Source organism: Acinetobacter sp. YH12227, from assembly GCF_013417785.1.
Taxonomy (GTDB): Bacteria; Pseudomonadota; Gammaproteobacteria; order Pseudomonadales; family Moraxellaceae; genus Acinetobacter; species Acinetobacter gandensis.
On the sequence record NZ_VPDH01000008.1, the window covers coordinates 1 to 57,671 of the forward strand.

Sequence of the window (57,671 nt, forward strand, 5' to 3'; positions counted from 1 at the left end):
TTATTTGAACAATCTAAAATATTTGTATTACCTGAAAAAAGGCAAAGGCAATGTCCGCGAGTAGTGAAAATTAAAGCACAAAAATATCCAAGAAAATGCCAGTCAATTTCTTAACTGACTGGCATTACTACGAATGTAGGGGCTTTTTTTATTGGATTATTTCCCTCACCCTTGCGAAGCAGTGCTTCTCATCTCCCATAGGAAGAGGGAGAATCCATTATTAAATGAATTTAGTGATATTCCCTCTCCTTTTAGGAGAGGGTTAGGGAGAGGTAATATACATCACTGCCCTGCTCTACAATTCAAATTCAATTTTCATTGCGTAGGCATTACCTTACTTTTGAAAGATCAAAAGTAACAAAAATCTTTTGTTCACTTGATGATACGTCTCTGTACCACAAGTGAACGGCGACATCCATGTCGCCTAACCACTTATTAAATAAAGTTAAGGGTTCTGCTTTTTAATAACGTCTAACAGAGCTGAAGTCGATTTTAGAACTTCAGCATTTGCCTTAGCTTGTTCCTGAATTGAAATCGAATCTTCTTTTATCGCATCAAATAAGTTTTGACCAAAGTAACGCTTCGCCAGATCGGCTCTGATTTCATGTTGTTTGTCTTCAGGCAAATGGGTAAGAAATTCAGGTAAGGCTTCTAACTCCATATAAGTTTGATGTGCTTGTTCCGAAATTTTGCGGTAAAAGCTGATTTGCTTAAAACAATACGTAAATAAAGTTGCTATTAAAGCTAAAATCGTTAGCTTGATCATAAGTGCATTAGAAATATTTAAAGCATCAAAAAAATTATGAGCAAATAATTGACCCAACACCAAAGTTACCGAAAGACAAACAAGCAACATGATATATAACTCATACACTTCTACTGTTTTTTTATAATCCACATATTTTTGCTTATAGATTTCTTTCGTCTTTCTTGCAGAAGCCTCCCCCTTGTATAGCTTTAACTCGTTTATAAGTGTATTTACTTGTTCATTTTTTTCTTTAAAAGCAGGATTTAAATCACCAGAAATTTTTTGACTTAAAACGTCTAGTGATAAAACACTTAATTGAACAAAGTGTACAAATGATTCATAACTATTTTTAATAGCAATATCAATATTATGCAACAATGATACGCTACCGTCAGATTCATACAGATCACTTAATTCTTCGATATATGCTGATATGGCTCTTAGATGACTTCTCATGAAATCTTGTTCATTTGACGAAATACTCAAGAAATAACTTTTTTGTTCTTGCGTTAAAGTGCTTAGTCCTTTACGTAAATATTCATCTTTTACCTTAATATTATTAAAACTTTTTTTAATCTGTGCCCCATATACTTCATTATCAATAATTGGACTATTAGCCAAAGGCTGGGTAAATATTTTTCCTATTTCTAAATCAGTTTTTGTAGCCAAATAATCTACAATTCGGTCAATCTTAGATGATAGCCCCTCAAAAAATTTATTCTCCATACTTTCACCTAAGTAATTATAAAATTTGAATTTTAAGATTTACCATAATAGTGAAATTGTTATCAAAATACTATTATGCTAAAAATATCCCATTCCCTTTAAAACCAAAAAAAATAATCTATGAAAAAGTTCCCCCTACTCCTCGCACTTGCTCTAAGCACTACAACCCTTACCACCCAAGCTGCTGAACCAAACCCTATCCCAACACAAAAACAAGTTGCTGGCTACTACCATCACCAAATCGGCAATACCCAAATCACTGCGCTACTGGATGGTACAAACTATCTCAATCCATCATTATTTAAAGGCTTAAGCGACTTTGATAAAACAGAGATTTTAAAGAAATACGCTGCAATCAATGACAAAGGCATACAAACCTCAGTCAATGCCTTTCTTATTCATACAGGCAATAAACTCATTATGGTGGATAGCGGTGCTGCAAGCTGCTTTGGCACACATCTCGGTTCGATCTATAACAACTTGAAAGCATAAGGCTATCAGCCTACGCAAGTAAATGACATTTACCTGACCCACTTACACCCTGGCCATGTCTGTGGTATTTCAAACAACGGCGTAGCGAATTATCCAAATGCCGCGCTGCATATTTCAAAAACTGAATACGATTACTGGCTTAATCCGAATACAGTAAATACGCTACCGAAAGAAAACCAAGAAAAATTCTTAGCAACAGTTGAAAAAATTAAAGCAGCACTTGCACCGTATGAAAAAGCCAAACAGATTAAAGTCTTCTCAGATAAATCTTTACGCTTTGGTGATGTCGAATTTAAACCATCCTTTGGACATACACCGGGACATTACAGCTTTAAACTGAAAACAGAAGGCGCAGACGTTGTATTTATTGGTGATATCGTGCATTCACATTCATTGCAGTTTGAACAACCCAAAACCACTGTAGATTTTGATATTGATTCTAAAACAGCAGTAGAAACACGTCTTAAACACTTTTCAGAATACGCCAAAGAAGGTCAGCTCATAGCTGCACCGCATTTACCCTTCCCCGGCCTAGGTCATATTTATTCTAAAGATGGAAAAAGCTATCAATGGATTCCAGTTCATTTTAAAGATTGATAGAAAAAAACACGGTGTAAACCGTGCTTTTTCAATACAATAAAATCAAAACAATATAGATGATAAAAATGAAAAGATACTTCGCTCATACCATTTGTGCAGGCATCGGCATAAGTACACTTACTTATGCAGCCATGACACCTAATTTAAATTTACTTATAGTGGTATTTGCATGTGCTACGATTTTATTGAATTACCGTCTATTGATTCCCAATCATTTTACAGCTCAACGCCCATTAAAGCGGGCTAAAGCTAAATCACATTGATATCTACTATTTCATTCCAAAAATTAGCTTCAAACCTAACACGGTCATCACTGCCCCTGCTGCACGGTCAAAACCTGCCTTAAACTTCAAATACACTTTACGTGGTTTCTCCGCCGATAAAGCTACTGCCACCAAAGAACACCAACCTGCATCAATAAAAAAACACAGTACAGGCAAAACCACATAAAAATAGCTTGGTATTTCTTTGGGCAAAAGTGCAGTAAAAATACTGGCCAACACAATCGCAATTTTTGGGTTCGACAACTGTGTAATTAAGCCTGTGGTGAATGCACGGCGCAATGACATTTGCGAACTAACATCATCTCCTGCATCAATAGGCTCTTTGGCATGTTTAATAATTTTAAATGCCATCCACAGCAAATATAAACCGCCGCAAATCTTTAAAGCCAAATAGGCCGAAGGCACTGCCAATAAAAATGCCTGTAAACCAAGAACTGCAAGCAAACCAAAAATTGCTGCACCTGTTCCTGTGCCTAATGCAGTAAATAAACCGTGCTGACGTGAAATCGCAATTGAATTTTTCGCCACATATATTGACGTAGGCCCAGGACTCATTGCACCTAACATCAACGCAGCTGCAATTGAGCCCAATATCCAAAATGATTCCACAGTTACACCGCTTACATATAATTTCGAGGCAATTTTACCGAGAGAAACTCTGAATTTCTCCCTATAATTTGCAAGGAATCATTCAATTGACCAAATTTTTCACTAAAAAAGTATTGAATGACCGATGAAACCCAAGCATGATCAATGAAAGTACAGATAATAAAAGACTGAAGATGAAATTAGCTGAAGCCTTACTCTTACGTAGTGATCTACAAACCAAGCTTGCCTCACTACAACAACGCATCAATAACAACGTGCTTATACAAGAAGGAGATGTGCCGAGTGAAGATCCAAATGCATTAATTCAGGAAGCATTTGCAGTCAATACTGAGTTGTATGGTCTGATTGAAAAAATTCATGCCACCAATGCACAGGCAAAAACCAGTACAGGTCGTTCGATGCTTACTGTACTAAATGAACGGGATTTATTGACCCAACAACATCGGATATTGCAGCAAGCCATCGACAGCTCTCGTCGTGAAAATGGTCGTTATAGCTCAAGTGAAATTCGTTGGTTAAAAACCATTGCTGTGGCTGACTTACAAAAGCAAGCGGATGGTCTGAGCCAACAATTACGACAAAATAATTTAGAAATTCAGGCCTCTAATTGGAAAATTGACCTGATTTAAAGATTTGAACTTCGGTTCATACCAGTTCGGACATACTGGGCGAGTACAGAGCCTTTTTTTAATGTTTGTAAGGCTTTAATACAACAAACATCTATGCAGAAGTAAGACGTCTACTTCAAAACTTTACTGGTCTGACGTAGCACACTGCATCTGTGACACTTTACCCGTCACGTCTCACTACCATGTACTGACAGTATGTCCACTTTTTCTCATACTTTTAATTGCGTAGATATCTTAATCATCCGAAGCCGCAGCTTCATTTAAAGCGACATCTTCTTTAGGTATTTTATAGTCTTGCTCATACACAGGTACGCCGCCAATAATCATGGCACGATTATCTGTTTTCGGGCGATGCAGTTCATCAGTGGTATCACACCCCACCAAAGCTACACTGCCAAGCAATACTAGGGGCACGACCATCAGGGATAATTTGCTCATTTCCCAACCCTCCATTTTTATATTTATCATCGTTCTGATTTGAGCATAGCACTTTTGTATATCTTTTCATCATTTTTTTAATGGCATGAAGCTATTGAATTGTCAGCAAAAATGACGATTAAATAATCCATACAGCTGATTGGTTAAAGCAAATTAAGTCATTCATTTAATAAAAGATTGTTAACCCAAACACGCATTAGACCTGAGCTTTAGTTTTTTTATTTACAAAACTGCAATCTAAATTCATTTTACTTCGGACACTTTTGTCCGTTTAATGCGCGTATAAATATCAAACGATAATGAAAAAGATAATGTCTACACGCCAACAACTCGCTGCCCAAAATCGCGAAGAGCTGCTGAATGCTGCGATTCATGTATTTCGCATACATGGCATTAATGCGCCCTTGCAATTAATCATGGATCAAGCCAACGTTGGACGTGCAACCTTCTACCGTAACTTTAATGATCGTCGCGACTTGGTACTGGCCTTAATGGAAGATGCACTAAACCGCCTGGAAGCGAGAGCCAACAATTATGCCCAATTTGAAGATGGCTTTATTCGGCTGATACAAGACCATATTTATAATATCCCCTATCTCACAGCGCTCATGGAGTATTGGCGGGTCATCGACCGAGCAGATCCTGTGATGATCGAGATCTACCAGCGACGCGATGCGATATTGCAGCCACTGATTGATCAGTCGATTGCCAATGGTACCTGCCGCACTGACTTCAAAACTGCAGACTATTCCATGGTGACGTCCATCTTAAGATCCGCTTTACAAGGCCATACCGAAGCAGATCAAGAGAAACTGGCCAAACGTGCGGTTGAATTTTTACTCCATGGTATTTGTGGATAATACTTATGGCAGACCAACCACGTTTACTTGAACCTGCACCCGACTGGACAGCGGAGGAAAAACCAACGCTGCCCGGCTCCCCTGCAGCGATTGCTCATCCGACCTACAAGCGATATTTATATTTTTTTATTGGGTTGTTTGTTGCTATATCCGGTAGCTTAAGTAATGGTTTCATCACCGCAAATTTACCACTTTTACAAGGTGAATATGGCCTCACACCTGCCGAAACCGCGTGGATTCCTGCGGCTTATGTCATGGCCAATGTCAGTTCCAACCTGATTTTATTTAAAGCACGGCAGCAATACGGCCTCCGGCTTTTTTCAGAAATCGGCTTGGTGCTGTTTATTGGCGTGATGCTGCTACATCTGTTTGTACATACCTATGAAATGGCGATTTTTGCTCGTGTTATTAGTGGCTTATTGGCTGCTCCGCTAAGTTCGCTGGGTATGTATTACATAATGCAAGCATTTCGGCGGGCGCATTTTGGTCGTGCCATTTATATGGCACTGGGCTTTCAACAGCTCGGTATTCCGTTAGCATGGATCATGTCACCGTATCTGGTCGATGTGAACGACTGGCACATTTTCTATACTTTTGAACTCGGCTTAGCACTGTGCTGCCTCGCAATGGTGGTGTCACTCAAACTACCCCGCAGCCTCAGAATTGCAGTGTTCGAATATCAAGATTTATTTACTTTTGCGTTACTGGCTACCGGTTTCGCTTTGCTATGTATTGTGCTGACTCAAGGGCCTATTCAGTGGTGGTTTGAGGCTGACTGGCTAGCTTACTTGCTCATTGCTGCGTTTATTCTGATTGTCGTCGGTTTGACCTATGAACATTTTCGCGTTAACCCGCTGATTGTGACCCGTTGGCTTGGTACTTCCTCCACTGTGCGGTTTATTATCGGGGCATTTGCCATTCGCTTTTTAATGTCCGAACAAAGCTATGCTGCGGTGAATTTTCTGAAAACTATGGGTATGGGGCCAGATCAGTTTGTCTCATTTTATGTGGTGGTGTTAGTCGGGATTGTTTCAGGCACGGTATTCAGCGCCCTGACTTTTTCCAAAGAAAAAATGGTTTTTCATCTGCTCGGTGCCGTCATTCTTGTTCTATGTGCTTGTGCTTTGGACTATCACCTTACGAGTGATGTACGTCCACATGACTTTTATCGCAGTCAGTTTTTAGTCGGCTTTGCTAGTGGTATGTTTATTGGGCCATTGTTACTGACGGGTATTATTAGTGCCTTACAAAAAGGGCCATCACATATGGTCACGTTTATTGTGTTGTTCTCCGCAACACAAACCTTTGGCGGATTGGTTGGTTCATCGTTCTTTTCTACCTATCAACAAATGCGTACCCAAACCTATCAAGCGCAAATTTACAATGATTTATCTCAAACTACGCCACAGGTGGATCAACGTATACAAGTGCTCACGCAAAGTGCACATCAGTATTCACTCGATCCTACTCTTGATCATCAGCAAGCCATGCGTACTTTAAATCAAAGCATAGGCCGTGAAGCACAAGTTCGCGCTTATAACGATGTGATCTTTTTAAATGGTATTTTTGCTGTCTTACTACTGTTTTGGGGATTGTTTGTCATTGCGATCAATAAATATAAAACACGACGACAATTGAGCAATAGCAGTTAGCTAGAAATGAAATATTAACCATTACATAAATGAAGAAATTTGAAAATATTGAGAACAACATGAGCGAACAACAGCAAACACCCGATATGAATGAAGTCAAAAATGCTGCGGTAAATCCTGAAAATACTGTGCCGACACCAGCACCATCAAGTAAATTGATTTCAACAGGTAAACGTACCTTAATTTTAATGTTTATTGTGCTTTTGATTGGTATTGCACTGATACTTTGGGCATGGAAGCTCGGGCCATTTCACAGCAACATTCAATCGACTGAAAATAGCTATGTGAAAGGTAAAACCACCGTGCTATCGTCTCAGATTAATGGCTATGTTAAAGATGTATTAGTGACAGACTTCGATCATGTCAAAAAAGGTCAAGCCTTAATGCATATTGATGCCACCACATATGATCAAAAAGTAACGCAAGCAGAATCAGGCGTTGAACAAGCTGAAAACTCTTTGGCCAATCAAAGCCAAGCGATTGAACAACGTAAAGCAGATGTGAGTGCAGCAGAAGCCAAAGTAGATCAAGCTCAGGCAGCCTATGAGCTTGCTGTTGCACAGATGAACCGATACCAACAACTCGGTAACAGCGGTGCAGCTTCTAAAACAGAACAAGACAAAGCTGCTGCCGATGCAAAAAACAGCTTAGCCTTATTACATCAAGCTCAAGCCAATGTACTCGTTGCAAATCAAGCTCTAAAAACGGCACAAGTCGCAGCAACAGGACTTAAAGCGCAAGTAAATAGTGCTAAATCGCAGTTTGATCAAGCCGTCACCACGAAAGATTACAGCATTATTGTGGCGCCGATGGATGGACAACTGGGTGAAGTGAGTCCACGGATTGGCCAATATGTTGCTGCGGGTTCACAATTAATGTATTTAATTCCACAACAACGCTGGGTGACTGCCAATTTTAAAGAAACCCAAATTGCGGATATGCGTATTGGACAAAAAGCATGGTTCACCGTAGATGGAATGAAACATCAGAAATTTTACGGCAAAGTTGAGCAAATCTCCCCTGCTGCTGGCTCAGAATTTAGTGTATTAAAAGCGGATAATGCCACAGGTAACTTTACCAAAGTGGTGCAACGCATTGCAGTCAAAATTGCAATTGATCCCAACCAAGCCGGCCTAGAAAATTTAAGACCCGGCATGTCGGTCGTCACTTCGGTCGATGTCGCCAATTAAACAAAGAAATTTAAAAATGTTGGCTCAAATTGGAAGCGGATAAACAAGTAAATATGATTTCATTGTATTTAAAACTGATGTAAAACTTTGCGATTTTATTTATAGCCTGATTGTATGCAGTTTCTGACAAGCTCTATGTTTTGGTAACTTATATGAGGCTAGAGCACGCTATAATCGCTTTTCACACCACATTTGCTTTTATTAACAAGTTAAGGGATTGTCATTTCAATGTTTGAATCTATTGCCCAAGCCATTCCAACAGATACGATTGTTTATGGTGGCGTGGTCATTCAGATTAAACGCCTAGACTTAGTTCATCCACAGATCTCAGGCAACAAGTTTTTCAAGCTGAAATATAATTTTATTGAGGCGCAAAAGTTGGGCTTGCGCAAAGTCTTAAGCTTTGGTGGCGCTTATTCCAACCATATTGCAGCAACAGCCTTTGCAGCCTATCAGTTTGGTTTTGACAGCATCGGGATTATTCGTGGCGAAGAACTGGCTCACCAACCGCTAAATCCAACCTTAGCAACTGCACAGCACTTTGGTATGCAGTTGCAATTTGTCTCACGCCAGGCCTATCGAGAAAAAACCAATTCGGCATTTTTAGCCCAATTACAACAAGATTACCCTGCGCATTATCTAATTCCTGAAGGCGGCACCAATGCACTTGCAATACAAGGTTGCCAAGAAATTTTAACGGCTTCAGATTTAACCGATTATGATTTGATTTGCTGCGCTGTCGGCACAGGTGGCACCATTACAGGCTTAATTGAATCCAGTGCTAAACATCAACAGATTTTAGGATTTTCAGCATTGAAAGGCGATTTTCTACAGCGTGACGTAGCTCAGCTCACTTCAAAAACCAACTGGAACATTCTTGATGACTATTGCTGTGGAGGTTATGCCAAAACCAATGCGGCACTTTTAGATTTTATTCAGCATTTTGAGCAGCAATACAATATTCCCTTAGAACAGATTTATACCGGAAAAATGCTCATGGGCATCTTCGACATGATTGATCAAGGTCGAATCCAACCACAACAAAAATTGTTGGTCATACATAGCGGTGGATTACAGGGAAAATTGAAAGGTTCAACCTAAACGTGGAAAAGAGTATAATCCTGCGTCCTTTCTCCCACGCAGGAATATGCCATGTCCCAAAATCAATATGATGTCCTCATCTTAGGTGCAGGTGCATCCGGTTTAATGACGGCATATAAAGCAGCGCAACGTGGCCGCAGAGTTTTAGTGGTAGAGAAAGCCAATAAAGTCGGTAAGAAAATTTTGATGTCGGGTGGTGGTAAATGTAACTTCACCAACCTCTATGTCGAACCTGAAAATTATATTTCGCATAATCCACATTTTGTGATTTCTGCTTTGTCGCGCTACACCAATTGGGACTTCATTGGCATGGTCTGCGAGTACGGGATTGAGTATGAAGAGCGTAAACACGGTCAGCTGTTTACCCAAAATGGTGCAAAAGAAATTTTAGCCATGCTATTGGCAGAATGTGACAAAACAGGCTTGGTCGACATTAAAACCAGTTGTGAAGTGAAAACTGTCAATGCCATTGAAGATCATGGCTTTCAGGTCGCAACCACACTGGGTTATTTTGAAGCTGAATCTGTGGTGATCGCAAGTGGTGGTTTATCTATTCCAACCTTAGGTGGTTCAGGCATTGGCTATGAAATTGCCAAACAATTTGGCCATTCGGTTTATCCAACACGTGCTGGTCTTGTACCGTTTACCTTCTCCGATGGTTTCAAAGAAGTGACCACACGCCTCAGTGGTAATGCGGTTGAAGCGACGCTATCAAATGAATTAAACAGTTTTACTGAAGCCTTGCTGTTTACCCATCGTGGTTTAAGTGGCCCAAGTTCATTGCAATTATCAAATTATTGGGATGTCGGCCAGCGTTTCAATATTAACTTCCTCCCTGCCCTCGATGTATTGGCATTTTTGAAGGCTAAAAAAGTCAGTCAACCAAAAGTGTTATTACGTACCTTATTCAATGAACACTTACCAAAAAGCGTGGTAGTTGAATTACAAAGCCTGATTTGGGCAGAACAAGCTGAACTGGCGATTGGTAATATCAGTGACGAAAAACTTGAACACATTGCTGGTCGTTTAGAAAACTTTGAAGTAAAACCTTCGGGCACAGAAGGGTATCGTACGGCGGAAGTGACATTAGGTGGTGTCGATACAACTGAAGTTTCATCAAAAACCATGGAAAGTAAAAAGCAAAAAGGCCTGTACTTTATTGGTGAGGTTTTAGATGTGACCGGACATTTAGGTGGTTTCAACTTCCAGTGGGCCTGGGCATCGGCACATGCCGCTTCGGAATATGTATAAATTTGAAATATAAAAAGGGCTGAATTATTCAGCCCTTTTGTTATGAAATCAACCGAAATGGTTTATTCCAAATAATCAGTTTTAAACAATGAAACTGAACTTGAAGATAGACGTTCAATCGTCTCATCCATTTTTTCCACTGCTTCTGAAATGTGTTGTGGTTGTGAATGTACACTGTTTTTAAAAGTTAAAATAATTTGATTAAACATCGAAAATACCCCCATTTTTTTCATTCCTTTGCGCTAAGCATAAAAGCTATATATGACAGCCTTATGAATCCTAAGCTTTTATATTTTAAGTAATATTCCATATATCACTATTACTAAAAATACCAAATTATGAACAATTTTCAACCATTATTTTTCATCATCTTTCAAGTGATGACTAACACTTTTATCTAATGGTGCAGTCTTATTCTCTGTTTGCGCGGTATTGGTGCGTTTTGGCTTGGCAAAAATAAAGCGTCGAGCACTTGCCAAGAATCCAACTGTTATGCCTGCAATGATCACTGGGGCTAAGAATTTATTTGGAGCTTTCGCCATAATCATGTCCTTTCTTAAATCAAAATCGACCACAAAGCGTGGCCGATTTTATATGAAATAAACAGGTTAATTTGAGTCATCCGGTTTTGGAGGAGTTGATGGCGCTTGCACATCGACATCCTTCTCGGCTTCACCAGTAGAACCAAATGGATTGTTTTGTGGTTTTTGCACAGGATTTACATCCAACTGATCAGGCGTTGCCGTTTCTTTTTCACTTACACCTGGTGCTGCATGTTGAATATTTGGATATCCATCATTTTGATTCACCTCCTGTGTGCCCACAGTTGCTGCTGAAGGTGCTGCTTGAGCAGTGGATGATGGGGCCACAGATGAATTAAATGTCGTTTTTGCCTTTGCTTGCGCTTGAACCGGATTGGGCTCATTAGCTTCACGTTTCGCTTTATCCATTAAGTCTGAAAGTAAGCGTTCTGCTGGGTTTCGACCACCTAAACCAAAGGCCAAGGCAAATGCAACTGCGACTGCCCCAAGGGTTAAACCGAAGGCCAAATTCACGATCGAATCGGCAATACCCATGGCACGTAAACCCATGGCAACCACTAAGCCCATGATAAGGACACGGACAAGATTACCTAACCAACGTGAACTGTTATATTCGCCACGTTGCACCACGTTCGCCACAATATTTGCCAGCCAGAAACCAATCACCAATATGACTGCTCCTAACAAAATACTGGCACCAAACTGGATAAACATAGCAATCAAGCCACTAATTTGCTCAAAGCCTAAACGGTTTGCCGCTTCGGATACCGCAAACAACATGGTAAAAAATACAATCAGATAGCCAACAATATCGGATAACTTGGTTGTACCGAGAAAGCGCTGCACATCTAGTTTTGCAGGAACATTATCCACACCTGTACCTGCGATCACGTCTACCACCAAACGCGCAACAAAACGTGAAACCACATAAGCCAAAATTAAAATTAAGCCCGCTGCAATAATGTTTGGAATAGCGAACATGATTTCATGCAGCATCGCTGTTGCAGGCTGTGAAATTGCCTGTATACCAAGGGCTTCGAATGCAACGATTAATGCCGTAATAATAATGATGGCAAAAACAAAGTTACCTAACACTTGCGCAAGATTGGCGCTTTTAAACATGCCAATTTTTTCGGCCTGTTGTTGCAAACTCAAACTATTAATCAAACCTTCAACGATGCCACGTACAATCTTCGCCAAGATATAGCCAATGAAGACAATCACGCCCGCAATGAAGATATTCGGTAAGTATGAAACAACTTCTGTCACCATATTTTGAATTGGGAACAGTAAGCCATTCAGTCCGAGTATCGAAAGTACAATCGGGAGGAATAACAATAAGATGAGCCAGTAGATTATTTCGCTGATATTTTGACTGATTGGACTCACGCCGACATCCGCACTGAGCTTTTCATCCAATTGTGTTTTGTTCAGTAGTTTCTGTGAACCGACTTTGACCAAGTTGGCCACAATCCAGCCAATAAAACCTACGGCAACTGCTGCGAGTAATTGAGGAATGAACAGTAAGAATTGTTGAATCATATTACTAAATGGGCCGCTGACACTGGTCAGATTCAACACATTTAGTGCACCTATGACGGCGATGACCAAAATAATCCAGAACACCACTCTGGAGACGATATTTTCAATATTGGAGCGGTGACCCGTTGCACTCGAAAGCTTTTGATTGGTTCCCAGTTTTTGCAGGATTTTTTTCACCCCTGCTGCAACCAGTAACGCAATAATCCAACCAACCAGCAAAATTGCCACTGCACTGAGTATGGGATGAAACTGCTCCCAATAATACATGGCATTAAAACGACCATGACCGGTAAAATCATTCATTCTTTCGCCCTCATTGTTATTACGTCGTGTGTTGTTATATACGTGTTATTTGCGATTAATCATTGTTGTCTCAAATCGCAAGAATTTGATCTGTATGAAAAGATCAATCTACTTTTCCACCTTAGGTTTTGCTTGTTTTTTATTCAACACTTGTATGCACAACTCCAACAAATGCTCACAATTGAATGCAAAAAAGCCCTAGATAAAACTAGAGCTTTCTTTTGTTACAAATACCGTTGTTAATGATCAGTTGCAGTTGCGGTATTTGAGTCATTGGCAACCGCTTCATCCCCTGGTGCACCAGATGTCGTATCATTTGCAGTGGCTGTTTGTGCATTTGGCGCTGGATGATTCGGCGGTGCATCCGAAGCCGATGGCTTCATGTCTGCAAACATATAAAACAGTAATGCAATTAAAAAGATACCCACTAAAATCAGCATGTACACTGGAATACGTTTTTTTTGAGTGTTTTCTTCTGAACTGGTGGTATGGGGCGGTTTATTAAAGTCATGTGTCATGTTCGCCTCACTATTTTTGTCCTTTGTTGATTTTTTATACTATCAAGACTTTTTAACCGATTGTGTGAAGAACATTTGCATTAAGTGAAAACATGTAACTTGGACTGTAATTAAGCTCATAACTCATGATTAAAATATGCCCCAACATGGCATTCGACTAAATCGCTGCCTTTGCCGATGCAAATGAGCTATAATCATGCACCTTATTTTCACCTGTTATCAAATCTATGGCGTACCATCAACAAGGTGTAACGCTTGATCTTGACACTGACGTCACTCATCAATGTTCCCTTCATTACACTCGTGATCAGCATCTTATTGGCATTATTGAATTTAGTAAGCCAAGTTATGTACTGAAATGGGGAGATTTAGAGTATTTCCGTCGCCGTACGGAAGAGCTTTCTGTTATGCCATTTCCTGAATGCATCAATGCTATGGTCATTGATATTCGGAATATTGCCGCATTTTTAGATAATGAAGTTCCGATTATTCCATGGCGTTTACTTGAAGAAGAATGTCCTATACGTTTGGTTGTACCCCAAGATCGTCTTGAACACTATGCTGGCCTATTTGAACCCACTTGGCTAACCTCAGATGTAGATACAGCTATACAGGAAATCCGTGAATTTATGGACATGTTTGTGCATTAATTTGGATATTCAACTAAAGTCGAATGCTAAAAACCTCCACTTGGAGGTTTTTTTATTGCTAAATAATTAAACAATATTTTTTGATAAAGAAATATTTACTATAAATTTTCAACCGCTTATAAATTAAATATAGCCCACTCAGCCGCATAAGGGGTAGATTGAATTGGTAACAATTCAGTAATACATAATGCTTGAGCCATGCTCAATTTATCCCCTAAGATGTAGAAAATGATCTGTTTTTATTGTTGCAACATTCTTAAAAACAACGCAATAAAATCAAAAGATTAATAAGATCATAAAAAGTGGATATTAAATCAGGGTACAAGGAGTTTTAACAATGACGTCAAAAAAACATTTAGCAACTTTATTCTGTGCAAGTGCGCTAACTTTAGGTATCACTGCCTGTAGCGATAACAAAGCACCTGCAACAGACAAAGCGGCTGGAAGCGAAGCTGCGGTTTCAGACTCTGGTACTTTAGATAAGATCAAAAAATCCGGCACAATTGTATTGGGATATCGCGACTCGTCTATTCCGTTTTCCTATATTTCAGATAACCCAAATCAACCTGTCGGTTATGCACATGATCTTCAACTTAAAGTGGTTGAAGCGGTCAAAAAGCAACTCAACTTGCCTGACTTAAAAGTACGCTATAACCTCGTAACTAGCCAAAATCGTATTCCTTTGGTGTCGAATGGTACAGTCGATCTTGAATGTGGATCGACAACCAACAACAAAGAACGCCAACAGCAAGTTGCATTTTCTACAGGTTTCTTTGAAGTCGGCTCTCGTCTCCTCACCGCAAAAGACTCTGGCATTAAAGATTTTGCCGACCTAAAAGGTAAAAAATTAGTAACTACGGCTGGCACGACATCTGAACGTTATATCCGCCAACATGAAAAAGAGCTGGGTATTGGTGAAGTTATCTCCGCTAAAGACCATGCCGAATCATTCTTAATGCTACAAAATGGTCGTGCAGCAGCATTTATGATGGATGATATTTTGCTTGCAGGTGAAAAATCTAAAGCCAAAGATCCAAACAAATGGGAAATTGTGGGCACAGCGCCAATTCATGAAATTTATGGCTGTATGATGCGTAAAGGTGATGCAGGCTTCAAACAAGTGGTAGACGATGCAATCAAAGCAACATATAGCTCTGGTGCAATCAACGAAATGTATAAAAAATGGTTCCAGTCACCAATTCCACCAAAAAATATTAACTTAAACTTTGAAATGTCAGACCAATTAAAAGCACTGATCAGCAATCCGCATGACCGTGACGAATAATTAACCCTTAACTTTCAAAATATAGCTTAAGCCAAAAGGAGTTTGGCTTAGGCTCAATTCAGGGGGGTCTATGAATTATAGTTGGAATTGGGGTGTGCTTTTCCAGTCAACTGGCGTCGGTGATTCCACCTACATTGGCTGGATTTTAATTGGTTTGGGATGGTTGTTTGTCATTGCCTTAGTGGCATGGACAATCGCAATGATACTCGGCAGTATCCTCGGCATTATGCGTACCTTACCTAGCCCTGTGGCGCGAGGCATTGGTACTGCTTATGTGACTATTTTCCGTAATGTACCATTATTAATTCAGTTATTTATTTGGTTCTACGTGGTTCCAAATTTTCTACCGACACCCATCAAAAACTGGTGGATGAATGATCTTGGTGCAAATACTACCGCACTAATCTCAGCCAGTGTCGGCTTAGGTTTATTTACTGCAGCACGAGTCTGTGAACAGGTGCGTACAGGGATTGAAGCAATTCCACGCGGTCAAACCAATGCGGGTTATGCCATGGGTTTTAGTACGACACAGCTTTACCGCTACGTTATTTTACCGCAATCTTTTCGCACGATTTTGCCACCGCTCAGCTCTGAGTTAACCAACTGCGTTAAAAATACCTCTGTTGCATCTTTAGTGGGTGTTGCAGAAATTATTTCGCAGATGAAAACAATTAGTGAATACACGCAAAACACCATCGAAATTTATACCTATGTCACCATTATTTTCATCGTAATCAATATCTGTTTGATTGGTTTCATGAACTTGCTGGAAAAACGCTTACGTGTTCCTGGCCTAATTGCAGGAGATAAATAATGGATTGGCTTACTTCTTTTATACAAGACTTGCAATTGTCTGGCCCTGCACTTTGGCATGGTTTAAGTATTACTCTGAAAGTGGTTATTTCTGCCACAATTGGTGGAGTTTTGATTGGCACACTGTTAGCTTTAATGCGCTTATCATCAATTAAAGTGTTCAACATCTTTGCCAAAGGCTACGTTAACTTATTTCGCTCAATCCCTTTACTGTTGGTATTGATGTGGTTCTATTTTGCCGTACCATTTATCTATACAGGGATTACCGGCAATTACCTAACGATTGATACCGCATTGGTTTCCAGTATTGTGGCATTTATGCTATTTGAGGCCGCATATTTCTCTGAAATTGTCCGTGCTGGGATTCAATCAATTCCAAAAGGTCAAACCTCTGCGGCCTATGCCCTTGGCATGAGCTATAGCCAGTCCATGCGCCTGATTATTTTGCCGCAAGCCTTTCGCAAAATGACTCCATTGCTGTTACAGCAAACCATCATCCTCTTTCAAGATTCAACCATGGTGTATGCCATTGGATTACTCGACTTTTTCCGCACCAACTATGTCCGCGGTGACTTAATGTCATTACTCACGCAATATATTATTTTTGCAGGACTGGTGTATTTCACCATCAGTATGATTGCGACTTATGCAGTTAAAAAATTACAACGGAGGTTAAGTGTATGACCGATGCAAAAACAATGATCGACCTCCAAAATGTCAGTAAATGGTATAAAGATTTTCAAGTATTGACCGATTGCACCACGCAAATTAAACAAGGCGAAGTGGTTGTGGTTTGTGGACCTTCCGGCTCAGGTAAATCAACGTTAATTAAAACCGTGAATGGACTGGAACCCTTCCAATCCGGTCAAATACTAGTGGATGGCATTTCCATAAATGATGCAAAGACCGATTTAAATAAATTACGTAGCCGCGTCGGCATGGTGTTTCAGCACTTTGAATTATTCCCCCATTTGAGTATTACTGAAAACTTAACCATTGCCCAAGTCAAAGTATTAGGACGCTCAGAAGCAGAAGCCAAACAAAAAGGTTTAGCGTATTTGGAACGTGTTGGACTCAGTGCACACGCCAACAAATACCCTGCTCAGCTTTCAGGTGGTCAGCAACAACGTGTCGCCATCGCTCGCGCACTAAGTATGGACCCGATTGCCATGCTCTTTGATGAACCAACCTCTGCGCTCGATCCTGAGATGATTAATGAGGTATTGGATGTAATGGTTGGTTTAGCCAAAGAAGGCATGACCATGATGTGTGTGACGCATGAAATGGGTTTTGCCCGTCAGGTAGCGGATCGTGTGATCTTTATGGATCAAGGAAAAATTGTAGAAGACTGTACCAAAGACGAGTTCTTTAATACACCTCGTGGTGAACGTGCACAGCAATTCCTGAATAAAATTTTGCATTAAGTTACAGCGATGTTCGCGTCATACTACGTAACAAAAAAAGCTCATCTCAGGATGAGCTTTTTTATATAAACAGTGATAAAAAATGCAGCGAATTTACCAGTAGTTTTCTACTGCAATATTCCCCTCACCGCGGCGGTTCATGGTTAGCCCACGTGCTTTAAGTGCTGCTTTAGTGTCATCAACCATTTGTGGATTACCACAGAGCATGACATGAGTCGTATCAATATTAAATTCTAGCCCCGCAGCTTTTTCTAATTCGCCATTTTCAATGAGCACTGGCAAACGGTCATGCAAAACGGCATTTGGATCACGTGTAATAATTGGAATAAATTTAAATCCCTTATGCCCTTCACCAAAAGTTTTGGCAATTTCTTGAATCCTTTCTACATAAGCCAACTCTGATGCAGTACGTACACTGTAAACCAAATTGATCTTTTCGTATTTTGACCACGTTTCAAAGTCCTGCAACATCGATAAAAATGGAGCAAGCCCTGTTCCTGTTCCCAATAACCATAGGTCTTTCGGTAATGGCAACTGATAACGTGCCAATGTTAAGAAACCATAAGGAATCTTTTCCAGATACAATTCATCGCCGACTTGTAGATGCTGTAAGTTCGAGGTAAATGCACCATCAGGCACTACAATCGAAAAGAATTCTAAAGTCTCATCAAAAGGAGATGACACCACCGAATAAGCACGAACCACCAATTCATCGCCCACTTTTAACCCAATTCGTGCAAACTGCCCAGCAGTAAATTTAAAATGTGCGGGACGCGTCATGGTAAAACTGAACAAAGTATTGGTCCAACGGTGTACAGATAAAACCTTTTCTAAGCTAAATTTTTCAATTGACATGATTTGAACGTGGCGTGACAGACTATGCTCATGTTAGCATGACAGTATAATTTATTAATATTTTTTAAATGTTAAGGTCCAATTCATGCGCATGACTTTACGCCAGTTGGCTGTTTTTGTAGCAGTCGCTCAAGAAGGTACCGTTACTAAAGCTAGTGATGCTGTCAAACTTACTCAAAGTGCAGCAAGTATGGCTTTGGCCGACCTCGAAGATGGTCTAGGTGCTCCGCTGTTTGACCGTCTGGGTAAACGCCTACAATTGAATGACTTGGGTCGATTCTTGCTCCCTCAAGCTTTAGAAATTCTCGGACGCTGTGAAGCATTCGAACAAGCAGCCAAAGGTGAATTGCAAAGTATTGATTTACGTCTAGGTGCGACCTTAACCATTAGTGACTACCTAATGCCAGACTTGATGGCGGATTTCTTACAAATTCAGCCGCAAGCACATTTACAGCTCCAAGTGGGTAATACACGCCAAATGATTGAAGCGGTGAATCAATTTCAATTGGATTTGGCATTAATTGAAGGTTCATGCCATCTGCCACAGCTTCAATGCATTCACTGGCGTGATGATGAGCTTGCTGTCTGTTGTTCACCTGAACATCCATTAGCAAAACTGGATCGTGCTTTAACCTCAGATGACTTTAATCATGTTGAATGGATCTTACGTGAAGAAGGTTCAGGTACTCGTGAAGTCTTTGACAATGCAATCTTAAAAGATTTACCAGATGCCAATATTCGTCTGACCCTAGGTCATAACGAGGCGATTTTAAAAATTGTCGCAGGCGGTCTTGGTATGTCGTGCATTTCTAAACTTGCAATTGAACCTTTACGCGAAAAAGGTCAATTGGTTGTGCTAGACACGCCATTCTGGCAGCTGGCACGTCCCCTGTTTATGCTTGTGCATCGTCAAAAGTATCAAGGGCCTGGACTAAAAGCCTTTATGCAATTCTGTGAAAAATAAAAAAAGCGCCTTAAGGCGCTTTTTTTATCTATTTTTAAATTGGCGTTCACATGGTTCGCCATCATTATTGCCGTCCATTTTCGTATTTGGACAATTATTATTAAAGAACACTGCTTCTTCGTATGAACGCATCTGACTGCAATGTGTACGTCCGTCACAACTGAACTTGGCTGGCGCTGCTTGTTGTACTGCTTGAGTAGGTTTAGGTGTGACATCCACCACATCACGACGTAATTCACTCGTGCCTGTTCCATGCAAATTATGCAGACCTTGCTCACTCAGTACTTGGTCGGGTAAATCGCCCTGCGCTTTACGCTGTTCTTCTACAATCTGCTGTTGTTGCTGCATCAATTGCTGTGCGTGTAATTGCTTTTGTTCTCTATAGCCTTGATATTTGCCATAAACCATTACAGCAAGTACAACAATAATGACCACACCCACAAAACTGATGATTTTACTCAATGGACTAACTGAAGCAACTTCATAACGCGGTGAGGCTGAAATAGGCTCACGTGAATGATCTTCTACAATTGTTGATTGTAATGCTTGTTCTGTAGCTTGTTGTTGCTTTAAATCCAAACGAACAATATTGACCGCTTTAAAATTGCCTTGATCTTCAGAAATAAGGTATTTCACTTTTTCACCAAGCTTTAATTCAATATGGCGGCTTGGTATGTCCGTTACGTGGAAAAACAAATCTTTCACTTGTTCGTTTTGTTGAATAAAGCCAAAGCCACGATCAGCATTATAGCTTTTGATTTTCCCCTCTAAAAACATATGGCTATCCAATTTTTATAATGATTATATATTAATAAAAAAGAGGCGAAGCCGCCTCTTTTTTATCTATTTAAGCTGAACGCAAAGTTCACAAAAGCTTACTTGCGGAGATTACTCAGTAAAGCAGAAGTAATAGATGTGTTGTTCGCTACAATTTTTGATTTTTTAGCACGTGTAGATTTATCTTCAGCACGTTCAATATTAATCGCTTTGTAACGGTCACCATTTTCAATGACATTAAATTGAACACGTTCGTTACGCTTTGGTTCACCTTCCGCCCCAGGAAAATCGGAAATATGAAAGAACACTTCCCCTTCTGCTGAAGCAATAAAACCGTACCCTTTTTCAGAATTGTACTGTTTGATTTTTCCTTGATATAACTCTAACTTCATGCGCTTAGCCTAATATCTAAATATGATTGCTACATTATATAAAAAAGAGGCTATTAAAGCCTCTTTTTGATTTCAGTTTAAAATTAATCTTTCTGAACTGAACCGAAAATTTTATCACCAGCATCGCCTAAACCAGGAACGATGTAACCATTTTCATTTAAGCCGTGGTCAACGGATGCAGTAAAGATGGTAACGTCTGGATGCGCCTCTTCTACACGTTTAATACCTTCTGGTGCAGCAACAAGAACCATCACACGGATATCTTTACAACCACTTGCTTTTAGAACATCAATTGCAGCAACTAAAGAAGAACCCGTTGCTAGCATTGGATCGATAATCATGGCTAAACGGTTTTGAACGTCTGGTACTAATTTTTTATAGTAGGTACGTGCTTCCAAAGTTTCTTCATCACGCTCTAAACCTAATACTGATACTTTTGCACTAGGAATAAGGTTAAGAAAACCATCCAACATACCAATACCAGCACGTAGAATTGGCACAACTGTTATTTTTTTGCCCGCAATACGGTCTACAGTTACTTTACCATTCCAGCCATCAATTTCATGATCAACCATAGGTAAATCTTTAGTTGCTTCGTAAGTCAAAAGCATGGTGACTTCTTGAGCAAGCTCACGGAAGTTTTTAGTACTAATGTCTGCACGACGAAGTAAGCCGAGTTTATGTCGGATTAACGGATGACGGATTTCATGGATAGCCACGGGAGAACACCTAAAAGGTTAAGATAAAATTTCATCTATTATAAAGCTATTTAACAAATGTTAAAAATAAAAAAGCCCCCATTGCTGGAGGCTTTTTTGTAATAACTGAATTAATTGCTTAATTCATTAGTTAAAACCGCTTTGAATCAAGCTCATGATGAACTGTTGAAGCTCAGGTGAGATTGCAAAATATGCCACTTGAGATACTGCAATAATTGGATCTGGGTATACACCGATCAACAATACTAATGCAGCTGCACCAAGCACCATGATACCACCCACTTTTTGGCCCCAATGATCGACAGCATCGATACGTGGGTTTTCTGGTGGTGTCATGTACATTACAACCATTACACGTAGGTAGTAGTACAAACCAATACCAGAACCAAGGATTACCATTGCCGCTAAGAACCATGAACCACCAGCTACCGCTGTTTTGATGACAAGGAACTTACCAATGAAGCCAGCAGTTAAAGGAATACCTGCAAGAGACAACATCATTACAGTCAGTGTTGCAGTCAATACTGGACGACGCCAGAACAAACCACGATACTCAGCAAGGCTACCTGCTTCATCTTTGTTGTTGTAAGGGCTAGACATTAATGTCACGACACCGAACGCACCGATTGTGGTTAATACATAAGTAATAACATATACGTTTACGCTGCTGAATGTCGCAAAGCCTTGTACTTGAACAAAGTCAGTATTACGAGCACTGATAATCGCCACAAGTAAGTAACCGAAGTGAGCAATTGAAGAGTATGCAAGGATACGTTTCAAGTTCACTTGACGTACTGCAAGCAAGTTACCCGCAAGGATAGACAAGACTGCAATGATCGTTACGATTGTGATGAAGCTGTCGGAAAGGATTAAGCCAGAAGCCAAGAAGTAACGAACGAATAGGCCGATCATTGCCACTTTAGCAACAGTTGCAAGGAAAGTCGCAACTGGCGCTGGCGCACCTGCATATACGTCTGGTGTCCATTTATGGAATGGCGCAAGAGACAATTTGAATGCAACAGCAAATACGATTAATGCAAGACCTAATACCACGCCAGGTTGGCTGAAGTTGGTAAACATTTTACCTGGTTCAGCAACGAATGACATTGTACCTGTGTAGGCATATACATATGCCATACCCATTAACAGCATTGCAGATGCAGTTGCTGAAAGTACAAGGTATTTAACGCCCGCTTCAAGTGATTGAGAACGTTGATGTGTATATGCCAATAGGCCGTATACAGGAATCGACATTAACTCAAGGCTGATGAAGAATGATGCATAGTGTGAACTTGCCACCATCAACATCGCACCAGTCACCGAACACAACATCAAGATGTATAGTTCTTCACGGTTGTCTTCATACTTTTCAATATAAGCATGTGACAAAGTACAACAAGCAAGTGCTGCAACTAAAATCACAAACTGATACAACATCGTAAACGGATCTACGATGAATAAGTTCATTACGTTTGCAGGTACATACTGCCCTGCAACCAGAACAAAAATAATGTAAAAGGCTGCAAGGTTCAGACCGATAACGGAAGTCGTTGCAACTAAATTGTGGTTACGCTTGATTGCAATTAGCAACATCACGACGATCGCAGTTAAAGCCACGATCATCACAGGAGCTAATGGCATAAGCTCAGAAAATGACATTGTGAAGTCCATGGCTTATTGCATCTCCACATTTTCAGGTTGTACAGCAATTTGCTGCACAACATCAACGACTTCTTGAACTGGAATATAGCTGTTCGCAATCCACGCCATACTTGAATTTGAAATATCAAGGAAGCTTTGTGGGAATAGACCAAGCCATACAAGACCAAGAGCACAGATTAAAAGAATCACAACTTCACGCGCATTTAAGTCTTTCAACGGATTTGCGTAATGCTGTTTTTGTTCTTCATTTGGCGTACCAAACAATGCTTTGTGAATCAGGATTAAACCGTAAAGACCAGCAAATACTAAGCTTACCGCAGCAAGAATTGTGTACACAGGGAACTTCGCGTATGAACCCATCAAGATTAGGAATTCACCGATAAAGTTACCAAGACCTGGAATACCTACAAGTGCCGCAACAAAGAACATTAAGAAGAATGAAAGGTATTGGAACTGACCACGGATACCACCCATCAAACGCATGTCACGTGTATGCAGACGTTCGTAAACCTGACCACACATAATGAACAATGCAGCAGAAGATAGACCGTGAGCCAGCATCATAATCATCAAGCCTTGGAATGTCAGGATGTTACCTGCATACAAAGCGAGAAGTACGAAGCCCATGTGCGAAATAGATGTGTACGCAAGCAGACGTTTCATGTCTGTTTGTTGGAATGCACACCATGCACCGTAGAAAATACCGATTAGACCAAGAATGATCGCGATGTCAGCAAACTGAGCAGATGCTACTGGGAAGAATGGAATAACGAAACGTAAAAGACCATAAGCCGCAGTTTTAATCAAGATACCTGCAAGGTCGACAGAACCCGCTGTAGGTGCTTGCGCATGCGCATCTGGTAACCAGCCGTGTAATGGGAAAACTGGAAGTTTTACCGCAAAACCAATGAACATACAGATCATGAATGCATAAGCAATTGCTGGAGCTTGAGCTTCAATCGTATGCGCAACACTCATTAAGAAGTCATAGTTAAAGCTGATTTGACCATGAATTTGGTAGCCGACTACAACTAGACCCAAGATACCGATCAACATGATGAGACCAGCAACTTGTGTATAGATGAAGAATTTAGTCGCAGCGTAAACACGTGATTTACCGTCTGCCCCTTTATGACCCCATAACGCAATCAAGAAGTAGATTGGTACAAGCATCATCTCCCAGAAGAAGAAGAACAGGAACATGTCAATCGCAAGGAATACACCGATTACACCACCCAAAGACCATAAAAGGTTTAAGTGGAAGAAACCAACGTTCTTTTGAATCTCACCCCATGAACAACCTACTGCAAGTACACCTAGTAATGCAGTTAAGCCAACCATAAGCAGTGAAAGACCATCCACAGCTAAGTGAATGTTAATACCTAAAGTGGTAATCCACGGTAGGTTAAATTGAGCAGCCCACTGTGGAGCTTGTGTACCCAACTCGTAGTTATAAGTACCGTTTTGCCATAAAACAATGGTTAACACCAAAGTTAAAAGCATACCGATTAACGCGATATAACGTGGCAAGTGCTTGTCGAGTTTATCGACAAGCCAGCATACAAAACCTGCAATGAACGGAATAAGGATCAGAGCGGGTAGAATTAAATTGTTTGGAGTTTCCATTTTATTTCCCCACGACCTGAATCACGACCAGGATCAATAGTAATGCAAACGTACCGAATGCCATACTAGATGCGTATTCACGCAATGAACCTGTTTGACGTGAACTTGTAAAGCTATTACCGCCTTTAACAAGTGCAGGCAATACAAGCCATAAGCCGTCAATTGGATCACGACCAAAGATTTTAGCCAGTAGCAAATAAGGCTTAACGAAAACAATGTTGTACAAAGCATCGAAACCAAGTGCATTACGGCAGATATTTGCAAGCCCTGCACCCAGTGAAGTTTTAGCAAATGCTTTCACTGCGCTATAAGCAAAGGCAAACAACACCACACCAACAACCAAGCCTGCAAGTGCAATACCTACAGCTGTATATTCAGCGCTGTGCATACCATGCTCAAGTGCTTCTGGAACATTAAACGCTGGAATTTGCGCAGCATTTAGAATGTTTGTTACTGGTGCTTTTAATACATAAGCTAAACCAGTTGAAAGCACTGCAAGAATTGCCAATGGGCCCCAGTACGTGATGCCTTTAATTTCATGGTAAGGCGTGTTTTCTTTACCAAAGAATACAACCCAGATTAAACGGAATGTATAGATTGAAGTTAAGAATGCACCAGCTACACCAGTCCAGTACAAGCAATCATAAACTGCAACAGCTTGACCTTTCACCCATACTGCACCAAGAATCGCATCTTTTGAGAAGAAGCCGATTGTGATGAATGGGATCGCTGCCAATGCACCGCCACCAATTGCGAAACAAGCAAACAAGAATTTGTTTTTGTGGAAAAGACCACCCATCTTGAAGATGTTTTGTTCGTGATGGAATGCAAGAATCACCGCACCAGAAGACAAGAATAATAATGCCTTGAAGAATGCGTGAGTGAGCATGTGGAATAAACCAGCTTGGTAAGCTTCAGCACCTACAGCCATGAACATATAACCCAACTGACTCATTGTAGAGTAAGCAAGAATACGTTTGATGTCTGTTTGAACCAATGCTGCAAAACCAGCAACCAATAATGTCACCGCACCAGTAATCGAGATGAACATCATTACTTCAGGTGCTTGTTCAAACACAGAGAACATACGGCAGCATAGATAAACACCAGCTGTTACCATTGTCGCTGCGTGGATCAATGCAGATACTGGTGTAGGACCAGCCATCGCATCTGCCAACCATGTTTGTAATGGGATTTGTGCAGATTTACCTGCAGCGCCCAAGAACAACATTAAAGCAGTCCAAATCGTTAACGATGAACTTTCAACCATCACTGTTGGTGCAGCAGCAACCACTTCAGCAATGTTTAAAGTACCGAACTGTTGGTAGATTAAGAACAAAGCGATCAGTAAGAATACGTCACCCACACGTGTAACAGTGAATGCCTTAATTGCAGCAAAACCGTTCGCAGGTGTTTGGTAGTAGTAACCAATCAATAGGTAAGAACATAGACCTACGCCTTCCCAACCCAAGAATAACAACGCTAAGTTGTCACCCAATACAAGCAATAACATGCTTGCAACGAATAGGTTGAAGTAAGAGAAGAAACGTGCAAAGTCCTCTTCACCACGCATATACCACGTTGCAAAGATGTGAATTAGGAAACCAACACCAGTGATCATACCCATCATTAACAATGATAAGCCATCAAGGTGAAGCGTAAAGCCTGGTGCTAAATCACCTGCACTGAACCATGTCCAAAGGTGTTGAGTTGTCGCAACTGAACCATTGTTGACAAAGTCGATACCTGCAATCAATGCAAATAAAGCTGAAAGACCAACCGAACCTGCACCAATAATCGCTGCAACAGATTCAGGAAGGTTTTTACGCCCTGCCGCTAAAAGGATGAAACCGATTAGCGGAAATAATACTGTTAAATATAAATAGCTCATCCGCGCATCTCACTAGCAGCATCCACATCCAAGTGATGGAAGCGATGATAGAACTGAAGGACGATCGCAAGACCAATACACGCCTCGGCTGCAGCAAGCGTTAAGATCAAGATAAACATCACCTGACCGTCTGGCTGTGCCCAAGCACTACCTGCCAAAACGAACGCCAATGCAGCAGCGTTCATCATGATCTCGAGGCTCATTAAAATAAATAATAGGTTGCGTCGAACCATCACACCGTAAAAACCAAGTGCGAAAAGGATGGTTGCAACGATCAAACCATGTTCTAAAGGGATGTTGCCCATTATTGTTTGTCCTCTTCTGCACCTGGCTCACGTTTGCCAAGATGGAATGCAGCGACAAGCGCGCCAAGCAATAACATCGCAGCAACTTCAACCAGTAATAAGTACTGAGTAAAGAGTGTTGTACCAACTTGTTTTGGACCTACAACTTCAGCACCCATTAGAGCGCCAGCAGTTGTGTAGTCTGACTTCAGCATCCAAACAAGGATTAAACCCATAAGGAAGCTCATCAACGCAGGATAAGCCCACGCAGATGAAGTCAGCCATTTGCTTTCCTGTTCAACAGTATCCTGCCCAAGGTTTAGCATCATCACTACGAATACGAACAGCACCATAATTGCGCCGGCGTAAACAATAATTTCAAGTGCACCAGCGAATGGCGCACCTACGATCATGAAGATACCTGCTACAGCAAGTAAAGAGATGATCAAGCTTAATAAAGCATGTACAGGGTTCGTGTTGGTTACAACACGAACTGTAGAGACGATGGCCACAAGTGCCATCAAATAAAATGGCCACATCATGGTAATAGACTCCGTACATCAACTGGCGTGCTTTCGCGCTGCGCCTGACCTTTATCTTTACCAGCAACAGCCATACCTGTTACACGGTAGAAGTTGTATTCTGGGTATTTACCAGGACCAGAAATGAGTAAGTTTTCTTTCTCATATACCAAGTCTTGACGAACATATTCACCTAACTCAAAGTCAGGTGTCATTTGAATCGCAGTTGTAGGACATGCTTCTTCACACATACCGCAGAAAATACAACGAGAGAAGTTGATACGGAAAAACTCCGGATACCAACGACCATCTTCTTTTTCAGCTTTTTGTAGTGAAATACAGCCTACTGGACATGCAACCGCACAAAGGTTACATGCAACACAGCGTTCTTCGCCATCAGGGTCACGCGTTAATACAATACGACCACGGAAACGCGGTGGTACGATATCTTCGCCTTTAACCTCTGGATATAAAATGGTGTCACGTTTACGCGTCACGTGTGAGAAAACCATCCACAGTGAACGTACAATTGACCCAAATCCAGCTAGAAATTTAAACATTTTATTCTCCCTGCTGTCTTAGGCCTGATTCATCAGAATCACAGCACCAGTTACCAGAAGGTTAACCAACGCCAATGGCAAGCAAATTTTCCAACCAAAGTTCATCACTTGGTCATAACGTGGACGCATTAAAGAACCACGAGCCAAGACAAACATCATTACAAAGAATGCTGTTTTAATAATGAACCAGAACGCTGCTGGAACGAATGGAATTTCTAAGTTGAATGGCGCTAACCAACCACCGAAGAATAAGGTTACGATAAGCGCAGAGATCAGTACTACGTTGACGTATTCCGCAACGAAGAACATACCCCATTTCATACCACCGTATTCGACATGGTAACCTTCCGCCAATTCTTGTTCTGCTTCAGGTTGGTCAAATGGGTGACGATGCGTTACCGCAACACCCGCAACCACAAAGATTAAGAAACCTAAGAACTGAGGAATAACAAACCAAACATCACGTTGCGCTTCTACAATTTCACGCATATTGAATGAGCCAGCAATTGCAACCACACCCATCAATGAAATACCCAAGAACACTTCATACGAAATGGTTTGAGCTGCAGAACGTAGACCACCCAATAATGCATATTTGTTGTTTGATGACCAACCACCGAACAATACTGCGTATACCGCAATACCTGCCATTGCCATAAAGAACAATAGGCCGATGCTCATGTCTGAAACACCTAAGTAAGGTGAAACAGGAATAACCATGAACGACAGCACCGCAGTTGCCATCGCAACTGCTGGAGCCATACGGAAAGTGAGTTTGTCAGCAAATTTTGGTGTCCAGTCTTCCTTGAACATGATTTTCAACATGTCGGCAACGATCTGGAACATACCACCCGGACCTACGCGGTTCGGACCATAACGGTCTTGCCACAAGCCGAGTAAACGACGCTCGATGAAAGACATCAACGCAGCGATCAATACTACAACCAGTAAGATCACGATAGCTTGCAGCACTGAATAGGCGATTGGCCAGTTTTCAGCCCACAGCGGCGTTTGACGGATTAATTCTTGTTCCATGAATTACACTCCTACCGCGACTGAAACAGGTTCTGCAAGCGATACTGTAGGTGCAATACCCACTGGATAACCGATATAACCTGTTGGTAAGTATTCAATCACTTGAACTGGAAGAACGATTTCAGCTTCACCAGTTTTCACTGTGATCTTCTGACCATCTTGAACATTCAAACGAGCAGCATCTTGTTCACCCACAGCAAACATTGCTTCTGGAATACGTGATTCCATCGCAGGCGTTTTCACTGTAAATTCACCTGAAGCGAAAATATGGTGCATTGGTACAAGACGGAAGCTTTCAGGGTTTGCAACCACTGGCGCTGGCGCTACAAATGTACGTGCAGGACGTTTTACTAGGCGATCGAATAAACGAATACCAGCATCACCACCTTTTAAGTGACCCCCCACGTTGTCTTGGAATTTATTCCAAGCTTGTGGTGAGTTCCAACCTGCAGACCAAGCAAATGGTACAAGTGCAGCTGGAGTTTGGTTACCTACATAACCTTCCATTGAGAACGTCAACGCAGAGTCTTTATCGACTGGTTGCTTAGGTTCGTGAATAGAAAGTGGTGCACGCATTGCAGTACGACCAGAGTAACGACGTGGTTCACGAGCTACTTTAAGACCATGTACACGGAAGCCCGCATTTGGTGCTACATCTTGAATCGCTTCAAGTGCAGGTACGTTTTTCGCAACTGACTCGATGACGTCATCAAGTAATGTCCAAGAAATTGCCTTACCTTTAAGACCTGTTTCTAGGGCATGTAACCAACGCCAAGATTCTTTAATCGCAAGTTCTGGTTTGTAGTAGCTTGGGTCATACACTTGGTAGAAACGTTGTGCACGGCCTTCTTGCGATACCACAGTACCATCACCTTCAGCGAAACTTGCAGCAGAAAGAACGATATCTGCTTTTTTCACAGTTTCAGTTTCAGAGTGATCTAATACAATCACATCTTTACCCGAAAGCGCTGCATTCACTTGCGCTGCTGGTAAACGACGATAAAGATCGTTTTCAACCACAATCACTGCATCAAAATCTTGTGCAAATGCTTGCTCAAGGCTTTGACCACCCAAGATTGCCAAGCCCATTGAGTTCACTTCAGGAACAGTCAATGTCAAACCTGCATTTGAACCAAGGTTTTGTGCAACTTGCGCTGCTGCTTCCATGATTGATGCGTCTTGTAAGCTTGTACCAGAGATGATCAATGGTTTTTTCGCAGCTTTTAAGGTGTCAGCAATGGTTTGTGCAAATGCTTTAGCATCATCAGCAAGACCAGTAATGCTCTCGCCTGCTACTGCTGCAGCAACCGCAAAACCTAAACGCGCGATGTCGTTAGGAGAAGCCACCACTTCACCTGTTGCAACGTCAGCTAAACGTGTTTGAGTCGCAGCAAGAATGTAGATTGGAGATTTTTCATCTTGACCAATACGTTGTACAGGTTCAGCCAACCATTCTTGAGTACGGCGCTCTGCTGCCATTTCTTTGGCTTTGTTTTTCGCCGCTTGACGAACAGACAATGCCATACGTGGCGCAGTTTGGGTTAAATCTTCACCCAAAATTAGCACTGCATCATAGCTTTCAATTTCACGCATTGTTGGGTTGTAAACACCCTCTGTTTGCATGATTGATGCCGCTAACTCAACCAAGTTTTGCTCTTTTTGAGACATACCTGTTGAGTAGTTTTCCTGACCTACTAATTCACGAAGCGCGAAGTTAGATTCAAGTGATGCACGTGGTGAACCGATACCCAATACTTTTTTAGCTTGGATATTTTCAATCACGGTATCAAGTGCTTGATCTACAGAAACTGTAGTCACGTTGCCGGCAGTACGGAACTGCGGTTGACGTGGACGATCTGCACGGTTCACATAACCTGTACCGAAACGACCTTTATCGCATAGGAAGTATTGGTTCACGTCACCGTTAAAGCGGTTTTCTACACGACGTAGTTCGCCATAACGCTCACCCGGAGAAATGTTACAACCTGAAGAACAGCCTTGGCATACGCTTGGCGCATACTGCATGTCCCACTTACGGTTATAGCGTTCTGAGTGAGTTTTATCCGTGAATACACCTGTTGGACATACTTCAGTCAAGTTACCAGAGAATTCAGATTCTAAAGTTCCTGATTCTGGGCGGCCAAAGTAAACACGTGATGCACTTGCATAAACACCGAAGTCTGTACCACCAGCATAATCTTTGTAGTAACGAACACAACGGTAGCACGCGATACAACGGTTCATTTCGTGAGAAATGAATGAGCCTAACTCTTGGTTGTAATGCGTACGTTTTGTGAAACGGTAGCGACGACGATCATGCTGTGTCATCACAGTCATATCTTGTAAATGACAGTGACCACCTTCTTCACACACTGGACAGTCGTGTGGGTGGTTGGTCATTAAGAATTCTACAATTGAAGCACGGAAGTTTTTCGCTTCGTTATCTTCAATAGAGATATAGGTATTGTCAGCTGCTGGTGTCATACATGACATGACCAAACGACCACGGGTATCTTCCGGATTCGCATATTGAGTCACAGCACATTGACGGCAAGAACCGACAGAACCTAAGGATGGATGCCAACAAAAGTACGGGATATCAATACCCAAAGACAAACATGCTTGTAGCAAGTTCTCTGAGCCATTGACTTCGTACGATTTGCCATCGACATGAATTGTAGCCATAGTCGAATTCCTTAAACTTGTTCGGCGTTGCTAACTTGAGCAGCAGCATTCACTACTTTTGCTTCAAATTCGCCACGGAAATGTTTGAGCGCGCCCATAAGCGGTTCCATTGCACCCGGTGCATGGGCACAGAAAGTTTTACCAATCCAAAGCTTACGAGTAAGTTCTTGTAAGTGATCGATATCTTCTTTCTTACCTTCGCCATTTTCTAAAGCTTTTAATGCTTTAACAGCCCAAGGTAGACCATCACGGCAAGGCGTACAGAAACCACATGATTCACGCGCGAAGAATTCTTCTAAGTTACGTGTCGCAGAAACCATACACTGAGTTTCATCAACAACCATCAGCAAACACGTACCTAAACGTGAACCTGCTTTCATGATGCTCTCAGCATCCATAGGAAGATCGATGTGTTCAGCAGCAAGGAAGTCGGTAGACGCACCACCTGGCAACCAAGCTTTTAGTTTAAGACCATCACGCATACCACCAGCATGATCTTCAATCACTTCACGCGCAGTCGTACCAAATGGTAGCTCCCAAAGACCTGGGAATTTTACTTTGCCTGAAGCGCCGTAAATTTTTGTGCCTGGATCTTTCGACTTACCTTCAGATAAACCGATGTACCATTCAGGACCACGAAGCATAATTGCTGGTAAGTTGTTGTAAGTCTCTACGTTATTGACAATCGTAGGACGACCCCAAGCACCTGCAACTTGCGGGAATGGTGGTTTAGTACGTGGGTTTGCACGACGACCTTCAAGCGAGTTAATCAATGCAGTTTCTTCACCACAGATATAACGACCCGCACCGGTATGTACGTGTAAATCAAAGCTCCAACCTGTTCCTTGAATATTTTCACCCAAGTAACCTTTGGCACGAATTTGATCAAGCGCTTCATTTAAGTAGCCAGCAGCTTCGATGTATTCGCCACGGATGAAGATATAACCTTGTGTTGCTTCTAATGTATAAGCAGCAATCAACATACCTTCAATCAGTTGGTGAGGAAGTTTTTCCATCAACAAACGGTCTTTGAACGTACCTGGTTCCATTTCATCGGCATTACAGATCAGGTAACGTGGGCCTGAGTTATCGTTTGGTGCCATAAGCGACCATTTGATCCCTGCAGGGAAACCAGCACCACCACGACCTTTTACAGTCGCTGCTTTAATAACATCAAGCACTTCTTTTGGTTGCATGCCAATTGCTTTTTTAAAGCCAGCATAACCCTCAAGTGCTTCATAATCGTCTGCACTGCGTACGTGTTCCTGTTTACTCAAACGCCAAGTTAATGGGTGAGTTTCTGGGTTACCGTCGCCATAAATTGGTTTTGGTTCAGTATTCATACATACTTCTCCAATAACTGTTTAATTGAAGTCACTTCAACTAGACCGTGAGTGTCTTCGTCAATCATTAACGTCGGACCTTTATCACAGTTCCCCAAACAGCAAATTGGCAGTAGCGTAAAACGACCATCAGCAGTCGTTTGGCCAAATGAAATACCCAATTCACGTTGGAATGCTTCAGCAAGCGTTTCCGCACCCATCAAGAAGCAAGCGATCGAATCACATAATAAAATTACGTGACGGCCTACTGGCTGACGGTAAATACGGTTATAGAACGTTGCAACACCTTCTAAGTCTGCAAGAGTCATGCTAAGCATTTGTGCAATAGCATTCATCTGAGCATCATCTACCCAGCCATTACGGCGTTGTACACATTTCAATGCATCAAGACATGCTGCACGAGGGTACGGGTAGTGACCGATGTGATGTTCGATATCGTGGATTTCTTCCGCAGTTAAAATCCCTTCAACGTTCACACGCGGTTTTTTGTCAGTCAAAATCATCATAATGCGATTACCCCTTAGCGATCCACGTCAGCCATTACGACGTCAATTGTCGCTAAATAAATGATTAAGTCAGACATTAAGCTGCCGTTAATCACAGAAGGCATTTGCTGTAAATGCGTGAAAGTTGGTGTACGGATACGGGTACGGTAACTCATGGTTGACTTGTCTGAAGTCAAGTAGTAGTTCGACGCGCCTTTTACCACTTCCGCCATTACAGAGCTTTCGCCTGCTGGCATTACAGGACCCCATGACACGCTCAAGAAGTGCGTAATCAAAGTTTCGATGTCTTGTAAAGTCTTGTCTTTTGGTGGTGGAACAGCCAGTGGATGGTCTGCTTTATGTGCACCAGAAGGCATGTTATCTAAACATTGCTTGATGATTTTTAGTGATTCTTCAATTTCACGGAAGTGAACAATCACACGCGCATAAGCATCGCCTTCGTACTCAAGTGGTACATCGAAGTCGTAGTTTTCATAACCACTATAAGGGCGGTACTTACGTACGTCGAAATCAATACCTGTTGCACGTAGACCAGTACCTGTTACACCCCAAGCCAATGCAGATTTTGCATCGTACTGAGCAACGTTACGGGTACGACCAATGAACACTGAGTTTTTCAATGCTGCTGTGTAGTACTCGTTCATACGCTTCGGCATCCAGTCCAGGATTTCGCGAATGAGGTGCTGCCAGTTGTTTGGCAAGTCGTGAGCAGTACCACCGATACGGAACCATGCTGGGTGCATACGGTAGCCTGTGATCGCTTCGATTGCGTCATAGATTTTTTGACGATCGGCGAACATATAGAATACAGGTGTCATACCACCAGCATCCTGAATTGCTGTACCAATGAACAATAAGTGGTTATTGATACGGAACAATTCAGACATCATGACACGGATACATTGCGCGCGGTCTGGAACAGTGATGCCTGCCATTTGCTCTACGCCAAGTACGTAAGGCATGTTTTGCGCACAACCACCTAAGTAGTCAACACGGTCTGTATACGGAATGAATGAATGCCAAGTTTGACGCTCAGCCATTTTTTCCACGCCACGGTGGTGATAGCCGATATCAGGCACACAGTCTTTCACTTCTTCACCGTCCAACTGCAAGATCACACGGAATGCACCGTGCGCAGATGGATGGTTAGGACCCAAGTTTAGGAACATGAAGTCTTCGTCATCATTGCCGCGCTTCATACCCCAATCTTCAGGTACAAAACGAAGATGTTCTTGTTCGTAATCCTGTTTCGCTTGGTTCTGCATATACGGTGTGTATTCAGTCGCACGCGCAGAATATTCTTTACGAAGTGGATGACCTTCCCAATAGGTTGGCAACAAGATACGACGGAGCATTGGATGCCCTTCGAAATTGATACCAAACATGTCGTAAGCTTCACGTTCATACCAGTTGGCATTCGGCCAAATGTTAGTCGCAGTCGGAAGATTTACATCATTTTCAGACAACGCAACTTTAATACGGATATCCGAGTTACGTTCAAGCGATAACAAATGATAGAACACAGTGAAGTCAGACGCAGGTAGACCATCGCGGTGCGTACGTAAACGTTCATCTACCGCAGACAAGTCAAATAGCATCACGTATGGACGTGACACTGTGCGCAAGAACATTAAAACTTCTTGTACACGTGCGCGCTCAACCCAGACTGTTGGAAAGTCTTCAAAAGTCGTTTGCACGTAGAAGTTCTCACCAAACTTGGTTTTGAGCTCTTCTACAATTGCAAATGCAGGGCGTGAATCAACAGGCGTTGATTCTGGCATAGCAATGTCAGTTTCAGCCATTAGCTTGGCTTCCTATTTAATACAAATTCAGTCAATCAAAACGACAATTACACCCAGACCGGGTGTATCAATATTTCATCGTAAAGATTATTTAATTTCATCCATTGAGCGCAGGTTTTTCACCGCAATACGCTCTGCATTTTTACGGTCACGTTCTGGCATCATCTTTGGCTTATACACTGGCTTAAGATCATCACCAATAACCGCAGAAAGTGGTCGGCGCTCAAGTTGAATCTGGTCTTGCAATAACATCAATGCCTGAATTAAAGCTTCAGGACGTGGTGGGCAACCTGGGATATATACATCGACAGGGATGATTTTATCCACACCTTGTACAACTGAATAAATGTCGTACATACCACCAGAGTTTGCACATGCGCCCATTGAGATTACCCATTTAGGCTCAAGCATTTGCTCGTACAAACGTTGAATTACAGGCGCCATTTTCATGAAGCAAGTACCTGCAACAATCATCAAGTCAGCCTGACGTGGTGAAGCACGAATAACCTCGGCACCAAAACGTGACAAGTCATGCACGCCTGTTAAAGTCGTTGCATACTCTACGTAGCAGCACGATGTACCAAAGTTAAACGGCCAAACTGAGTTCTTACGACCCCAGTTTACTGCTGTATGTGCCACGTCCTCTAAACGAGTCATGAACACATTTTTATTCACTTCTTCTTCAAGCGGATCTGTAACGATTTGACGCTCTTGAAGTGGATATTGGTCAGCATCCGGATTCGCACGGGTTAAGGTATATTTCATCCCGTATTACTCCTTGTCAGATGATGCAGTCGGTGATTTAGGTTTCACACGACCAGATGATTGCGCTGGAATTTGACCCGTAGGGTCCATAACCAACTCTTCAATAGAGTTAAAGCGTGTGATTTCTGCGATGTCCATATTTGGCGAACCAACTTTAGGTTTAATTCCGGCCGCTTTACGTTTGTCAGAAGGTGACCAATTTAAACCACCAGTAGACAACTCATAAACCAAACCAGCAAGTAAAACTAAAATAAAGACTGCTGCAGCTGCAAAACCAACCCAACCTGTCTCACGAACAGATGATGCCCATGCATAAAGGTAAAGTGCTTCGATATCAAACACGACGAAGAAAATTGCAACTAAATAGAATTTCGCAGACAAGCGAATACGTGCACCACCAGCACCTACTACACCTGACTCAAACTGCTCTTGCTTAGCACGACCCCATGATTTACCCCCAAGGAGTAAAGGGACGGTCAGCATAAAGACGCAAAGGAATGTAACGCCGATCACGAAGGCAATAATTGCCCAATCGTATGGAGTAATGGCACTCATGCGGGGATAACTCCTGGCAGGCCTATTTATTAACAAAGAATGTATGTATTGGCCTTCAAATACACCAAACACAAAATTAATCCCGCCAATTGTACCTGATTGACACGGCTTGTTGCTAGCTTATCGGTATTCGTCTTTAGGATGATTTTTTAATCATTTCAGCATTAAAGTCAGCTTTACTCCCTTAAAATTAGGATTGATCGCTTATATGAATTAAATTTAAATTTTTTATTATTTTTTCTACTTAGTGGATTTTTTACAAAAATTATGACTGGCTAGTTTTATTAAAAAAGGCGCATGAATTAAGTAGGATTACTTCTTTTTGCAAGAATTGATGAAATAGACTATTTATTTTCTAAATACAAGTTACACCTATTTTCGATGAATTACTGAACAAATTAAGTTGTTCATCGGCACAAAAAAAACATCCCTCCCGTTTAGCCTTGGAAATCTCCTATTTACTCAAATTGGGCTTTGTTGTGGATTTTTTGCAACACTTTGACATCCAATTTAAAGAGTGTGATATTGGTAGATAAAACACAATAAGCAATCACAACGGAGAGACAATAATGACTTTAGAATTCACGCATAAACCGGATTATTTTCTATCTGCGCAGCTTGTGATCCATCATATTAAAAACTATTTAGAAAAGCACCCAGATGCTCAGAATGCGATTTTTGATTTACGCGATGTTTATGAATTACTTCGCCAAGACTTTGCTTCTGCAACCACTAATTTAAACGGTATTATGAACATTGCAGATGAATATAAGCTCGAAACTTTAAATGGCGATCAAAAGCTCATTAGTAATTATTCAATTGATGCCAAAAATAATTCACTATTAATTGATTTCAATGCCGATGCTCTCGCGGCTTTAAAAGATGGCAAGCCCATTATTGAGCCAGATGCAACAATTACCGAATAAGTTTATTTAATTCAATAAAGCCAATATAAAAAAGCCATTCAAAATTGAATGGCTTTTTTAAAGTCTTAAATAAAATGATAAGCAATCACGTCTTTAATTTGCATCAGGCTCGTTTGAATCCTTCAACTCTGCTTTACGCTTGGATTGCTTTTTAAAACGTGTAGCAGGCCAACGCATTGTGAAACGTGCCCCACCCAACTCAGGGCTTGCATCAATCACCACCGTACCACCAAACCAATAGGCAATACGACTCACAATGGAAAGTCCGAGACCATAACCACCCGATGCACGAGTACGACTATCATCTAGACGCGCAAAAGCATCAAAAATACGCTGACGATCTTCTTCTGGAATACCAGGCCCATCATCCTCTACACAGATATAGGCCATTCCATCATCATCAACACCACCACTCATCAATACGCGATCATCACAATAACGCACCGCATTACCGACCAAGTTTTGAATCACACGGTGCAAATAACGACGTTCGGTTTCAACAATCACACCTATAGGTGGAGCTTGCAGCTCAAGCTGTTTGCCGGTTTTGAGTGCCTCAGTTTCAATCAATACTTGATCCAACACTTCAAACAGACTGACATCTTCAAATTCTAAAGATGGCATGCCCTGCTCAAGTTTGGCATAAGTCATGATTTCATCAATTAAAGTATTCAGCGCTTCAATATCTTTATCAATCTGTTCGACTTGCTGCTGACGATAGTCATAATCATCTTCATCCGCCATCATTTCTACGCCAAAGCGAATACGCGCAACAGGTGTCCGCAACTCATGCGATACCGCACGCATTAATTCACGTTGCGCCTCAATTAAACGCTCAATATGGTCAGACATCGAGTTATAGCTCGACGCCAAAGTACCAAACTCATCTGTACCATCTACAGGTAGACGTACAGTTAAATCACCACCCTTCATTTTATTCAATGCATAATTTACTGCACGCAGTTTGCGCTGCATTGGAATTAACAAACCATACACACCCAAGCTCAAGACAAACAAGCTAAGCAAGGTGATCCCTGCTGCCAATTGGAATGGCATCCAATTAAATAGCGGCACAGGCCCCATAACCAAAACTTCAGAGGTTGAGCTTGGAATAGGTGAAACGATTGAAATCGTTGTACCACGCTCAGTTGCACTATCACGATATAAAATAATGCTGTGATCGAGTCTGAGACGGCCTATTTGTTCCGAATCTAGTGGTAAATTTTGAACACTCTGAATGGAAATAGGATAAGAAAAATGATGCTGAATTTTTTCTAAATACTGCTTTTCTTGACCAGGGTAATAAACCAAATAATCAAGAATGAAGACAGGCAATGCCTTCATCTGGCGTTCGGTAATATTATCAGCCTTGATATAAAGCAAATGCTCAGGGTCGTCTTTTAAACCCAAAATAATATATGCAGCCGTGGTTTGTGCATCCCAACGAACAACAGCTTTACGCTCTTCAATTCGTTTGGATTCCGCACGGGTTAAATCGACTTGATTCGACTTAACATAATAGATGGGCAACTCAAGCAAATCCGATGCATCAGACACCCAATCTGACTTTTGCTGCTCATTTGGCTGACGCGCTATGCCTTCACTAATAATAAAGGCAAGCCCATCGGTAAGAGACTCACGATACTCTTGCGCGCGCTGGTAATTAATAATTTGTACCAGCAAATAGCCGAATGTTGCGACGAGAAAGACTAATATCAGTAGTCCTGCATAGACGCGCAAGAATATGCTGTGTTTAAACACGTATGAAGTGTCCTACATGGCCAAAGTGTGGTTCGGCATTTTACATTAAATGCCGTTGGTTTCTTTCACAAATAAGTAACCTTTACTACGTACGGTTTTAATACGTTTCGGGTTTTCTGGATCATCACCAATTTTTGGACGAATACGTGAAATACGTACATCGATTGAACGGTCTTGACCATCGTACTCAATACCACGTAGACGCTCAAAAATATCTTCACGAGATAAAATGCGACCCGCATTTGAAGCCAACAACCACAACAAATCGTATTCTGCACTTGTGAAATCAACCAATTCGTTATTCAGCGTTACTGAACGACCACCATTATCAATAACCAGGTCATCAAATTCGATACGCTGTGCAACTTCATCTTCAGGTGCTTTGTCTGTACGGCGTAATAATGCACGGATACGCGCAAGCAATACACGTGGTTGAACAGGTTTAGCGACATAGTCATCTGCACCCATTTCTAGACCCAATACTTGGTCCATATCTTCAGTACGTGCAGTCAACATTAAAATTGGTTGATGGTAGTGTGGACGAACTTCACGGCAAATGGTTAAACCATCTGCACCAGGAAGCATCACATCAAGCAATACCATATCTGGTTGTTCAGCGATAATACGGCGGATTGCACGGTTACCGTCTGGTTCTACCCCAACTTCAAGTCCATTACGGATTAAGTATTCCTGAGTTAAACGAGCGAGACGCTCATCATCTTCAACAATTAAAATTTTAGGTAACTTTTCTTCTTGGCTCATTGACTGCCCCTTATTTGGTGGGCGTATCCTATTTGAAATCCGATAGATACGCTTAAATATAATTTGCAATATACACACGTTTACATTGTAAACAAGATGACATTCACGAAACTGATACATCAATATCGTATTTTGTAATAATTTTTAACCAGCCAATTTATGTGAATTGATTCACTATTCATTTATTTGATGCATTGCTCACATAATCAACAAATTAAAAATTAGTAAGATTTTGATCGCATAAAAACTGACTAGTTAATTCACAAGTTTTTCTGGGTTTATTTAGTTATCCACAATGTTATCTATAAGCACAATTTTCTGACTTTGCTATGCTATGCCCTTGTCCAATAAGGCATATACAACAAAGATAAAAAACAGGGATTTTGACGCAACGGAAAGCTGTTCAAACTGACCAAACTTTTTAGATGAATGTCAATATTGATCTACCCTAAATTTTCCCGTATCTTGTGTTCAATTAATTTTAAACCACTAGGTCTTGTGTTTAAACCTCAAACACTGTGGCATAGTTTTTGCCCAGTTCAAACGGTCCATAACATAAAAATAGATGACAAATGGAGCTATGCTAGCATGAGCGTAACGAATTCAACCCCTGGTCAAATTCAGGTGATTAAACGCACCGGTGACGTTGCACCTTTTGACGCAGAAAAAATATCTGTCGCAATTGGTAAAGCATTTTTGGCCGTTGAAGGCCAGCAAAGCGCTGACTCCAGCCGTATTCACGACCGTATTTCTCAATTGACTGAAATGGTATTGAATACTTTTAACCGCCGTTTACCTTCTGGCGGTACAATCCATATTGAAGAAATTCAGGATCAGGTTGAACTTGCGCTTATGCGTACAGGTGAGCAAAAAGTTGCTCGCTCTTACGTGATTTACCGTGAGCAACGTGCTGAAGCGCGTAAACAAACAGGTGCAAATCACCACCCTACACTTCAAGTGACTGGTTCAAATGGTCAACTTAAACCACTTGATCTTGGTGCTTTAGAAGCAAGCATTGCGAAAGCTGCTGAAGGTTTAGAAGGTATCGATGTTCAAGCGATCATCGATGAAACTGTAAAAAACCTTTACAACGGCGTAAAAGAGTCTGACATCTCTACAACCATGATGATGGCAACTCGTACCCGTATCGAACAAGAACCTAACTACACGTATGTGACTGCACGCTTACTTCGTAACGACCTTGTTGCAACCGGTTTAGAATTCTTAGGCTTAGCTGCTGACACCAATGAAGCAGATGCACTTGAAACTTTCTTGAAGAAAGGTATCGAGTTAGATCTTCTTTCTCCAGACTTATTAAACTTTGACCTTGCAAAATTGGCTGCGGCGATTCAACCAGAACGCTCTAACCAATTTACTTACTTAGGTCTACAAACATTATTTGACCGTTACTTCATCCACTCGGATGGCGTACGTTTCGAATTACCGCAATTGTTCTTCATGCGTGTTTCGATGGGTCTTTCGCTAAATGAACAAGATAAAGAAGCTCGTGCAATCGAGTTCTACAATTTGTTATCTAGCTTCGACTACATGGCATCTACACCAACACTATTTAACTCAGGTACTTTACGTCCACAGTTATCTAGCTGCTACTTAACTACAATTGCCGATGACCTTTACAATATTTATGGCGCTATGCGTGATAACGCAATGTTGTCTAAATGGGCAGGCGGTTTAGGTAATGACTGGACACCTGTTCGTGCATTGAACTCTTATATCAAAGGCACAAACGGTAAGTCTCAAGGTGTTGTACCTTTCCTTAAAGTTGCCAACGATACTGCCGTTGCAGTAAACCAAGGTGGTAAACGTAAAGGTGCAGTATGTGCATACCTAGAAACTTGGCACTTGGACATTGAAGAATTCCTAGAGCTTCGTAAAAACACGGGTGATGACCGTCGTCGTACGCATGACATGAACACAGCAAACTGGGTTCCTGACTTATTTATGCAACGTGTGTTTGAAGATGCTGAATGGACACTATTCACACCATCTGAAACACCTGACCTGCATGACTTAACAGGTAGCGAGTTTGCAGAACGCTATGCTTACTACGAAGGCATTGCGAAAGAAACCAACATGCTTCATAAGAAAATCCGTGCGAAAGACTTATGGCGCAAAATGCTTTCTATGTTGTTCGAAACTGGTCACCCTTGGATCACATTTAAAGACGTATGTAACTTACGTTCTCCACAGCAACACGTGGGCGTTGTTCACTCATCGAACTTGTGTACTGAGATCACACTCAATACAAACCAAGACGAAATCGCGGTATGTAACTTAGGTTCGATCAACCTTGTACAACACGTTCAAGGCGGCGTACTAGATCGTGAAAAACTTGCGCGTACAGTAAAAACTGCTGTTCGTATGCTCGATAACGTGATCGACATTAACTACTACGCTGTTCCTCAAGCGCGTAATTCGAACTTGAAACACCGCCCAGTTGGTATGGGCATCATGGGCTTCCAAGATGCACTATATGAAATGAAGATGGCTTACGGTTCTGATGCTGCTGTAGAGTTTGCAGACGAATCTATGGAAGTGATTTCTTACTACGCAATTCAAACGTCTAGCGACCTTGCAATTGAACGTGGTACTTACGAAACATTTAAAGGTTCATTGTGGGATCAAGGTATCTTACCAATCGACTCTTTAGACATCGTTGCGAAGTCTCGTCCAGACCGTATGTTCGAAGTTGACCGTACACAACGTTTAGACTGGGACACTTTACGTGCCAAAGTTCAAAAAGACGGTATGCGTAACTCAAACGTAATGGCGATTGCTCCGACTGCAACCATTTCGAACATTTGTGGTGTGTCTCAATCAATCGAGCCAACATTCCAAAACTTGTATGTGAAATCTAACCTTTCTGGTGAATTCACAGTGATCAACCCTTACCTAGTTCGTGCATTGAAAGACCGTGGTCTTTGGGACTCTGTAATGGTAAATGACCTGAAACACTTCGAAGGTTCGGTACAAAAAATTGCACGTATTCCTGAAGAGCTTAAAGCAATCTTCGCGACTGCGTTCGAAGTTGAGCCACGTTGGATTGTTGATGCTGCATCGCGTCGTCAAAAATGGATCGACCAAGCTCAGTCTCTTAACCTTTACATCTCTGGTGCAAACGGTAAGAAACTAGATATGACCTACAAAATGGCGTGGTTACGTGGTCTTAAGACGACTTATTACCTACGTGCATTGGGTGCTACATCTGCTGAAAAATCAACCATTAACACTGGTGCATTAAATGCAGTGAAACCAACAACAGTTGCAGCACCTGTTGCTGCGGTTGCAAAAGAAGAACCTAAAGCTGAAGCTACTGCTGAAGAAGAAGGTTTTGGTCAAGCAGCACCAGTGCCAATGGCATGTTCAATTGACAACCCTGATTGTGAAGCTTGTCAGTAATCTGACAGGTTTTAATCCCCCTAAATCCCCCTTTGTAAAGGGGGACTTCCTAAAACCCTTTTGGATTCAAGGAAGCCCCTCTTTTTTAAAGAGGGGTTTGGGGAGATTTAAAAATTAAAAATAAATAAAGGACTTCCACCATGCCACATATGACGCATAACTATCAGTTAGGGTTAATTGCCTTGGTGGTTTCCTTTATTTTGACTTTTTATGTCCCGATCGCCTATTTCTGGTTTAAGGCATATAAAACGCGTAATCAAAATAAGTAGTGGGGATATTTGCTCTACCGAATAAAATTAGAGCATCCATCGACAAAACTTGATTTTGCTTACTCAAATTGAGCGTATAGTAGGACATCTCAGCGTGACTGGATGTCTATAAAAGATATAAAGCAACGTAGAGAGAATTGATATGTCTATCCTAAGTTGGGACGATTTCGAAGATGATGAACCGAAACAAGCTGCACAAGCTAACCAGCCTGCGCCCGTCGAACCGAAGAAAACGACTGATTCGCAAGTGGTATCTAATGCACAGCACTCATCGCCGAATTTGGCAGCTGCACAACCCACTCGAACCAATTCAAGTCGAGCAACAGATCCAACCGATCCGTTGGCAAGAGCATCTAACGCCTTAGAAAATCTAGATGTTGCACCTGGCTTAGAAGAGCTTGAAATGGGTGCTCAGCGTGTTCAAGTTGATGATAAAGCGATGATCAACTGCCGCGCCGACTTAAACCAACTTGTACCATTCAAATACGAATGGGCTTGGCAAAAGTACCTAGACGGATGTGCAAACCACTGGATGCCTCAAGAAGTCAACATGACTCAAGACATCGCATTGTGGAAGTCTGAAAATGGTTTAACTGAAGATGAACGTACTATTGTAATGCGTTCACTTGGTTTCTTCTCGACTGCTGACTCATTGGTTGCAAATAACCTGGTTCTTGCAATCTACCGTCACATTACTAACCCAGAATGCCGTCAGTACATTTTGCGTCAGTCTTTTGAAGAAGCGATTCACACCCACGCTTACCAATACTGTATCGAATCTTTAGGTATGGATGAAGGCGAAGTCTTCAACATGTATCGTGAAATTCCATCAGTTGCACGTAAAGCGGCTTGGGGGCTGAAATATACTCAGTCTTTAAGTGATCCCACTTTCAAAACAGGTACACCTGAAACTGACCAAATCTTGCTTCGCAACTTGATCGCTTTCTACTGCGTGCTTGAAGGTATCTTCTTCTACTGTGGTTTCAGCCAAATCTTGTCTATGGGTCGCCGTAATAAGATGAATGGTGTTGCCGAGCAATTCCAATACATCCTACGTGATGAGTCTATGCACTTGAACTTTGGTATCGACATGATTAACCAAATCAAGATTGAGAACCCTCACCTATGGACTGCTGAGTTCCAAGAAGAAATCGTTCAGATGATTCTTGAAGGTACAATGCTTGAAATTGAATACGCACGTGACACTATGCCACGCGGTGTATTGGGTATGAATGCAGCGATGATGGAAGAATACTTGAAGTTCATCTGTAACCGTCGTTTAAGCCAATTAGGCTTACCTGAACAATTTGCTGGTGTGAATAACCCATTCCAGTGGATGTCAGAAATGATGGACTTACGTAAAGAGAAGAACTTCTTCGAAACTCGCGTAACTGACTACCAAACTGGTGGCGCGTTAAGCTGGTAATAATTTACTCAGTAAAATGCAAAAAAAGCGGAACCAATGTGTTCCGCTTTTTTATATAAAAAGAATCTCAATACAACAGCTTAAAAAGATATTTTGTTTGAATTTTAAACAAATCTGCTATGATAAATCAGTAAAAAATACATCATTTTCAAAATAACGCACATAATAATAGAGGTAAAAATGAAAGGTCAAATTCTAGATTATTCAATTCAAACCAATTTAGGCATTATCACCGCCGATGACCAAAAGCGTTATGAATTTACAGGGGCAGAATGGCGAGGACAAAATACGCCAAAACGTGGTGATCATGTTGACTTCGACATTAATCCTGAAGGAAAAGCGGTACAGGTATTTACTGCCTTAAGCAGTTCAAATCCAATCTACAACTTAACCGAACAGCTTGATAAAATATCAAACCAAGACCAAGCAGAGTCACAATTTAATATGATTGATTGGTTTGTAAAATGCCTTAAAAACTATGCCAATTTCACAGGCCGTGCACGTCGTAAAGAGTTTTGGTTTTTTACGCTAGTGCAATTCATCATACTCATCATCGCTCAAATCATTGATTCTGTCATCGGAACCGAGTTTGTACTTTATGCCCTCATCGTATTGGCATTATTAATTCCGAGTTTAGCTGTTTCTGTACGTCGTCTACATGACTTAAGCAAATCAGGCTGGTGGTATCTCATTGCGTTAATTCCCCTGATTGGTGCAATCATCCTTATTATCTGGTTTGCTACCGAAACAAAAGCTGAAGTCAATCAATGGGGACAACCTGCAAAATAGCTAAAAAATATAGAGAGGTGTTCACACTCACCTCTTCATTAAAATGTAAATTTAATTTTTAACACCATAACTTGAGAATAATATGAAGGGTCAAATATTAGATTTTTCAATTCAAACTAATACAGGCATTATTAGTGCTGAAGACCAAAAACACTACTCGTTCACTGGTGCTGATTGGCATGCTCAAAGGCCTCCTATGCGAGGCGACACTGTTGACTTTGCAATAGATGAAACTGGCCAAGCTGTGCAAGTTTATATTGCGTTACAGCAAAATTCGTTTCAGCACAATGCTCAACCCAATTTTAGCGAAGAAGAGGAAAATTACGATTTCTTTGCGTGGTCTTTTAAACCACTCAAGCAATTTGCTGTTTTTGAAGGTCGATCTCGTCGCAAAGAGTTTTGGTACTTTTGGTTATTTTGTATGTTAGTCACTGTCCTTGCTTCCGTTTGTGATTATATTATTGGTAGTGACCCTTGGCTAGAAAATATCTCAAGCTTAATTTTATTGGTTCCAAGTTTAGCAATTGGCGCACGACGCTTACATGACACTGGACGTTCTGGTTGGTGGCAACTTTTAATGTTAACCATTATTGGTTTTATTCCTCTTATTATCTGGTGGGCAACCGATACCAAAGCGGAAAATAATCAATGGGGACAACCCGCTCGTGATCTTCAAATATAAAAAGGCGCTTCAAGCGCCTTTTACATTTTCAAGATTCAATTTAGCCATATTTGCGTGCAAAGTCTTCATCAGATGTACATAGATAAATAATGAACTCAATAAAAGCGACAATTGAAGGAATAAATGTCCAACAAAATAACAGGTAAACAATACCCCAACCTATTCGCCCTAAATAAAACTTGTGAATCCCGAAACCGCCGAGAAAAAAAGCCAAAATTGCTGCCACAATGCGACTCTTTTGACCATATTGTGTTCCCAACGCAGAAGGTACAGCAACTAAATAAATATTTGTAGCTTGCCCAATTCCATTCGTCTCAAAATCAACAAATTGCCCGCGTGCTGGAGCATTTTGGCCTTTCCAATCACTCCCCGTAAAGTGGTAACGATTTTGATCATCACCACTAATTACCCCCGTATTGCTTTGGACGGAAAAATCCAATATTTGCCCTTTCATACAACCATCCTCTCGTTATTCTCTTTTTCTATTGTCTTTATCGTAAGTATTTAAAATAACACAAAGACATATTAATTAAATTATATCATTAGCTTATCATGCTAAATAACATTTAGAAAACATCAATCGCAGTGCATAGACCACAGCCATCGCAAAAATGGCATAGCCTGCTGGCTTAAGCAATAATGGGATACACAGCACTATCACGACAGTTAAAGGATAGAGAATTTTTTCCATCCATGCTGGTGATGTAACTCATGCAATAAATACAAACTGGTGGTATAGAGTATTAAACTAATCGCCACAAAGTAGCTTTCTTTTTCCGAACTAATCATCGCTTCATGAGAAACCACATCGACTGCCGCGGCCAAACCTGCACCAATCGCAGCAATACTAATAAAGACAAAGAAATGCCCATAACCCCATGTGAAAGCCATTTTTCTGCTGTTCAGTCGCTCTGCGATACTAGTATCGAAGTACGACCACCACATAGTGAACATCATCATCAAACCACCCACCATCAGAAAAATGAGTTCAGTACTAAAGCGTTGATTATTTAGCGCATCAGCCATTGCCAATGAGCAACCGACAATAGACTCACCTAACACGATAATCGTCAGCAATGAATAGCGTTCTGAAATATGATGCGCATGCCATGGCGTCATATTGTGGGATTCAGCAAAAATCGGTACACACAGTTCAGCAATAGCAAGTAAAACAAATAAATAAACACTAAAATGAATGGGCGAAAAATGGAAAAATAGCCATCCAATTTGAACAAGGATGATGCCAAAGGCATAACGTAGTGCTGTTTTACGACGTGCTGTATCACTTCTCGCAACACGAAACCACTGTGTCACCAAGCCTAGACGCATGATGGCGTAACCAATAATAATTACATCAAAATCTTGCTGCTGAAATGCACTCGGTATGCCCGCTGCAATGACCAATGAATCAATGATCTGCACAAAGGTGAGAATTCGATAAAGTGCATCATCATTATCATAAGCCGATGCAAACCAACTAAAATTCATCCATGCCCACTACAAAGCAAAAAAGACCATGCCATATAGTGTTAGACCCTGTGCCAAATGATTTTCAATAATGGCGTGATGTAATTGTTGCCCTGCTGTCGCAATGGCAACCACAAAGATTAAATCGAACAGTAATTCTAATGAAGTCGCAACACGGTGTTTTTCATGCGGGTCGCGTGGAAAAAGTGGTTTTAGCCATTCTTGGGGTAATTGCAGCGACTTAGACATGCATTATCAGCTTTGTTGTTTTATGTCTGAATTTTTTCAAAAGCATGATATAGATACAAGGCTGTTTACAAAACTTTATGCTGCTCTTTTCTTACATCTAATGAAATATAAATTTCGAGTGAAGTTATAAATAGTTTTATGTAAATAGCGACCTAAGCCGCTATCCATAAGAATGTTCAAGATACCTTGGCTTGATTCAAGACTGCGACCATATCTGGTAAATCACTAAATGTATGAATAATTTTTGCAGGCTCGGCATGTTGAATCTCTTCACTACCACCATAACCATAGCTCACAGCAATACCCTGAATTTGATTGCGGCGCGCGCCTAAAATGTCATATTCACGGTCACCAACCATCACACATTCAGCAGCATGAAGCTGTTCTTGCTGCAAAATATATTCAATCAAATCACCTTTATTGGTACGTTCACCATTCAGCTCACTACCATAAATTACCTTAAAATATTGGGCTAAATCAAAATGTTCCAATATTTGGCGGGCATAAACCGTTGGCTTTGCTGTTGCAACATACAAATGGAAACCTTGCTGCGTTAATTGCGCTAAAGTTTCAGCGACACCGACATAGACTTTATTTTCATACAAACCGGTCACAGCAAACCGTTCACGGTAACCTTGCAAAGCTTGATCAGCCAACACATCAGACACGTCCACGTTCAAAAGTTTAGCTAAAGATGCTTTAAGAGGCGGGCCAATAATCCAGTCAATATTCAGATCTTCAGCTATAGGATGCCCAATTTTTTCCAGGCCATAACGCGCCGAAGTAGTAATCCCAACTTTAGGATCGGTTAATGTTCCATCTAGATCGATCAATATATTCTTAATCACAGACTCTACCCTATTCACTTCAGCAAAAAGACTATCGAGTGTTGACCCGATTTTGCCTATACTATCGCAAATTTAATATTTTAAGGACATCATTGTGCGCCCTACAGTACTTTGCTTTTCTGGTCTTGATCCATCAGGTGGTGCTGGCCTCCAAGCCGATATTGAAGCAATCGGTCAAAGTGGTGCACATGCCGCAATTGCCTGTACCGCATTAACCGTTCAAAATTCACAGCAGGTCTTTTCTTTTGAAGCGACACCTCGTGAATTATTGCTCGCTCAAGCCAATGCTGTGGTCGGTGATCTGCCTATTCGCACTGTAAAATCAGGTATGTTAGGAACCACTGATAATATTGCTGCGCTTGCTAATTTTCTTCGTGAACATACCGAGTATAGTTATGTGCTCGACCCTGTATTAGTCGCAAATAGTGGTGGTTCATTGGGAGACCAAGCAACCCTTGTGAAAGCTTTCATTGAGTTGATTCCACTGGCAACAATTATTACTCCAAATACAGTTGAACTGAGAGCTTTAACTGGAGAACAAGATATTCAAGTAGCAACTGCTAAGCTATTTGAAATGGGAGCGAAAGCAATATTGGTCAAAGGCGGTCATGAAGATACCCCTGACTACATTCAAAATAGTTTATATATGAATGGCGAGCTTGTTTCTGAAACGCGTTGTCCGCGTTTAGCCGATGAATATCATGGATCAGGCTGCTCCTTAGCCAGCTTTATTGCAGGTCGTTTGGCTCAAGGGGATGCATTAAAAACTGCCGTTCATCATGCTGAAACATGGTTATTTGGTGTGTTGAAAAATGCCGAATCCCCTGTCGAAGGTGGACAAAAAATCCCGAAACGATTTGGCTGATCTATTCATGTAAAGTCATATTTAAAGTCAAAGCCCTAAATGCATTTAGGGCTTTTTTATTCTCATTACAGCTGATTACTCAGCTAAGAGCTAAGCTGAACACGATAAATGAGTGTTGGAATATCCCACGCACCGCCAGCAAATCCACGGCACATTTCGGTACGTGCTTGATAGGTTTTAATAAAGCGCTTGCCCGTCCAAGACCATTCTTCCACACTGTTACAATCACCAATACCACGACCACGTTGATTTGAAAAAATTTGACCTTCACTAAAACTACTGCCAGTCCCTGTGACCATTTGCTTAACTTGCTTCAACTGGCGATCCATCACCCAATAGCCATTGCCAACATTATAAGCACCCCGCCAACATGGCACTTCAACCACGGCATATTGACTGTTTAAAGGAAAGATCACGACACGATCATCCGCTGAAAAGTTCGTATCAAAGACCAAAGGGCAATCTTCTACTGTTGTTGTATTCTTAATTTGCTTGAATATTTGTTTTGAGGTTGCGGAATGAATTAAGTGCCGCGCTTGCAAACCCTTTACATAGCTATTTATATTCACTTTGGGAATGTTTTTTGGCTTTAAAACTTGATCTGAAGAAGCTGTGCTTTTACGTAATAAGGCAGAATTTGTCCCTATACGCTTTTGAAAGTCATCCATTCTCAGCAGTACTGCACTTGCACCATCGACAGATAAAGCCCAAGTAAACTTATTCCATTTCCACAGAATTGGCTCTTTACCCTGCAAGGCTTGTATTAATTTCTGAGTTTGAGCAATGCTTAACTGACCTTCATCTGTTTTGCTGTCTATTTTGACAAAACCAAACGATTGTCCCGCTATAAAAAGTTGTAATTGTTTTAGCTCTCGACCAAAAGCTTCACGATCAATTTTAACACGCGCACTGACCTGCGCTTGTGCCCCAGCCGCACGTTGCAGTAACACTGAAATACTATGGCTTTGATTATCTGCTTGATAACCTGCTACACGACAAGTCCCAGTATTATCACAGGCAATCTCCCAATCCTTATGGGAAAAATAATTACCCTGTATCTGAGCATGGCTCAAAACACTGCCGAATGCCGCTGCTAGGCCAAACAGGCATTGCCATATGAAATTATTATTTTTCATGCCCTTGGCTCAAATTTTATAACCTCTTCCATGGTAAAACTGTTTGCCTATAAACACCAGCAGAAAAGTTATTTTTGCGATGTCGGGCTTAGCTATCTCTAGACTGCTGTAAAGCCTCTAGCTTTTCGCGGCGCAATTTTTCATTGCTCAATGTCTGCATTAAATCGGCAGCCAAACCTTTGAGTAAGTTCATATCATCTTCAGTCATGCTTTGTGGTTCATGATCTAGCACGCAAAAACTTCCCAAGGCAATTCCATCACTATTGCGTAAAGCAACCCCCGCATAAAATCGAATACGATTATGTAATAACTCAGGTAAGTGAGCGAAACGAGGATCTCGTTGTAAATCGTGAATGATTAAGCTTTCATTTTGATACACCAAATGGCTGCAAATCGCATCATGCTTCGATTGGCGTACCTGCATCGGTTGATCACTCGCTTTAGCCAACAAACTCCCCGGTGTATAGACCCAGTCTTCTTTAACCCATGAGATTTGTGCATATTTCACATCAAAAGCTTGTCGTGCCTCTTCAATATATTGCTCAAACAATGGCAAATTACGTTCATCCAATACATTTAAATCCTGCAAAGCTTTCAAGCGTATAGCTTCTTCCTTAGGATCAGGCTCATCTAACCACAATTCACCTTGTCTCATTTGTAAGGCATCTATACTGAGCAATAAGTCATTCAGATTATTCACTACTGCATCCACATCAAACTTGGCTTTGATTTCATCTAATTGCTGAATGTCGGCACAACTCCATAACGCGATAATCAGTTTTTTATCGGGAAATTGACGGCGAATGATATGGCTTAATAAACGAATTTGCGCCTCAGGTGCGGTGTGGAAAATTGAAATACACACGATCTGAATGCTGTCACTCATTTTGACAAAATTAGCCTGTTGACTTTGAATTAACACTTCATCAAATGCTTGTGCAGCAACACCGCGCACATTTAAACCATGCGCCAACATTGAAGAAACTTGCACGTCTATTTCCCAACGCGCACCGGCACAATAGACTTCAGCTTCAGTACTACTCGGCTTAAATGGATAAGCGTGCTGGAATTGTTGATTAAACAGTTTTAGACCTTGATGTAGGCTCAATCGATGCTCTGCACTGGCCTCGGTATTATGACCTTTTGAAAAAATGCGTATCGCTGGGATCGCCACTTGATCGTAAAAGGCATTAATACGGCGCACCTTTAGCTCTTCTGTGGCATTTTTCGGCAATTTCTCATTGATAAATCCCTGCGCGACATCCATTGCATCTTGTACGTCATCGGCAACTAAACGCTGATAAAAACGCTCATAAGGAGTTAATGCCGGTGCATTACCAATTAATATTCTAAAGAAGCCTAAAGATGGCACATAATTCGAAAGCACCAATAAACATGCGGTGAGTGGCGTTGATAGAATCAGACCAATTGGTCCCCACAATGTAGTCCAAAAAGTTGCTGCCAAAATAATTGCTAAGGTAGAAAGTCCCGTACTTTCACCATATAACCAAGGTTCAATAATATTATTACTAATAAGTTCGAGTAATAAAATTAAACCAACTGTCCACAGCACCATATTCCATGTCGGATCAACTGCAAACGCTAGGGTAATTGGAAAAATTGCTGAAATCATCGGGCCGACATAAGGCACAAAACGCATCACAATCGCAACCATTCCCCACATGATTGCAGCAGGCACACCAATAAACCACAACCCCAATGCCATCGGAATGCCATAGGTGACATTCACCATCAATTGCATCCTTAAATAGGTTCCGATGCGATTAGCAGCCTCATCTAGAGCATCTGTGCCGATATTTAAGTTACCACCGAGCAATTTTAGAAAACGGTCATGCAGGTCTTTTCGATTGACCAAAATTAGAATCACAAACAGAAAAACAATACCGGCTGTAGCTAAAGGACTGAGTACTTTATCACTCCACGCCATTGCTGCTTCTGCGTTAGTTTGCTCTTGCCCGACCACTTTGACTTTTTGCACACCAGGTTCTTTTCCTCTGGAACTGCTTTATCAATCGAAGTTTCTACTGTATCAAGCGTGGTTTTTGCCCCATCCCAAACACTTGGTCCTTGGGTAAATTGACGAACTGAATTTAATTTCTTTTGAATAGTACCGTGATATTGCGGCAATTGCTGACTGAGCTGCCCCAACTGATAACCCAAATAGGTTGCAGCTCCTGAGAGTATTGCCAAAACCATCGTCACGACCAATATGATGGAAGGCATTTGCGGTAGTCCCCATTTGCGTAAACGCATAACTAATGGATCTACCAAAAATGCCAAAAGCACGGCCAAGGCCAAAGGAATTAAAATATCTTTGCCTAGGTACAGTGCCGCAATTACGATTGTGGAAATAATAAAGCCCGCAGTAATGCGAATGAGCTTTTGTAAATCGCCTTGAGGGGCAAGCTCTTGTTGTTGCAAGTCTTGCAAACTCTGTTGTACTGAATCCGTTTCAGTGGTGTTTTGTGGTCGAATTTTATTATTTTTATGATCCATTTTTATTGTCCTGAATCATGGGTTATTGTTTTTAATTTAGGCTGATAAAGCACAATTGAGTACAATATTCCTGTAATAATTTGCAAATAAAAAAGCATGCAGCACAAGCTCAGGTTCAAACTATAACTTGTGCTCGAACTTTTAAAAATGAATGGGTTTGCTTTGATGTGTTACTAAATCAACTGGGACAGATACATGTTGATGGACAATTCTCCACTTTCCTTTGGCTTTGCGCAGTCCCATACTGGAGCGACACCATGAATTCCCCGGCGTTGGAACGCCACTCATTTGATCAACCATAGAATAACAATGCACAAAAGCTAAGTGTTCATCCGTATGAATGACCACTTCACGACGAAAAACTTTAAGCCCTTCTCGGAAATAGTCACTATAGAATTCCCACATTTTTTGATAAGACATCAGTCCCTGCATTTGACAACTCGCATCAAAAAAACTCACATCAGCAGCACAGTATTCTGCAATTTTTTCAATATTTAATTGGCAAAGCACCTCATCCCAACTGTTTAAAAATGCTTTAATTTCTTCACCAGCAACAAGGTTGCCTACAACTTTGATTTGTTCTGACATATATTCATCCTTGAATAATTTTTGCCTTTGATACTTTCGTTTTGTACGGTAGTTGAATTGCCACTATTTTCCAACTTACACCGCTACGCTGCATACTAAAAATCGTAAATTGAGCGTTTTTTGCAGCCGAGCGAACAGGGACTTCTATATCAAAGCGATTCCATGCTCGATATTTTGTCGTTGGTCGTATTGCTTTTGGTTTCTGCCCAACTTGCAGATTTTCGACGGTCTTGTTGGGCTGAAAAGTAAATGAGGGTGATGGCTGATTTTTTTCTTGTGCAATTACCTCCTTGTTGAATGAATTAGACCAGTCCTGTAATTGCTCTAAATGTCGAAGTTCAGCGATGTTTACACTGTCTTTTATTGCTTGTCCTTGCATTAAAAGCATTAAGCTCGTCGGGTTAACGATCACCTCCACAGCAGCATCACTCAAATTCGCACTAAATGGCATCCCCCACTTTTGCACAAACTTAGGCATCTGATTCAACGCGAACTGCTGAACTACCCATTGTTGAATTTGCGGTTTAAGACTACTTTTTACTGCAGCATAATCGATATACTTTGAGATTTTTTCAGGTTGATTTTGCTCATAAGCTTGGTGTATTTGAAACAAAACCCAATAAGGGGATGCAAGCCAAATAAGCAACGTGAGTGCAAAAGCACTCACGAGACTATATACCCCTATTCGATGCTGTTTTATCATGATTCACCACACTTCAAGATGTAGTTCAGGTACATCCATATACCTTTGAATGCTGTATATTTTTCACTTTCATTCAGTCTAATTACAAAGCCTTCACAGACATCTCATATCCATCTATTACAGACAGAACTATTACACAAAGAACGACTCAGATATTCAGTGAAAACTCTCTAATCAAAATACCAAATCTAATGCTCTCTATGCGACCGTTTGATCCTTAATGGTCGTGGTAGAACCATTGGTTTTTACCGACTCAATGCCTTTATCACGAGATTGCTCACTCGCATAAAACTGACTGCTACCAATAATCTGATGGTTCGCGGCTTTCAAATTAAAATATGGCTTACCATTTTTTGCGGTCAAACGCTCAAAACGGCTATCATCCGCGCTATTTTTTTGAACTGATTCAATTCCATTTACAGCAGAAGCTTTTGCCTTATACAACTCACTGTTTAAAATCACTTCGCCATTACCTGCTTTCAGTACAAAACGATATTGCTGATCACTTGATTGACTAATTTCATACCAACCTGACATGATTTTCCCCTATTCTTAAATCAATTTTAGTTTTATTCCATCAGGATTTATTGTTTAAAAGTTAGCCTGATTCTTCGAATATAAATGAACTTGATCACACTTTTCAATGGCTTTTTTTATCAGTGGATTAACATAAAGTTGAAACGATAAAGAAGTGATTTTTAATGCAAAAAACTCATTCATTTGACCTGTAAAAAACCGGCCAATGCCGGTTTTTTACATGATTCAGTCATCAACATTTGCTAGGACAAAACATTCAACTGAGCTTAATTGACTCAATTAAGCCTGAATAATGGTTTTACTATAAGTCTCTTTATTCATCTCTAAAATCTCGACACATAATTGCACATCACACTGCGTTACAGGCACATGTTGCTGTAAAACGTGCAGCAATTGATTCGAAATCTGTTGTTGTACTTCAATTGAGCGCCCTGTCAATAATGATACTTTGGCATGAATATAAGCTTGATTGGCATTTTCATCTAAACCCACAATGAATTCTGGCTGAACCATTGCACGACTTTTAATATCCTTAGCATCGCTTACATGACCCGATTCAAATAAAGACAAATTTAAAGCTTTAAGTAATGGACGTGCTTCGACTGCAAGATTGTCTGAATATTCCACATGAATGTGCGGCATAAGAAAAGTTCTTTGAAACAGAGATTGGCTCTATTATGAGGGCAGAACGATGCAAGAAATATGCTTCCAACAAAAAAGATATATCTATTGTTTTAGTTTTATCCAAGCCTTGTTTAAAACAAGGCTTGGATCTATCGGTTTACACAGATCACTTGATGATCGATTACAAATTACGTTTTAGACTTTTTTTACATACTCTGACTTAAGCTTCATCGCACCAATCCCATCAATTTTACAATCGATATCATGTCCATCACTCGCATCAGTCAGCAAACGAATATTTTTGACTTTGGTGCCCACTTTAACAACAGAAGATGAACCTTTAATCTTCAAATCTTTTACAACAGTCACAGTGTCACCATCAGCCAAAAGATTACCATTAGCATCTTTAATAAGCACTTGCTCTTCTACAGTAGATTCACCCTCTTTCCACTCGTGTGCGCACTCTGGGCAAATCAATAAATCGCCATCGTTATATGTGTATTCTGAATTACATTGGGGACAATTAGGTAAAGACATAAAAAACCTCAAAAAACATGAGCAACAATTGTGCTCAAAACATCAATATAACATTTTTATATTTGTCAGAATATTAAAAACCTTATTTAAGATAGGGTTTTATTATCGTGGCGATGCAGCTAGATCATTTGTATAAGCATTTCGGAACTATCTTCAGTGAATAGAACTCTATCGGAAGTCATTCATCTAGTTCATCAAGTATTAGCTCACGCAAGAATGTCGCATGATTGTGCTGCATATTTTTTGCAGCTGTTAATAAGGTCAGCGATTGCTTCTTGAGTAATTCCCGTAGTGTAATAATCGCTTGAGATTGCGTCTCGAGCTCAACTCGATAACGCGTTCTAAATTCATCCCAACGACTTTCCATGGCATCATCTTGATGAAACCAACGGCGTAACGCTGTCGATGGGGTCAGCTCTTTAGGCCATAAATCAATTTGAGCACTTTCTTTACTCATACCACGCGGCCATAAACGATCGACCAATATGCGCTTACCATCGGCAGGACTTGCAGGCTCATAAATCCGTTTAATTTGTATCGGCACCATGAACTCCTCTATCCACTTTACCTTTCCAACTTCAAATTATTCATCTGGAATTGCAGGATTAACTAAAAAAGACAACAGTTGCAAAGACTCCTGCCATCCTAAATAGCATGCATCTGGTGGAATGACATTCGGTACACCTACTTGAGTGATCAGTAACTCTGTACCAACTGAAACTTCCTCTAAACGTACTGTTACTTCAATTTCACCAGCCAATTCAGGTGTGTCAAAACGGTCGGTATAACGTAGCAGCTTATTGGGAACCACTTCATGATAAACACCATGAAATGAGTGACGCGTACCTGTGGTAAAGTTTTGAAATGACATACGATAAGAACCACCCGTACGTACATCAGAATGCTCTATATGTGCCGTAAAACCATGTGGTGCCATCCATTTTACCAGCGCATCTGGCTCAACTA

The 57,671-nt window shown here is 41.1% G+C and carries 56 protein-coding genes and 2 pseudogenes (1 of these 58 running past the window's edge); 19 read left to right on the forward strand and 39 right to left on the reverse strand.

Annotation, left to right across the window (positions count from 1 at the left end; genetic code table 11):
- Positions 1 to 445: 445 nt before the first annotated feature.
- Positions 446 to 1,474, reverse strand: a complete 1,029-nt coding sequence (locus FTV09_RS02820; RefSeq protein ID WP_180056648.1) for a hypothetical protein — start codon at positions 1,472 to 1,474, stop codon at positions 446 to 448.
- A gap of 120 nt (positions 1,475 to 1,594) precedes the next feature.
- Here FTV09_RS02820 and FTV09_RS02825 point away from each other — a divergent pair.
- Positions 1,595 to 2,563 (forward strand): annotated as a pseudogene (locus FTV09_RS02825) (MBL fold metallo-hydrolase).
- A gap of 272 nt (positions 2,564 to 2,835) precedes the next feature.
- Here FTV09_RS02825 and FTV09_RS02830 read toward each other — a convergent pair.
- Positions 2,836 to 3,459 carry a LysE family translocator gene (locus FTV09_RS02830; protein ID WP_373687684.1) on the reverse strand — a complete coding sequence of 208 codons (624 nt, stop codon included), beginning with the start codon at positions 3,457 to 3,459 and terminating at the stop codon, positions 2,836 to 2,838.
- A gap of 173 nt (positions 3,460 to 3,632) precedes the next feature.
- Here FTV09_RS02830 and FTV09_RS02835 point away from each other — a divergent pair, with 173 nt between their 5' ends.
- Entirely contained in the window at positions 3,633 to 4,088 is a 456-nt protein-coding gene (locus FTV09_RS02835; protein ID WP_180056650.1) for a DIP1984 family protein, read from the forward strand.
- Positions 4,089 to 4,322: 234 nt separating this feature from the next.
- Here FTV09_RS02835 and FTV09_RS02840 read toward each other — a convergent pair whose 3' ends face one another.
- Positions 4,323 to 4,526: an NF038215 family lipoprotein gene (locus FTV09_RS02840; protein ID WP_067765027.1), complete on the reverse strand. Its 204-nt coding sequence runs from the start codon at positions 4,524 to 4,526 to the stop codon at positions 4,323 to 4,325.
- Positions 4,527 to 4,837: 311 nt separating this feature from the next.
- Between FTV09_RS02840 and FTV09_RS02845 the strand changes: the two genes are divergently transcribed.
- From FTV09_RS02845 to FTV09_RS02865, 5 genes are all read left to right on the forward strand, one after another.
- Positions 4,838 to 5,386, forward strand: a complete 549-nt coding sequence (locus FTV09_RS02845; RefSeq protein ID WP_067764613.1) for a TetR/AcrR family transcriptional regulator — start codon at positions 4,838 to 4,840, stop codon at positions 5,384 to 5,386.
- A 5-nt stretch (positions 5,387 to 5,391) separates the two neighbouring features.
- A complete protein-coding gene (locus FTV09_RS02850) occupies positions 5,392 to 7,038 on the forward strand; it encodes an MFS transporter (RefSeq protein ID WP_180056652.1) in 1,647 nt (548 codons plus the stop codon).
- 86 nt (positions 7,039 to 7,124) lie between these two features.
- Positions 7,125 to 8,228: an HlyD family secretion protein gene (locus tag FTV09_RS02855; RefSeq protein WP_180056698.1), complete on the forward strand. Its 1,104-nt coding sequence runs from the start codon at positions 7,125 to 7,127 to the stop codon at positions 8,226 to 8,228.
- A gap of 228 nt (positions 8,229 to 8,456) precedes the next feature.
- Positions 8,457 to 9,329 carry a 1-aminocyclopropane-1-carboxylate deaminase/D-cysteine desulfhydrase gene (locus tag FTV09_RS02860; RefSeq protein WP_180056654.1) on the forward strand — a complete coding sequence of 291 codons (873 nt, stop codon included), beginning with the start codon at positions 8,457 to 8,459 and terminating at the stop codon, positions 9,327 to 9,329.
- 51 nt (positions 9,330 to 9,380) lie between these two features.
- Positions 9,381 to 10,580 carry an NAD(P)/FAD-dependent oxidoreductase gene (locus FTV09_RS02865; protein WP_180056656.1) on the forward strand — a complete coding sequence of 400 codons (1,200 nt, stop codon included), beginning with the start codon at positions 9,381 to 9,383 and terminating at the stop codon, positions 10,578 to 10,580.
- A 62-nt stretch (positions 10,581 to 10,642) separates the two neighbouring features.
- Here the strand turns inward: FTV09_RS02865 and FTV09_RS02870 are convergent, their stop codons facing one another.
- The 4 genes from FTV09_RS02870 to FTV09_RS02885 all read right to left on the reverse strand — a co-directional run bounded on the left by FTV09_RS02870 (position 10,643) and on the right by FTV09_RS02885 (position 13,485).
- Entirely contained in the window at positions 10,643 to 10,804 is a 162-nt protein-coding gene (locus FTV09_RS02870; RefSeq protein WP_155857605.1) for a hypothetical protein, read from the reverse strand.
- 132 nt (positions 10,805 to 10,936) lie between these two features.
- Entirely contained in the window at positions 10,937 to 11,122 is a 186-nt protein-coding gene (locus FTV09_RS02875; protein WP_067764625.1) for a hypothetical protein, read from the reverse strand.
- 66 nt (positions 11,123 to 11,188) lie between these two features.
- Positions 11,189 to 12,967, reverse strand: a complete 1,779-nt coding sequence (locus FTV09_RS02880; RefSeq protein ID WP_180056658.1) for a mechanosensitive ion channel — start codon at positions 12,965 to 12,967, stop codon at positions 11,189 to 11,191.
- A 239-nt stretch (positions 12,968 to 13,206) separates the two neighbouring features.
- Positions 13,207 to 13,485, reverse strand: coding sequence for a hypothetical protein (locus tag FTV09_RS02885; protein ID WP_067764631.1), 279 nt, complete (start codon positions 13,483 to 13,485; stop codon positions 13,207 to 13,209).
- A 227-nt stretch (positions 13,486 to 13,712) separates the two neighbouring features.
- Between FTV09_RS02885 and FTV09_RS02890 the strand changes: the two genes are divergently transcribed.
- The 5 genes from FTV09_RS02890 to FTV09_RS02910 all read left to right on the forward strand — a co-directional run bounded on the left by FTV09_RS02890 (position 13,713) and on the right by FTV09_RS02910 (position 17,657).
- On the forward strand, positions 13,713 to 14,135 hold the full coding sequence (locus FTV09_RS02890) for a hypothetical protein (protein ID WP_067764633.1): 423 nt from the start codon (positions 13,713 to 13,715) through the stop codon (positions 14,133 to 14,135).
- A 337-nt stretch (positions 14,136 to 14,472) separates the two neighbouring features.
- Entirely contained in the window at positions 14,473 to 15,420 is a 948-nt protein-coding gene (locus FTV09_RS02895) for a transporter substrate-binding domain-containing protein (RefSeq protein WP_180056660.1), read from the forward strand.
- A 70-nt stretch (positions 15,421 to 15,490) separates the two neighbouring features.
- On the forward strand, positions 15,491 to 16,234 hold the full coding sequence (locus FTV09_RS02900; RefSeq protein WP_067764637.1) for an amino acid ABC transporter permease: 744 nt from the start codon (positions 15,491 to 15,493) through the stop codon (positions 16,232 to 16,234).
- Positions 16,234 to 16,917, forward strand: coding sequence for an ABC transporter permease subunit (locus FTV09_RS02905; RefSeq protein WP_067764640.1), 684 nt, complete (start codon positions 16,234 to 16,236; stop codon positions 16,915 to 16,917). The genes FTV09_RS02900 and FTV09_RS02905 overlap by 1 nt, the downstream gene beginning before the upstream one ends.
- A 14-nt stretch (positions 16,918 to 16,931) precedes the next feature.
- On the forward strand, positions 16,932 to 17,657 hold the full coding sequence (locus FTV09_RS02910) for an amino acid ABC transporter ATP-binding protein (RefSeq protein WP_171256689.1): 726 nt from the start codon (positions 16,932 to 16,934) through the stop codon (positions 17,655 to 17,657).
- Between the two features lie 93 nt (positions 17,658 to 17,750).
- On the opposite strand, the gene FTV09_RS02915 is transcribed toward FTV09_RS02910, so the two are convergent.
- Positions 17,751 to 18,512: a ferredoxin--NADP reductase gene (locus FTV09_RS02915; RefSeq protein ID WP_067764653.1), complete on the reverse strand. Its 762-nt coding sequence runs from the start codon at positions 18,510 to 18,512 to the stop codon at positions 17,751 to 17,753.
- An 85-nt stretch (positions 18,513 to 18,597) separates the two neighbouring features.
- On the opposite strand from FTV09_RS02915, the gene gigC reads away from it, so the two are divergent.
- Positions 18,598 to 19,476, forward strand: coding sequence for a LysR family transcriptional regulator GigC (gene gigC / locus FTV09_RS02920; RefSeq protein ID WP_180056662.1), 879 nt, complete (start codon positions 18,598 to 18,600; stop codon positions 19,474 to 19,476).
- Between the two features lie 24 nt (positions 19,477 to 19,500).
- Here the strand turns inward: gigC and FTV09_RS02925 are convergent, their stop codons facing one another.
- The 16 genes from FTV09_RS02925 to ndhC all read right to left on the reverse strand — a co-directional run bounded on the left by FTV09_RS02925 (position 19,501) and on the right by ndhC (position 36,599).
- Positions 19,501 to 20,253: a cold shock domain-containing protein gene (locus FTV09_RS02925; protein ID WP_180056664.1), complete on the reverse strand. Its 753-nt coding sequence runs from the start codon at positions 20,251 to 20,253 to the stop codon at positions 19,501 to 19,503.
- A gap of 98 nt (positions 20,254 to 20,351) precedes the next feature.
- On the reverse strand, positions 20,352 to 20,645 hold the full coding sequence (locus FTV09_RS02930; RefSeq protein WP_180056666.1) for a cold-shock protein: 294 nt from the start codon (positions 20,643 to 20,645) through the stop codon (positions 20,352 to 20,354).
- Between the two features lie 83 nt (positions 20,646 to 20,728).
- On the reverse strand, positions 20,729 to 21,364 hold the full coding sequence (upp, locus tag FTV09_RS02935; RefSeq protein WP_067764665.1) for a uracil phosphoribosyltransferase: 636 nt from the start codon (positions 21,362 to 21,364) through the stop codon (positions 20,729 to 20,731).
- A 126-nt stretch (positions 21,365 to 21,490) separates the two neighbouring features.
- Entirely contained in the window at positions 21,491 to 23,035 is a 1,545-nt protein-coding gene (nuoN, locus tag FTV09_RS02940; protein WP_180056669.1) for an NADH-quinone oxidoreductase subunit NuoN, read from the reverse strand.
- Between the two features lie 3 nt (positions 23,036 to 23,038).
- Positions 23,039 to 24,652 carry an NADH-quinone oxidoreductase subunit M gene (gene nuoM / locus FTV09_RS02945; protein ID WP_067764671.1) on the reverse strand — a complete coding sequence of 538 codons (1,614 nt, stop codon included), beginning with the start codon at positions 24,650 to 24,652 and terminating at the stop codon, positions 23,039 to 23,041.
- A gap of 1 nt (position 24,653) precedes the next feature.
- Positions 24,654 to 26,543 (reverse strand): NADH-quinone oxidoreductase subunit L, encoded by a 1,890-nt coding sequence (gene nuoL, locus FTV09_RS02950; protein WP_067764674.1) that lies wholly within the window; start codon positions 26,541 to 26,543, stop codon positions 24,654 to 24,656.
- Complete coding sequence (gene nuoK, locus FTV09_RS02955; protein ID WP_067665227.1) at positions 26,540 to 26,848, reverse strand: NADH-quinone oxidoreductase subunit NuoK; 309 nt, start codon at positions 26,846 to 26,848, stop codon at positions 26,540 to 26,542. Before nuoK ends, nuoL begins: the two co-directional genes overlap by 4 nt.
- On the reverse strand, positions 26,848 to 27,366 hold the full coding sequence (gene nuoJ / locus FTV09_RS02960) for an NADH-quinone oxidoreductase subunit J (RefSeq protein ID WP_171256690.1): 519 nt from the start codon (positions 27,364 to 27,366) through the stop codon (positions 26,848 to 26,850). The genes nuoK and nuoJ overlap by 1 nt, the downstream gene beginning before the upstream one ends.
- On the reverse strand, positions 27,366 to 27,908 hold the full coding sequence (gene nuoI / locus FTV09_RS02965; protein WP_067764680.1) for an NADH-quinone oxidoreductase subunit NuoI: 543 nt from the start codon (positions 27,906 to 27,908) through the stop codon (positions 27,366 to 27,368). The genes nuoJ and nuoI overlap by 1 nt, the downstream gene beginning before the upstream one ends.
- An 18-nt stretch (positions 27,909 to 27,926) precedes the next feature.
- Positions 27,927 to 28,943 carry an NADH-quinone oxidoreductase subunit NuoH gene (gene nuoH, locus FTV09_RS02970; protein WP_067764683.1) on the reverse strand — a complete coding sequence of 339 codons (1,017 nt, stop codon included), beginning with the start codon at positions 28,941 to 28,943 and terminating at the stop codon, positions 27,927 to 27,929.
- A 3-nt stretch (positions 28,944 to 28,946) separates the two neighbouring features.
- On the reverse strand, positions 28,947 to 31,628 hold the full coding sequence (gene nuoG, locus FTV09_RS02975; RefSeq protein WP_067764686.1) for an NADH-quinone oxidoreductase subunit NuoG: 2,682 nt from the start codon (positions 31,626 to 31,628) through the stop codon (positions 28,947 to 28,949).
- Positions 31,629 to 31,639: 11 nt separating this feature from the next.
- Positions 31,640 to 32,971, reverse strand: a complete 1,332-nt coding sequence (gene nuoF / locus FTV09_RS02980; protein ID WP_067764689.1) for an NADH-quinone oxidoreductase subunit NuoF — start codon at positions 32,969 to 32,971, stop codon at positions 31,640 to 31,642.
- Positions 32,968 to 33,477, reverse strand: a complete 510-nt coding sequence (gene nuoE / locus FTV09_RS02985) for an NADH-quinone oxidoreductase subunit NuoE (protein ID WP_067764692.1) — start codon at positions 33,475 to 33,477, stop codon at positions 32,968 to 32,970. Before nuoE ends, nuoF begins: the two co-directional genes overlap by 4 nt.
- 14 nt (positions 33,478 to 33,491) lie before the next feature.
- Positions 33,492 to 35,279 carry an NADH-quinone oxidoreductase subunit C/D gene (gene nuoC / locus FTV09_RS02990; protein WP_067764696.1) on the reverse strand — a complete coding sequence of 596 codons (1,788 nt, stop codon included), beginning with the start codon at positions 35,277 to 35,279 and terminating at the stop codon, positions 33,492 to 33,494.
- 87 nt (positions 35,280 to 35,366) lie between these two features.
- Positions 35,367 to 36,044 carry an NADH-quinone oxidoreductase subunit B family protein gene (locus tag FTV09_RS02995; RefSeq protein ID WP_067764700.1) on the reverse strand — a complete coding sequence of 226 codons (678 nt, stop codon included), beginning with the start codon at positions 36,042 to 36,044 and terminating at the stop codon, positions 35,367 to 35,369.
- Positions 36,045 to 36,050: 6 nt separating this feature from the next.
- Complete coding sequence (gene ndhC / locus FTV09_RS03000; protein WP_067764703.1) at positions 36,051 to 36,599, reverse strand: NADH-quinone oxidoreductase subunit A; 549 nt, start codon at positions 36,597 to 36,599, stop codon at positions 36,051 to 36,053.
- Between the two features lie 569 nt (positions 36,600 to 37,168).
- On the opposite strand from ndhC, the gene FTV09_RS03005 reads away from it, so the two are divergent.
- Positions 37,169 to 37,525 (forward strand): hypothetical protein, encoded by a 357-nt coding sequence (locus tag FTV09_RS03005; RefSeq protein ID WP_067764706.1) that lies wholly within the window; start codon positions 37,169 to 37,171, stop codon positions 37,523 to 37,525.
- Positions 37,526 to 37,618: 93 nt separating this feature from the next.
- Here FTV09_RS03005 and bfmS read toward each other — a convergent pair whose 3' ends face one another.
- Complete coding sequence (gene bfmS, locus FTV09_RS03010) at positions 37,619 to 39,286, reverse strand: sensor histidine kinase BfmS (protein WP_067764708.1); 1,668 nt, start codon at positions 39,284 to 39,286, stop codon at positions 37,619 to 37,621.
- A gap of 45 nt (positions 39,287 to 39,331) precedes the next feature.
- A complete protein-coding gene (gene bfmR, locus FTV09_RS03015) occupies positions 39,332 to 40,048 on the reverse strand; it encodes a response regulator transcription factor BfmR (RefSeq protein ID WP_067764711.1) in 717 nt (238 codons plus the stop codon).
- A gap of 588 nt (positions 40,049 to 40,636) precedes the next feature.
- Here bfmR and FTV09_RS03020 point away from each other — a divergent pair.
- The 4 genes from FTV09_RS03020 to FTV09_RS03035 all read left to right on the forward strand — a co-directional run bounded on the left by FTV09_RS03020 (position 40,637) and on the right by FTV09_RS03035 (position 46,634).
- Positions 40,637 to 43,468 carry a ribonucleoside-diphosphate reductase subunit alpha gene (locus FTV09_RS03020; protein ID WP_180056671.1) on the forward strand — a complete coding sequence of 944 codons (2,832 nt, stop codon included), beginning with the start codon at positions 40,637 to 40,639 and terminating at the stop codon, positions 43,466 to 43,468.
- A 411-nt stretch (positions 43,469 to 43,879) separates the two neighbouring features.
- Positions 43,880 to 45,163 carry a ribonucleotide-diphosphate reductase subunit beta gene (locus FTV09_RS03025; protein ID WP_180056673.1) on the forward strand — a complete coding sequence of 428 codons (1,284 nt, stop codon included), beginning with the start codon at positions 43,880 to 43,882 and terminating at the stop codon, positions 45,161 to 45,163.
- A 180-nt stretch (positions 45,164 to 45,343) separates the two neighbouring features.
- On the forward strand, positions 45,344 to 45,952 hold the full coding sequence (locus FTV09_RS03030) for a DUF805 domain-containing protein (RefSeq protein WP_067764751.1): 609 nt from the start codon (positions 45,344 to 45,346) through the stop codon (positions 45,950 to 45,952).
- 82 nt (positions 45,953 to 46,034) lie between these two features.
- On the forward strand, positions 46,035 to 46,634 hold the full coding sequence (locus tag FTV09_RS03035) for a DUF805 domain-containing protein (protein ID WP_180056676.1): 600 nt from the start codon (positions 46,035 to 46,037) through the stop codon (positions 46,632 to 46,634).
- A 40-nt stretch (positions 46,635 to 46,674) separates the two neighbouring features.
- Here FTV09_RS03035 and FTV09_RS17900 read toward each other — a convergent pair whose 3' ends face one another.
- The 3 genes and pseudogenes from FTV09_RS17900 to FTV09_RS03050 form a co-directional block, all read right to left on the reverse strand.
- Complete coding sequence (locus FTV09_RS17900) at positions 46,675 to 47,088, reverse strand: TM2 domain-containing protein (RefSeq protein ID WP_213029713.1); 414 nt, start codon at positions 47,086 to 47,088, stop codon at positions 46,675 to 46,677.
- Between the two features lie 96 nt (positions 47,089 to 47,184).
- Positions 47,185 to 48,350 (reverse strand): annotated as a pseudogene (locus FTV09_RS03045) (low temperature requirement protein A).
- A 176-nt stretch (positions 48,351 to 48,526) separates the two neighbouring features.
- Positions 48,527 to 49,198, reverse strand: a complete 672-nt coding sequence (locus tag FTV09_RS03050) for an HAD-IA family hydrolase (protein ID WP_180056678.1) — start codon at positions 49,196 to 49,198, stop codon at positions 48,527 to 48,529.
- 94 nt (positions 49,199 to 49,292) lie between these two features.
- Between FTV09_RS03050 and FTV09_RS03055 the strand changes: the two genes are divergently transcribed.
- Complete coding sequence (locus tag FTV09_RS03055) at positions 49,293 to 50,063, forward strand: hydroxymethylpyrimidine/phosphomethylpyrimidine kinase (RefSeq protein WP_180056680.1); 771 nt, start codon at positions 49,293 to 49,295, stop codon at positions 50,061 to 50,063.
- 83 nt (positions 50,064 to 50,146) lie between these two features.
- Here the strand turns inward: FTV09_RS03055 and FTV09_RS03060 are convergent, their stop codons facing one another.
- The 10 genes from FTV09_RS03060 to FTV09_RS03105 form a co-directional block, all read right to left on the reverse strand.
- Positions 50,147 to 51,199, reverse strand: coding sequence for a DUF1176 domain-containing protein (locus FTV09_RS03060; RefSeq protein ID WP_180056682.1), 1,053 nt, complete (start codon positions 51,197 to 51,199; stop codon positions 50,147 to 50,149).
- An 88-nt stretch (positions 51,200 to 51,287) separates the two neighbouring features.
- Complete coding sequence (locus tag FTV09_RS03065) at positions 51,288 to 53,198, reverse strand: AI-2E family transporter (protein ID WP_373687685.1); 1,911 nt, start codon at positions 53,196 to 53,198, stop codon at positions 51,288 to 51,290.
- Positions 53,114 to 53,716 carry an AI-2E family transporter gene (locus FTV09_RS03070; RefSeq protein WP_180056684.1) on the reverse strand — a complete coding sequence of 201 codons (603 nt, stop codon included), beginning with the start codon at positions 53,714 to 53,716 and terminating at the stop codon, positions 53,114 to 53,116. Before FTV09_RS03070 ends, FTV09_RS03065 begins: the two co-directional genes overlap by 85 nt.
- Before the next feature lie 141 nt (positions 53,717 to 53,857).
- Positions 53,858 to 54,304: a nuclear transport factor 2 family protein gene (locus FTV09_RS03075; RefSeq protein WP_218950134.1), complete on the reverse strand. Its 447-nt coding sequence runs from the start codon at positions 54,302 to 54,304 to the stop codon at positions 53,858 to 53,860.
- A gap of 4 nt (positions 54,305 to 54,308) precedes the next feature.
- The gene (locus FTV09_RS03080; RefSeq protein ID WP_180056686.1) at positions 54,309 to 54,971 is read right to left on the reverse strand and encodes a DUF2939 domain-containing protein; all 663 of its coding nucleotides are present in this window, start codon (positions 54,969 to 54,971) and stop codon (positions 54,309 to 54,311) included.
- A 234-nt stretch (positions 54,972 to 55,205) separates the two neighbouring features.
- Positions 55,206 to 55,544, reverse strand: a complete 339-nt coding sequence (locus tag FTV09_RS03085) for a YegP family protein (RefSeq protein WP_067764823.1) — start codon at positions 55,542 to 55,544, stop codon at positions 55,206 to 55,208.
- 279 nt (positions 55,545 to 55,823) lie between these two features.
- Positions 55,824 to 56,186, reverse strand: a complete 363-nt coding sequence (locus FTV09_RS03090; protein WP_067764826.1) for a 5-carboxymethyl-2-hydroxymuconate Delta-isomerase — start codon at positions 56,184 to 56,186, stop codon at positions 55,824 to 55,826.
- Positions 56,187 to 56,363: 177 nt separating this feature from the next.
- Positions 56,364 to 56,705 (reverse strand): zinc ribbon domain-containing protein YjdM, encoded by a 342-nt coding sequence (locus tag FTV09_RS03095; protein WP_067764829.1) that lies wholly within the window; start codon positions 56,703 to 56,705, stop codon positions 56,364 to 56,366.
- 178 nt (positions 56,706 to 56,883) lie between these two features.
- Entirely contained in the window at positions 56,884 to 57,249 is a 366-nt protein-coding gene (locus tag FTV09_RS03100; RefSeq protein WP_067765038.1) for a DUF488 domain-containing protein, read from the reverse strand.
- 39 nt (positions 57,250 to 57,288) lie between these two features.
- Positions 57,289 to 57,671: the 3' portion of an SRPBCC family protein gene (locus FTV09_RS03105; RefSeq protein ID WP_180056688.1), read on the reverse strand. The gene runs 64 nt beyond the window's last position; the window shows 383 of its 447 coding nt (coding positions 65–447); its start codon lies off the right edge, out of view; its stop codon occupies positions 57,289 to 57,291.

Excerpts from the sequence above, each read along its gene's own strand:
- FTV09_RS03095 (WP_067764829.1), bottom strand. The coding sequence starts at position 56,705 with ATGTCTTTACCTAATTGTCCCCAATGTAATTCAGAATACACATATAAC.
- FTV09_RS02925 (WP_180056664.1), bottom strand. The coding sequence starts at position 20,253 with ATGTTTTTAGAGGGGAAAATCAAAAGCTATAATGCTGATCGTGGCTTT.
- FTV09_RS03070 (WP_180056684.1), bottom strand. The coding sequence starts at position 53,716 with ATGGATCATAAAAATAATAAAATTCGACCACAAAACACCACTGAAACG.
- bfmR (WP_067764711.1), bottom strand. The coding sequence starts at position 40,048 with ATGAGCCAAGAAGAAAAGTTACCTAAAATTTTAATTGTTGAAGATGAT.
- FTV09_RS02840 (WP_067765027.1), bottom strand. The coding sequence starts at position 4,526 with ATGAGCAAATTATCCCTGATGGTCGTGCCCCTAGTATTGCTTGGCAGT.
- nuoK (WP_067665227.1), bottom strand. The coding sequence starts at position 26,848 with ATGGGCAACATCCCTTTAGAACATGGTTTGATCGTTGCAACCATCCTT.
- nuoL (WP_067764674.1), bottom strand. The coding sequence starts at position 26,543 with ATGAGCTATTTATATTTAACAGTATTATTTCCGCTAATCGGTTTCATC.
- FTV09_RS02905 (WP_067764640.1), top strand. The coding sequence starts at position 16,234 with ATGGATTGGCTTACTTCTTTTATACAAGACTTGCAATTGTCTGGCCCT.
- FTV09_RS02850 (WP_180056652.1), top strand. The coding sequence starts at position 5,392 with ATGGCAGACCAACCACGTTTACTTGAACCTGCACCCGACTGGACAGCG.
- FTV09_RS03075 (WP_218950134.1), bottom strand. The coding sequence starts at position 54,304 with ATGTCAGAACAAATCAAAGTTGTAGGCAACCTTGTTGCTGGTGAAGAA.
- nuoF (WP_067764689.1), bottom strand. The coding sequence starts at position 32,971 with ATGAATACTGAACCAAAACCAATTTATGGCGACGGTAACCCAGAAACT.
- FTV09_RS02910 (WP_171256689.1), top strand. The coding sequence starts at position 16,932 with ATGATCGACCTCCAAAATGTCAGTAAATGGTATAAAGATTTTCAAGTA.
- FTV09_RS02865 (WP_180056656.1), top strand. The coding sequence starts at position 9,381 with ATGTCCCAAAATCAATATGATGTCCTCATCTTAGGTGCAGGTGCATCC.
- FTV09_RS02875 (WP_067764625.1), bottom strand. The coding sequence starts at position 11,122 with ATGGCGAAAGCTCCAAATAAATTCTTAGCCCCAGTGATCATTGCAGGC.
- FTV09_RS02915 (WP_067764653.1), bottom strand. The coding sequence starts at position 18,512 with ATGTCAATTGAAAAATTTAGCTTAGAAAAGGTTTTATCTGTACACCGT.
- FTV09_RS02900 (WP_067764637.1), top strand. The coding sequence starts at position 15,491 with ATGAATTATAGTTGGAATTGGGGTGTGCTTTTCCAGTCAACTGGCGTC.
- FTV09_RS02870 (WP_155857605.1), bottom strand. The coding sequence starts at position 10,804 with ATGGGGGTATTTTCGATGTTTAATCAAATTATTTTAACTTTTAAAAAC.
- nuoN (WP_180056669.1), bottom strand. The coding sequence starts at position 23,035 with ATGGACTTCACAATGTCATTTTCTGAGCTTATGCCATTAGCTCCTGTG.
- nuoI (WP_067764680.1), bottom strand. The coding sequence starts at position 27,908 with ATGTTTAAATTTCTAGCTGGATTTGGGTCAATTGTACGTTCACTGTGG.
- FTV09_RS02885 (WP_067764631.1), bottom strand. The coding sequence starts at position 13,485 with ATGACACATGACTTTAATAAACCGCCCCATACCACCAGTTCAGAAGAA.
- FTV09_RS03030 (WP_067764751.1), top strand. The coding sequence starts at position 45,344 with ATGAAAGGTCAAATTCTAGATTATTCAATTCAAACCAATTTAGGCATT.
- FTV09_RS02820 (WP_180056648.1), bottom strand. The coding sequence starts at position 1,474 with ATGGAGAATAAATTTTTTGAGGGGCTATCATCTAAGATTGACCGAATT.
- nuoJ (WP_171256690.1), bottom strand. The coding sequence starts at position 27,366 with ATGTGGCCATTTTATTTGATGGCACTTGTGGCCATCGTCTCTACAGTT.
- FTV09_RS03085 (WP_067764823.1), bottom strand. The coding sequence starts at position 55,544 with ATGTCAGGTTGGTATGAAATTAGTCAATCAAGTGATCAGCAATATCGT.
- FTV09_RS02930 (WP_180056666.1), bottom strand. The coding sequence starts at position 20,645 with ATGAAGTTAGAGTTATATCAAGGAAAAATCAAACAGTACAATTCTGAA.
- FTV09_RS03020 (WP_180056671.1), top strand. The coding sequence starts at position 40,637 with ATGAGCGTAACGAATTCAACCCCTGGTCAAATTCAGGTGATTAAACGC.
- FTV09_RS02890 (WP_067764633.1), top strand. The coding sequence starts at position 13,713 with ATGGCGTACCATCAACAAGGTGTAACGCTTGATCTTGACACTGACGTC.
- FTV09_RS03090 (WP_067764826.1), bottom strand. The coding sequence starts at position 56,186 with ATGCCGCACATTCATGTGGAATATTCAGACAATCTTGCAGTCGAAGCA.
- FTV09_RS02880 (WP_180056658.1), bottom strand. The coding sequence starts at position 12,967 with ATGAATGATTTTACCGGTCATGGTCGTTTTAATGCCATGTATTATTGG.
- FTV09_RS03060 (WP_180056682.1), bottom strand. The coding sequence starts at position 51,199 with ATGAAAAATAATAATTTCATATGGCAATGCCTGTTTGGCCTAGCAGCG.
- FTV09_RS03035 (WP_180056676.1), top strand. The coding sequence starts at position 46,035 with ATGAAGGGTCAAATATTAGATTTTTCAATTCAAACTAATACAGGCATT.
- nuoG (WP_067764686.1), bottom strand. The coding sequence starts at position 31,628 with ATGGCTACAATTCATGTCGATGGCAAATCGTACGAAGTCAATGGCTCA.
- nuoH (WP_067764683.1), bottom strand. The coding sequence starts at position 28,943 with ATGGAACAAGAATTAATCCGTCAAACGCCGCTGTGGGCTGAAAACTGG.
- FTV09_RS02860 (WP_180056654.1), top strand. The coding sequence starts at position 8,457 with ATGTTTGAATCTATTGCCCAAGCCATTCCAACAGATACGATTGTTTAT.
- FTV09_RS02995 (WP_067764700.1), bottom strand. The coding sequence starts at position 36,044 with ATGAAATATACCTTAACCCGTGCGAATCCGGATGCTGACCAATATCCA.
- FTV09_RS03025 (WP_180056673.1), top strand. The coding sequence starts at position 43,880 with ATGTCTATCCTAAGTTGGGACGATTTCGAAGATGATGAACCGAAACAA.
- gigC (WP_180056662.1), top strand. The coding sequence starts at position 18,598 with ATGCGCATGACTTTACGCCAGTTGGCTGTTTTTGTAGCAGTCGCTCAA.
- FTV09_RS02835 (WP_180056650.1), top strand. The coding sequence starts at position 3,633 with ATGAAATTAGCTGAAGCCTTACTCTTACGTAGTGATCTACAAACCAAG.
- FTV09_RS02855 (WP_180056698.1), top strand. The coding sequence starts at position 7,125 with ATGAATGAAGTCAAAAATGCTGCGGTAAATCCTGAAAATACTGTGCCG.
- nuoE (WP_067764692.1), bottom strand. The coding sequence starts at position 33,477 with ATGATGATTTTGACTGACAAAAAACCGCGTGTGAACGTTGAAGGGATT.
- nuoC (WP_067764696.1), bottom strand. The coding sequence starts at position 35,279 with ATGGCTGAAACTGACATTGCTATGCCAGAATCAACGCCTGTTGATTCA.
- ndhC (WP_067764703.1), bottom strand. The coding sequence starts at position 36,599 with ATGAGTGCCATTACTCCATACGATTGGGCAATTATTGCCTTCGTGATC.
- FTV09_RS02895 (WP_180056660.1), top strand. The coding sequence starts at position 14,473 with ATGACGTCAAAAAAACATTTAGCAACTTTATTCTGTGCAAGTGCGCTA.
- FTV09_RS03005 (WP_067764706.1), top strand. The coding sequence starts at position 37,169 with ATGACTTTAGAATTCACGCATAAACCGGATTATTTTCTATCTGCGCAG.
- FTV09_RS17900 (WP_213029713.1), bottom strand. The coding sequence starts at position 47,088 with ATGAAAGGGCAAATATTGGATTTTTCCGTCCAAAGCAATACGGGGGTA.
- FTV09_RS02845 (WP_067764613.1), top strand. The coding sequence starts at position 4,838 with ATGTCTACACGCCAACAACTCGCTGCCCAAAATCGCGAAGAGCTGCTG.
- nuoM (WP_067764671.1), bottom strand. The coding sequence starts at position 24,652 with ATGGAAACTCCAAACAATTTAATTCTACCCGCTCTGATCCTTATTCCG.